This window comes from Lysinibacillus sp. A1 (genome assembly GCF_000801965.1).
Taxonomy (GTDB): Bacteria; Bacillota; Bacilli; order Bacillales_A; family Planococcaceae; genus Lysinibacillus; species Lysinibacillus fusiformis.
On sequence record NZ_JSZM01000007.1, the window covers coordinates 1 to 57,671 of the forward strand.

54 protein-coding genes, 1 other RNA gene and 2 other annotated features (1 of these 57 running past the window's edge) are annotated in these 57,671 nt (G+C 39.1%); of the genes, 48 read left to right on the forward strand and 7 right to left on the reverse strand.

Annotated features, from left to right (window positions below; all coding sequences use genetic code 11):
• Positions 1 to 784, forward strand: a 784-nt coding sequence (gene pheA, locus PI85_RS04670) for a prephenate dehydratase (protein ID WP_039391317.1), incomplete at its 5' end; no start/stop codon positions are given.
• An 18-nt stretch (positions 785 to 802) separates the two neighbouring features.
• Positions 803 to 1,195, forward strand: coding sequence for a thiol-disulfide oxidoreductase DCC family protein (locus PI85_RS04675; RefSeq protein ID WP_036119233.1), 393 nt, complete (start codon positions 803 to 805; stop codon positions 1,193 to 1,195).
• Positions 1,196 to 1,266: 71 nt separating this feature from the next.
• Here the strand turns inward: PI85_RS04675 and PI85_RS04680 are convergent, their stop codons facing one another.
• Positions 1,267 to 1,800, reverse strand: coding sequence for a transcription repressor NadR (locus PI85_RS04680; protein ID WP_036119231.1), 534 nt, complete (start codon positions 1,798 to 1,800; stop codon positions 1,267 to 1,269).
• Between the two features lie 141 nt (positions 1,801 to 1,941).
• On the opposite strand from PI85_RS04680, the gene PI85_RS25155 reads away from it, so the two are divergent.
• The 7 genes from PI85_RS25155 (at position 1,942) to yajC (ending at position 8,351) form a co-directional block, all read left to right on the forward strand.
• Positions 1,942 to 2,943 carry a LysM domain-containing protein gene (locus PI85_RS25155; protein ID WP_036119226.1) on the forward strand — a complete coding sequence of 334 codons (1,002 nt, stop codon included), beginning with the start codon at positions 1,942 to 1,944 and terminating at the stop codon, positions 2,941 to 2,943.
• Between the two features lie 34 nt (positions 2,944 to 2,977).
• Positions 2,978 to 3,811 (forward strand): phosphotransferase, encoded by an 834-nt coding sequence (locus tag PI85_RS04690; RefSeq protein ID WP_080709132.1) that lies wholly within the window; start codon positions 2,978 to 2,980, stop codon positions 3,809 to 3,811.
• Between the two features lie 111 nt (positions 3,812 to 3,922).
• Positions 3,923 to 4,543 carry a Holliday junction branch migration protein RuvA gene (ruvA, locus tag PI85_RS04695; RefSeq protein WP_036119220.1) on the forward strand — a complete coding sequence of 207 codons (621 nt, stop codon included), beginning with the start codon at positions 3,923 to 3,925 and terminating at the stop codon, positions 4,541 to 4,543.
• An 18-nt stretch (positions 4,544 to 4,561) separates the two neighbouring features.
• A complete protein-coding gene (gene ruvB, locus PI85_RS04700) occupies positions 4,562 to 5,566 on the forward strand; it encodes a Holliday junction branch migration DNA helicase RuvB (RefSeq protein ID WP_008181185.1) in 1,005 nt (334 codons plus the stop codon).
• A 17-nt stretch (positions 5,567 to 5,583) separates the two neighbouring features.
• The gene (queA, locus tag PI85_RS04705) at positions 5,584 to 6,624 is read left to right on the forward strand and encodes a tRNA preQ1(34) S-adenosylmethionine ribosyltransferase-isomerase QueA (protein ID WP_036119217.1); all 1,041 of its coding nucleotides are present in this window, start codon (positions 5,584 to 5,586) and stop codon (positions 6,622 to 6,624) included.
• A gap of 55 nt (positions 6,625 to 6,679) precedes the next feature.
• Positions 6,680 to 7,825: a tRNA guanosine(34) transglycosylase Tgt gene (gene tgt / locus PI85_RS04710; protein ID WP_008181181.1), complete on the forward strand. Its 1,146-nt coding sequence runs from the start codon at positions 6,680 to 6,682 to the stop codon at positions 7,823 to 7,825.
• 262 nt (positions 7,826 to 8,087) lie between these two features.
• Positions 8,088 to 8,351, forward strand: a complete 264-nt coding sequence (gene yajC, locus PI85_RS04715; RefSeq protein ID WP_036119213.1) for a preprotein translocase subunit YajC — start codon at positions 8,088 to 8,090, stop codon at positions 8,349 to 8,351.
• Between the two features lie 53 nt (positions 8,352 to 8,404).
• Here the strand turns inward: yajC and PI85_RS04720 are convergent, their stop codons facing one another.
• A complete protein-coding gene (locus PI85_RS04720) occupies positions 8,405 to 9,241 on the reverse strand; it encodes a polysaccharide deacetylase family protein (RefSeq protein ID WP_235318455.1) in 837 nt (278 codons plus the stop codon).
• Between the two features lie 171 nt (positions 9,242 to 9,412).
• Here PI85_RS04720 and PI85_RS04725 point away from each other — a divergent pair, with 171 nt between their 5' ends.
• Complete coding sequence (locus PI85_RS04725) at positions 9,413 to 10,048, forward strand: DUF421 domain-containing protein (RefSeq protein WP_036119206.1); 636 nt, start codon at positions 9,413 to 9,415, stop codon at positions 10,046 to 10,048.
• On the opposite strand, the gene PI85_RS04730 is transcribed toward PI85_RS04725, so the two are convergent.
• The gene (locus PI85_RS04730) at positions 10,045 to 11,562 is read right to left on the reverse strand and encodes an oligosaccharide flippase family protein (RefSeq protein ID WP_036119202.1); all 1,518 of its coding nucleotides are present in this window, start codon (positions 11,560 to 11,562) and stop codon (positions 10,045 to 10,047) included. The two genes, PI85_RS04725 and PI85_RS04730, sit on opposite strands and share 4 nt — an antisense overlap.
• Before the next feature lie 93 nt (positions 11,563 to 11,655).
• Here PI85_RS04730 and PI85_RS04735 point away from each other — a divergent pair, with 93 nt between their 5' ends.
• The gene (locus tag PI85_RS04735; protein ID WP_008181166.1) at positions 11,656 to 11,964 is read left to right on the forward strand and encodes a post-transcriptional regulator; all 309 of its coding nucleotides are present in this window, start codon (positions 11,656 to 11,658) and stop codon (positions 11,962 to 11,964) included.
• A gap of 346 nt (positions 11,965 to 12,310) precedes the next feature.
• Complete coding sequence (gene secDF / locus PI85_RS04740) at positions 12,311 to 14,578, forward strand: protein translocase subunit SecDF (protein WP_036119198.1); 2,268 nt, start codon at positions 12,311 to 12,313, stop codon at positions 14,576 to 14,578.
• 99 nt (positions 14,579 to 14,677) lie between these two features.
• Here the strand turns inward: secDF and PI85_RS04745 are convergent, their stop codons facing one another.
• Positions 14,678 to 16,366, reverse strand: coding sequence for a methyl-accepting chemotaxis protein (locus PI85_RS04745; protein WP_036119195.1), 1,689 nt, complete (start codon positions 16,364 to 16,366; stop codon positions 14,678 to 14,680).
• Positions 16,367 to 16,685: 319 nt separating this feature from the next.
• Positions 16,686 to 16,953, forward strand: a binding site (T-box leader).
• A 115-nt stretch (positions 16,954 to 17,068) separates the two neighbouring features.
• On the opposite strand from PI85_RS04745, the gene PI85_RS04750 reads away from it, so the two are divergent.
• The 8 genes from PI85_RS04750 to PI85_RS04785 all read left to right on the forward strand — a co-directional run bounded on the left by PI85_RS04750 (position 17,069) and on the right by PI85_RS04785 (position 25,869).
• Positions 17,069 to 18,439: a chorismate-binding protein gene (locus tag PI85_RS04750; protein ID WP_036119192.1), complete on the forward strand. Its 1,371-nt coding sequence runs from the start codon at positions 17,069 to 17,071 to the stop codon at positions 18,437 to 18,439.
• Entirely contained in the window at positions 18,436 to 19,467 is a 1,032-nt protein-coding gene (gene trpD / locus PI85_RS04755) for an anthranilate phosphoribosyltransferase (protein WP_036119189.1), read from the forward strand. The genes PI85_RS04750 and trpD overlap by 4 nt, the downstream gene beginning before the upstream one ends.
• Positions 19,464 to 20,255, forward strand: coding sequence for an indole-3-glycerol phosphate synthase TrpC (gene trpC / locus PI85_RS04760; protein WP_036119186.1), 792 nt, complete (start codon positions 19,464 to 19,466; stop codon positions 20,253 to 20,255). The genes trpD and trpC overlap by 4 nt, the downstream gene beginning before the upstream one ends.
• Positions 20,252 to 20,866 (forward strand): phosphoribosylanthranilate isomerase, encoded by a 615-nt coding sequence (locus PI85_RS04765; protein ID WP_036119183.1) that lies wholly within the window; start codon positions 20,252 to 20,254, stop codon positions 20,864 to 20,866. Before trpC ends, PI85_RS04765 begins: the two co-directional genes overlap by 4 nt.
• Positions 20,866 to 22,077 (forward strand): tryptophan synthase subunit beta, encoded by a 1,212-nt coding sequence (trpB, locus tag PI85_RS04770; RefSeq protein ID WP_036119179.1) that lies wholly within the window; start codon positions 20,866 to 20,868, stop codon positions 22,075 to 22,077. The genes PI85_RS04765 and trpB overlap by 1 nt, the downstream gene beginning before the upstream one ends.
• A complete protein-coding gene (gene trpA / locus PI85_RS04775) occupies positions 22,074 to 22,868 on the forward strand; it encodes a tryptophan synthase subunit alpha (RefSeq protein WP_036119176.1) in 795 nt (264 codons plus the stop codon). Before trpB ends, trpA begins: the two co-directional genes overlap by 4 nt.
• A 136-nt stretch (positions 22,869 to 23,004) precedes the next feature.
• Positions 23,005 to 25,326 (forward strand): single-stranded-DNA-specific exonuclease RecJ, encoded by a 2,322-nt coding sequence (recJ, locus tag PI85_RS04780; RefSeq protein ID WP_036119173.1) that lies wholly within the window; start codon positions 23,005 to 23,007, stop codon positions 25,324 to 25,326.
• A gap of 30 nt (positions 25,327 to 25,356) precedes the next feature.
• Positions 25,357 to 25,869 carry an adenine phosphoribosyltransferase gene (locus PI85_RS04785; RefSeq protein WP_008181098.1) on the forward strand — a complete coding sequence of 171 codons (513 nt, stop codon included), beginning with the start codon at positions 25,357 to 25,359 and terminating at the stop codon, positions 25,867 to 25,869.
• Between the two features lie 36 nt (positions 25,870 to 25,905).
• Here the strand turns inward: PI85_RS04785 and PI85_RS04790 are convergent, their stop codons facing one another.
• Positions 25,906 to 26,364, reverse strand: coding sequence for a MarR family winged helix-turn-helix transcriptional regulator (locus tag PI85_RS04790; protein WP_036119170.1), 459 nt, complete (start codon positions 26,362 to 26,364; stop codon positions 25,906 to 25,908).
• Between the two features lie 193 nt (positions 26,365 to 26,557).
• Here PI85_RS04790 and PI85_RS04795 point away from each other — a divergent pair, with 193 nt between their 5' ends.
• The 8 genes from PI85_RS04795 to PI85_RS04830 all read left to right on the forward strand — a co-directional run bounded on the left by PI85_RS04795 (position 26,558) and on the right by PI85_RS04830 (position 36,047).
• The gene (locus PI85_RS04795) at positions 26,558 to 27,817 is read left to right on the forward strand and encodes an MFS transporter (RefSeq protein ID WP_036119167.1); all 1,260 of its coding nucleotides are present in this window, start codon (positions 26,558 to 26,560) and stop codon (positions 27,815 to 27,817) included.
• A gap of 99 nt (positions 27,818 to 27,916) precedes the next feature.
• A complete protein-coding gene (locus tag PI85_RS04800) occupies positions 27,917 to 29,008 on the forward strand; it encodes a carbohydrate kinase (RefSeq protein ID WP_036119164.1) in 1,092 nt (363 codons plus the stop codon).
• A 4-nt stretch (positions 29,009 to 29,012) separates the two neighbouring features.
• Positions 29,013 to 29,927 (forward strand): pseudouridine-5'-phosphate glycosidase, encoded by a 915-nt coding sequence (locus PI85_RS04805; protein ID WP_025114648.1) that lies wholly within the window; start codon positions 29,013 to 29,015, stop codon positions 29,925 to 29,927.
• Between the two features lie 205 nt (positions 29,928 to 30,132).
• Positions 30,133 to 32,328, forward strand: coding sequence for a bifunctional (p)ppGpp synthetase/guanosine-3',5'-bis(diphosphate) 3'-pyrophosphohydrolase (locus PI85_RS04810; RefSeq protein WP_036119160.1), 2,196 nt, complete (start codon positions 30,133 to 30,135; stop codon positions 32,326 to 32,328).
• A 29-nt stretch (positions 32,329 to 32,357) separates the two neighbouring features.
• Positions 32,358 to 32,798 (forward strand): D-aminoacyl-tRNA deacylase, encoded by a 441-nt coding sequence (gene dtd, locus PI85_RS04815; RefSeq protein ID WP_036119157.1) that lies wholly within the window; start codon positions 32,358 to 32,360, stop codon positions 32,796 to 32,798.
• 72 nt (positions 32,799 to 32,870) lie between these two features.
• Entirely contained in the window at positions 32,871 to 33,086 is a 216-nt protein-coding gene (locus tag PI85_RS04820) for a DUF2642 domain-containing protein (RefSeq protein WP_036119154.1), read from the forward strand.
• A 106-nt stretch (positions 33,087 to 33,192) separates the two neighbouring features.
• Positions 33,193 to 34,500 (forward strand): MarR family transcriptional regulator, encoded by a 1,308-nt coding sequence (locus PI85_RS04825; protein ID WP_235318456.1) that lies wholly within the window; start codon positions 33,193 to 33,195, stop codon positions 34,498 to 34,500.
• Between the two features lie 140 nt (positions 34,501 to 34,640).
• Positions 34,641 to 36,047 carry a YfcC family protein gene (locus PI85_RS04830; protein WP_036119149.1) on the forward strand — a complete coding sequence of 469 codons (1,407 nt, stop codon included), beginning with the start codon at positions 34,641 to 34,643 and terminating at the stop codon, positions 36,045 to 36,047.
• A gap of 50 nt (positions 36,048 to 36,097) precedes the next feature.
• On the opposite strand, the gene PI85_RS04835 is transcribed toward PI85_RS04830, so the two are convergent.
• Entirely contained in the window at positions 36,098 to 37,678 is a 1,581-nt protein-coding gene (locus tag PI85_RS04835; RefSeq protein WP_036119147.1) for an SH3 domain-containing protein, read from the reverse strand.
• Positions 37,679 to 37,842: 164 nt separating this feature from the next.
• Positions 37,843 to 38,085: a binding site (T-box leader), on the forward strand.
• Positions 38,086 to 38,281: 196 nt separating this feature from the next.
• On the opposite strand from PI85_RS04835, the gene hisS reads away from it, so the two are divergent.
• The 16 genes from hisS (at position 38,282) to PI85_RS04910 (ending at position 52,742) form a co-directional block, all read left to right on the forward strand.
• Positions 38,282 to 39,550: a histidine--tRNA ligase gene (hisS, locus tag PI85_RS04840; protein WP_036119144.1), complete on the forward strand. Its 1,269-nt coding sequence runs from the start codon at positions 38,282 to 38,284 to the stop codon at positions 39,548 to 39,550.
• 64 nt (positions 39,551 to 39,614) lie between these two features.
• Positions 39,615 to 41,384, forward strand: coding sequence for an aspartate--tRNA ligase (gene aspS, locus PI85_RS04845; protein WP_036119141.1), 1,770 nt, complete (start codon positions 39,615 to 39,617; stop codon positions 41,382 to 41,384).
• A 139-nt stretch (positions 41,385 to 41,523) separates the two neighbouring features.
• A non-coding RNA gene (gene ssrS, locus PI85_RS23805) (6S RNA) lies at positions 41,524 to 41,723 on the forward strand.
• Between the two features lie 210 nt (positions 41,724 to 41,933).
• Positions 41,934 to 43,142: an N-acetylglucosamine-6-phosphate deacetylase gene (nagA, locus tag PI85_RS04850; RefSeq protein ID WP_042737438.1), complete on the forward strand. Its 1,209-nt coding sequence runs from the start codon at positions 41,934 to 41,936 to the stop codon at positions 43,140 to 43,142.
• A gap of 26 nt (positions 43,143 to 43,168) precedes the next feature.
• The gene (locus tag PI85_RS04855) at positions 43,169 to 43,891 is read left to right on the forward strand and encodes a GntR family transcriptional regulator (protein WP_025114380.1); all 723 of its coding nucleotides are present in this window, start codon (positions 43,169 to 43,171) and stop codon (positions 43,889 to 43,891) included.
• A gap of 4 nt (positions 43,892 to 43,895) precedes the next feature.
• A complete protein-coding gene (locus PI85_RS04860) occupies positions 43,896 to 44,621 on the forward strand; it encodes a sugar isomerase domain-containing protein (RefSeq protein ID WP_036119137.1) in 726 nt (241 codons plus the stop codon).
• 17 nt (positions 44,622 to 44,638) lie between these two features.
• Positions 44,639 to 44,908: an HPr family phosphocarrier protein gene (locus PI85_RS04865; protein WP_036119135.1), complete on the forward strand. Its 270-nt coding sequence runs from the start codon at positions 44,639 to 44,641 to the stop codon at positions 44,906 to 44,908.
• A 105-nt stretch (positions 44,909 to 45,013) separates the two neighbouring features.
• On the forward strand, positions 45,014 to 46,189 hold the full coding sequence (gene eis / locus PI85_RS04870) for an enhanced intracellular survival protein Eis (RefSeq protein ID WP_036119133.1): 1,176 nt from the start codon (positions 45,014 to 45,016) through the stop codon (positions 46,187 to 46,189).
• Positions 46,190 to 46,416: 227 nt separating this feature from the next.
• Complete coding sequence (locus PI85_RS04875) at positions 46,417 to 46,728, forward strand: PTS sugar transporter subunit IIB (protein WP_036119130.1); 312 nt, start codon at positions 46,417 to 46,419, stop codon at positions 46,726 to 46,728.
• Between the two features lie 16 nt (positions 46,729 to 46,744).
• Positions 46,745 to 47,065 (forward strand): PTS lactose/cellobiose transporter subunit IIA, encoded by a 321-nt coding sequence (locus PI85_RS04880; protein ID WP_036119127.1) that lies wholly within the window; start codon positions 46,745 to 46,747, stop codon positions 47,063 to 47,065.
• A gap of 47 nt (positions 47,066 to 47,112) precedes the next feature.
• Positions 47,113 to 48,438 (forward strand): PTS sugar transporter subunit IIC, encoded by a 1,326-nt coding sequence (locus PI85_RS04885; protein WP_036119124.1) that lies wholly within the window; start codon positions 47,113 to 47,115, stop codon positions 48,436 to 48,438.
• Positions 48,439 to 48,462: 24 nt separating this feature from the next.
• Entirely contained in the window at positions 48,463 to 49,545 is a 1,083-nt protein-coding gene (locus PI85_RS04890) for a DUF871 domain-containing protein (RefSeq protein ID WP_036119121.1), read from the forward strand.
• Between the two features lie 18 nt (positions 49,546 to 49,563).
• Positions 49,564 to 50,577, forward strand: a complete 1,014-nt coding sequence (locus PI85_RS04895) for an N-acetylglucosamine kinase (RefSeq protein ID WP_233301384.1) — start codon at positions 49,564 to 49,566, stop codon at positions 50,575 to 50,577.
• A gap of 156 nt (positions 50,578 to 50,733) precedes the next feature.
• Positions 50,734 to 51,498, forward strand: a complete 765-nt coding sequence (locus tag PI85_RS04900; protein ID WP_008181132.1) for a ThiF family adenylyltransferase — start codon at positions 50,734 to 50,736, stop codon at positions 51,496 to 51,498.
• 126 nt (positions 51,499 to 51,624) lie between these two features.
• The gene (locus PI85_RS04905) at positions 51,625 to 52,011 is read left to right on the forward strand and encodes a hypothetical protein (protein WP_036119119.1); all 387 of its coding nucleotides are present in this window, start codon (positions 51,625 to 51,627) and stop codon (positions 52,009 to 52,011) included.
• Between the two features lie 212 nt (positions 52,012 to 52,223).
• Complete coding sequence (locus PI85_RS04910) at positions 52,224 to 52,742, forward strand: hypothetical protein (protein ID WP_036119116.1); 519 nt, start codon at positions 52,224 to 52,226, stop codon at positions 52,740 to 52,742.
• Positions 52,743 to 52,952: 210 nt separating this feature from the next.
• On the opposite strand, the gene PI85_RS04915 is transcribed toward PI85_RS04910, so the two are convergent.
• Complete coding sequence (locus tag PI85_RS04915) at positions 52,953 to 54,242, reverse strand: replication-associated recombination protein A (RefSeq protein WP_036119112.1); 1,290 nt, start codon at positions 54,240 to 54,242, stop codon at positions 52,953 to 52,955.
• A 205-nt stretch (positions 54,243 to 54,447) separates the two neighbouring features.
• Here PI85_RS04915 and cymR point away from each other — a divergent pair, with 205 nt between their 5' ends.
• The 4 genes from cymR to PI85_RS04935 form a co-directional block, all read left to right on the forward strand.
• A complete protein-coding gene (gene cymR, locus PI85_RS04920; RefSeq protein ID WP_008181126.1) occupies positions 54,448 to 54,867 on the forward strand; it encodes a cysteine metabolism transcriptional regulator CymR in 420 nt (139 codons plus the stop codon).
• Between the two features lie 171 nt (positions 54,868 to 55,038).
• A complete protein-coding gene (locus PI85_RS04925) occupies positions 55,039 to 56,187 on the forward strand; it encodes a cysteine desulfurase family protein (RefSeq protein WP_036119110.1) in 1,149 nt (382 codons plus the stop codon).
• Positions 56,188 to 56,262: 75 nt separating this feature from the next.
• The gene (gene mnmA / locus PI85_RS04930) at positions 56,263 to 57,387 is read left to right on the forward strand and encodes a tRNA 2-thiouridine(34) synthase MnmA (RefSeq protein WP_036119107.1); all 1,125 of its coding nucleotides are present in this window, start codon (positions 56,263 to 56,265) and stop codon (positions 57,385 to 57,387) included.
• Positions 57,388 to 57,461: 74 nt separating this feature from the next.
• Positions 57,462 to 57,671, forward strand: partial view of a lipopolysaccharide assembly protein LapB gene (locus tag PI85_RS04935; RefSeq protein ID WP_036119104.1) — the 5' portion only. It continues 450 nt past the right edge of the window; the window shows 210 of its 660 coding nt (coding positions 1–210); the start codon lies at positions 57,462 to 57,464; its stop codon lies beyond the right edge, outside the window.

A 57,671-nucleotide genomic window follows, 5' to 3' on the forward strand; every position in this document is an offset into this window, starting at 1 on the left:
GCTTGTACCCTGTGCAACGATCCCTGAATGTATTGAGGCAGTAGCAGAGGGAAAGGTAGATTTAGCCGTTGTACCATTAGAAAATGCCTTAGAAGGTTCAGTTACGCTTACACTTGATTACTTATTCCATGAAGCATCACTATATGTAACAGGTGAATTATTACTGAAAATACAGCAGCATTTAATGGTCAATAAAGCGCAAATGGATAATTGGCAGTCCATCGAAGGGGTCTATTCCCATCCACATGCCCTAGCGCAATGCCATAAATATTTATTTTATCGTTTCAGTCATGTGCCACTTCAACAAACAACTTCAACAGCAGCCGCTGCGAAATATGTATCCGAAAACCCAGAGCAATGTATAGCAGCGGTAGGAAATGCAGCTGCCGCAGAAAAATATGGCCTTGAAATAGTAGAGTCCAATATCCATGATTTCCATTTTAACCATACTCGTTTCTTTGTTCTGTCTAAGAAAAATCAACGTTTGCCACAAGAATTATCTGATGGGCAAGCGAAAACAACTTTAATGATTACATTGCCAACTGACCGTTCAGGAGCATTACATCAAGTGCTTTCTGTCTTTGCATGGCGTCAACTGAATTTAAGTAAAATCGAATCGCGTCCATTGAAGACAGGACTAGGTGATTATTTCTTCATGATAGATGTGCTAGCGGATGAAAAAGTACCAATGATGCGCGGTGCAATGGAAGAACTTGCTGCACTAGGTTGCAAAGTAAAGTCATTAGGTACATACTTTACGTATCTTACATCTGACGAAGCATAGCTCTAAGGGGGAAATATAATGTGTGGGATCATTTTATTTGATGGTATCTGTAACTTTTGTGATAGCACCGTTCAATTTATTATCAAACATGATCAAGCAGGTTATTTTCAATTTGCGTCATTACAAAGTGATGTCGGTCAAGCATTACTCCGACAGTTTAATATATCCGAAAAAATAGATAGTGTGATCCTCATTGAAGATGGGAAAGCATATGTTGAGTCGACTGCAGCTTTAAAAATAGCCAAAAATTTGGAGAAGGTTTGGCCTTGCTATTATCTGTTCATTCTGGTGCCCCCAATTATTCGCAATATGTTATATAGACGGTTTGCCAAGCAACGCTATCGTTTATTTGGCACCAAAAAGGAATGCCTTTTACCTACCCCTTCACAAAGACAACGATTTCTCTCCTAATAGGTTGAAGGAGTGGAACGAGTCATCATCTAATGATATAAAGCACAGTATGAGAAAATACTGTGCTTTTTTTATTGGTCTGTCACCAAATAGCCCTTTTTCTGTAAGGCTTGTTCAATTAACGTTAAAACTTCCACAGAGGGGGCTGTTATGACATGAAGATGAATGCCTCCTGTTAGTGCAGATAAATAATTAGCCTGAGTGGCATTAACTCGTTCAATAAATTGTTTTACCTCATGACGGTTTGACACCATGATAGAGGCTGTTAGTTCGCCATAAATAGGATGTTCAACCATAACATTTTTGACGGTGCCTCCACAATCTACAATCGTCATGAGCTCATCTTCTGTTTGCTCAGATGTGTGTATGCAGGGTAATGTGCGTTCAACAGTTTGCTGTAATTGCTCCTGATGCATATAAAGATAACCCTGACTCGTAGCGATAATGGGTTCGTTTCTCGCCTTTAATAAAGTCATATCATTGACAATAACTTGCCTAGAAACATTGGCGAATTTAGCTAAGTCTGTCCCTGTTATAGGTGCTTTACTTTTTTGTAATTGCGCTAATAGTTGCAGTCGGCGTTCCTCGCCTAACATTTTTTTCATAAGAGATCACCTCTGCCCGTAATAATGGAAACAGTATTCCCTATAGGTTAGTGTACCATGAAGCATTTCTAACTTGTTGAAATTTTTGTATCCAAATGGAACATTGAACATATGATACGTAGAGAGGAAGGGAGGAAAAAATTGCGTATTCATATTGTTCAAAAGGGAGACACATTGTGGAAGATTGCGAAAGAGTACGGCATTTCGTTTGAAGATTTGAAGCGGCTCAATGTCCATCTTGCCAACCCAGATTATATTGTCCCGGGCATGGAAATTATATTGCCTGAAAAAATAAACAAAGAGCCACATAGAGAGTCACATAAAGAAATGCCAAAAAAGGAATCACAAATGCATAAGGAGACACCTAAGGAAGTTCCGAAAAAAGAGGTACAAAGGCCAATGCCACCACCACCAATTGTACCGCCAGCTCCAATGCCAATGCCAGAGCCACAAATGATTCCAATACCTATACCAATGCCTATGCCAATGCAGATGCCACAACAACCGATGTGGGTTCCACAGCCTGTAGAAATGAATTGGCACCAACAATTAGTCATGCCACAAATGGAGCAAACAGTCACAACACCACCACCAGTACAAATCCAACCAGCGCCACCGCCACCACCACCTGTAGCGAAGCCAATGCCACATCCAATGCCACAACCAGCACCACCGCCAATGCATATCATGCCACATATGCCTGCTGTACCACATTGCTCAAGCTGCCATCAACCAATTTATCATCATCAAATGTGGTGGCCGATGCCAATGCAGCCACAGGCCGAGCAGTATATGATGCCGCAGCAGCCGATGTCCTTTGAGATGCCAGAAAATAAAGTGGGCGGGATGGAAGACTTCTTGGAGTCCACATCACCATTTTTCCACACGCCTAATCAACAAATGCAGCCACAATTTAATATGATGCCTGAAATGAACATGGGTAAATCATGTGGCTGTGATGCACAACCATGTGGCTGTCAATCACAACCGATGCCGATGCCAATGCCTGCATGGCAAATGGATCCATGTCATTGTCCACCACCACCATGTCCAACGCATTGTCCACCGCCGTGCCCGTCATCAGTAGGACCTTGGATGTCACCGCATTATTTCCCAGGCGGGATGACGCCTTATCGATGGTGAAAAAGCGTATATTGTCGAAGAGGTAAAATCAAATATTTGGAAATATAGATATCGATCGAATACTTATTTTGTCAAACGAGCAAAACAACTAGAGATTGCAGAGAAGGTAAGAACAATTCATCGCCAGCTAGGTCGAATTGAACCTAACCTTATCCTACCATTAGTCCGGAGTGATGATGAGCAGCTCATAGTGCAAGAATGGCAAGAAGGAAGCCATGGTGCCAATTTTACTCATAAAAAGGATCGGAAGGAATCTCTTCAACTACTAATAGCCTTACATGACACATATAAAAAAATCGCTTGGCAACGCTTGCCTGGCTTGCATACCTATTCACAACTTTTAAAATGGCAAATGCGTCATATGCGTTTTAAAAGCAGAAGAAATGAGTTTCGGGCTTTCTTAACGAAAGAAGAAATCGATCAAATTTTGCATTATAGTGATAAATCGCTGCAGTTAATTGCCTTGGAGGATGTAGCTGAAAAAGAAATTACACTATTGCACGGGGATGTTGTACATCATAATTTTTTATGGTGCACGGACGGACAATTGCGTTTAATTGATTTTGATTTGGCGCATCTTGGAGAAGCTGATGACGAATATATTTTATGGTTGCATCGAGTACTACCTGCAGTCGATTATGATTTAGCTAAAGTCTTTGCGGAGTTACCAGAGCTGAAACGACTTGATAAAAGAAAGCTTCATCGTTTAAAATACCCGAATGAACTGTTGCGAGAATGGCTTTTTGCTGTGGATTTGCCACTTGATCAGCAACTAGTATTTTTAGATTATTTAGTACCATTTACTAAACGAGCCCTCACCTATTGGCCAAAACTGTGGTACGATATTGATAGATTTGTGAAGAAATGACCGTCATTTGGCGGTCATTTTTGTCTTGAACAGCGTTTTGGATACTACTTTCTGTCGAGCATTCGTTCGCTATATGCTATAATCGAAGACGATGATTGTGAGGGAATATAGATGTATGATTATTTAAAAGGACTAATTACTCGTATTACACCAGAATATATTGTGCTAGAACAACAGGGGATTGGCTGGCAATTGAATACACCCAATCCGTTTGCATTTCGAACATCAGCACTAGAACAACAAATTTTTGTTCATTTACATGTACGAGAGGACGCACAAATGCTTTACGGTTTCCCGAATCTAGATCAACGTGAGCTGTTTCGTAAGTTAATTTTAGTATCTGGAATAGGTCCAAAGGGGGCACTAGCTATTTTAGCGACTGGCAACCCACAGCAGGTTATTAGTGCGATTGAACGGGAAGACGAAACGTTTTTAGTGAAGTTCCCTGGAGTAGGTAAAAAAACCGCACGTCAGATGATATTAGATTTAAAAGGCAAGCTAGGCTCTTTATTAGAGACAATTGAACTGCCGAGTACAGAAGATGAACTGCCATTGTTTGGCGTTAATGCTTATAAACACGAATTAGAAGAAGCGATACTTGCTTTAATGGCACTTGGTTATTCTGAAAAGGAGCTCGAAAAAATTCGCCCACAGCTTGAGGATAACGACAAGCTTGAAACGACAGATGCCTTTATGAAACAAGCGTTACAACTATTATTAAAATTAAAATAAGAAAAGGAGGGAAGAGGCATGTCTGAACGTATGATGGCTAGTGAGGCCAGTGGCTATGATGAACAGTTTGAATTATCTTTACGCCCACAAAGGTTAGCCCAATACATAGGGCAACATAAAGTAAAGGAAAATTTACAAATTTTCATTGAGGCAGCAAAACTTCGGCAGGAAAGTTTAGACCATGTGTTGTTATATGGACCACCAGGGCTTGGTAAAACAACATTGGCTGCTGTTATAGCAAATGAGATGAGTGTCAATGTTCGCATGACAAGTGGTCCAGCAATTGAACGTCCAGGAGATTTAGCTGCGATTTTAAGCTCACTAGAGCCTGGTGATGTTTTATTTATTGATGAGATTCATCGACTACCTCGTGCCATTGAAGAAGTGTTATATCCAGCAATGGAGGACTTCTGTTTAGATATTGTGGTGGGAAAAGGTCCTGAAGCACGTTCTGTACGACTTGACTTACCTCCCTTTACCCTTGTAGGTGCTACAACAAGAGCTGGTGCCTTATCAGCCCCTCTGAGAGATCGCTTTGGTGTATTATTACGCTTAGAGTACTATGATGATATTTCTCTTGCTGAAATTGTTGCTCGCAGTGCCCATTTATTTGAGGTAGAAATTGAGCAAATAGCAGCAATGGAGATGGCGAGACGTTCTCGTGGTACACCTCGAATTGCCAATCGCCTATTGAAACGAGTACGAGATTATGCACAAGTGCTTGGAGATGGTATGATAACGGAGGGTCTTGCAAAGCAAGCTTTAGAGCTGTTACAAGTGGATCCAAGAGGGCTTGATCATATTGACCATAAACTTGTCACGAACATGATTGAGCGCTTTCGAGGAGGTCCTGTGGGCTTAGATACGCTTGCGGCATCAATTGGTGAGGAACGGGTGACGATAGAAGATGTCTATGAACCCTATCTCATGCAAATTGGGCTTATTCAACGCACTCCACGAGGAAGAGTGGCGACACATTTAGCCTACGAACATTTTGGATATGAGTATCCCCAACAAACATAAAGAAGGAAGTTTTTTTCATGCGTGTAGAAGATTTTGATTTTGAATTACCAGAGGAGCTTATTGCCCAAACACCATTAGTAGACCGTACAGCTAGTCGATTAATGGTTGTGACACCTGGCTCAAATGAAGTAGAGCATCACCATTTTGCACATGTCTTAGATGAGCTACGTGCGGGAGATTGTCTGGTGTTAAATGATACAAGGGTCTTACCGGCTCGCTTAATGGGTGTAAAAGAGGAGACAGGCGCCCATATTGAGGTATTATTACTGAAGCAATTGGCAGGTTCAGACGAGTGGGAAACACTTGTAAAACCAGCAAAACGCGTAAAAGTAGGGACAGTTATCACATTTGGAGATGGCTTGCTAACAGCTACTTGTACAGGTGAGCTTGACCATGGTGGACGAACATTTGAATTTCATTACGATGGAATCTTTTATGAAATATTAGAGCAGCTTGGTGAAATGCCATTACCGCCTTATATTCGAGAGAAATTAGAAGACAAAGATCGCTATCAAACGGTCTACGCGAAAGAACGTGGCTCAGCTGCTGCTCCAACGGCGGGTCTACATTTTACAGAAGAATTATTAGAACAAGTAAAGGCAAAAGGGGTAGAGGTTGTCTTTATTACTCTTCATGTCGGACTTGGGACATTCCGTCCTGTTAGTGTGGATTCGATTGAAAACCATGAAATGCATGCCGAATTTTATAGTGTGACGGACGAAGCGGCAGACACGATTAATCGTGTAAAGCGTAATGGCGGTAAGGTAATAGCTGTTGGGACAACCTCCACACGTACATTAGAGACAATTGGCTCTAAATATGATGGTGAGGTACGACCAGAGCAAGGTTGGACATCTATTTTCATCTATCCAGGCTATGCGTTTTCAGTGGTGGATGGTTTAATTACAAACTTCCATTTACCAAAGTCAACACTTGTTATGCTAGTGAGTACGCTAGCCACTAGAGAATCTATTTTAAGTGCCTATCAGCAAGCTGTAGAAGAAAAATATCGCTTCTTTAGTTTTGGTGATGCTATGTTTATTCGACCAAAAGAATAAAAAAGAAATAATCGGAGTACTGTTTTTACTTCAGATCAGAGAGGGTTTTATTTTTATGACACAACCAGCAATTCGCTATGAATTACTTCATACATGTAAACAAACAGGAGCACGTCTTGGTATCGTGCATACACCACACGGCTCCTTTGAAACGCCAGCATTTATGCCAGTTGGGACACAAGCAACGGTTAAAACAATGTCTCCTGAGGAATTAAAAGAAATGAATGCTGGTATTATCTTATCTAACACGTATCATTTATGGCTTCGTCCAGGCAATGATATCGTCAAGGAAGCAGGCGGACTGCATAAATTTATGAACTGGGATCGACCAATTTTAACAGATTCAGGCGGTTTCCAAGTATTCTCTCTAAGTCAGTTCCGCAAAATTGAAGAGGAAGGCGTTCATTTCCGTAATCATCTTAATGGAGATAAATTATTCCTAAGTCCAGAAAAAGCGATGGAAATTCAAAATGACTTAGGCTCGGATATCATGATGGCCTTCGACGAATGTCCACCGTATCCTGCAACACATGAATATATGCTGCAATCAGTAGATCGTACAACACGTTGGGCAAAACGATGCAAAGAAGCTCATAATCGTCCGGAAGAACAAGGGTTATTCGGAATTATTCAAGGCGGTGAGTACGAGGATCTACGCCGTCGTTCTGCAGAAGCATTAGTGGAGTTAGATTTCCCAGGCTACGCTATAGGCGGGTTATCTGTTGGAGAACCGAAAGATATTATGAACCGTGTTCTTGAGTTCACAACACCGTTAATGCCAGCAAATAAACCTCGATATTTAATGGGAGTGGGTTCACCAGATTCATTAATCGATGGTGCCATTCGTGGTGTTGATATGTTTGACTGTGTTCTGCCAACACGTATTGCGCGTAACGGTACACTGATGACATCAGAAGGTCGTTTAGTCGTTAAGAATGCAAAATATGCTCGTGATTTTGGGCCAATTGATCCGAACTGTGATTGCTATACATGTAAAAACTATTCACGAGCTTATATTCGTCACTTGATTCGTACAGAAGAGACATTCGGTATTCGTTTAACGTCATATCATAATTTACATTTCCTATTAAAGCTAATGGAACAAGTACGTGAGGCAATTCGTCAAGATCGCCTTGGTGATTTCCGAGAAGAGTTTTTCGAGAAATATGGCTTTAATGGACCAGATGCGAAAAACTTTTAACCAATTACTTTTGTAAGGATAATAAAGTGGACGAGTTTTTCATAAAAAAGGGCATTAGAAATACTCTAATGTCCTAAATGACTAGCCATAGTATGGCAAAATCATTCAAAACTTTGTAAAAAGTGAATATTTCTAGCAAAATATTGTCAATCATAGAAAAAATATTAGTAAATGAGAAAATTTTTGGGCTTGTCCATCGCTTTTTAATGGTGGAATAGTCTATACTAAAAAAGTGAGATTTGGAAAGGGGGCAAGAAGTATTATGGATCAATTATTAGGCTTAGCACCAATATTATTAATGTTCGTTGCTATGTGGTTTATCTTAATCCGTCCAGCTAAAAAAAGACAGCAGGAAACACAAAATATGCAAGGTAGTTTGCAACGTGGAGATAAAGTCATTACTATCGGTGGCATGCATGGTGTCATTGATGCAATCGAGGACACAGCAGTAACATTAAAAATCGCTGATAATGTACGTGTAAAATTTGACCGTCAAGCAATCGGCCGAGTTGAAAAAGAAATGTAATTATAAAAAGAAAAAGGCTTACAATAGGTATTAGCCATATTGTAAGCCTTTTCTTATTGCATTGTATTTATTTTATGGATTAAGTCGGCACCCGAATCATTGCCATTTACAATGATTCTACTCAGTGTAAATAATCCATCACCCTTTTTGACATTTTTATTTTGAATGACAAAGCCCATTTTAAATCCAGCCTCCTGCGCTATTTTAATGGCAGTTGCAGATTGAATACCATATGGATAGCTAATGGCGATGGGCTCATAGCCTAATTTTTCTTTAATGATGTTTCTGGAGTGAATAAAATCATCCTTGACCCTTGCTTCGTACTGCTCTTGACTTTCTAATTGTCCGTTCAAATAGCTTGGGCCGTAAATGGCACCATTCATTCTACCGAATTTTGAAGGTAATTTATAATGCGAGTCCCAAGTATGGCTTTGGATCGTTATATAATCTTGCATTTCTTTTAATTGATCCCAGTTCATTTTGGCAATTTCATGTGGATAGGAAATTTCTTTGGCTGTGTCGACAATTCGACTTGCAATAACAAAGATTTCAGCATGTAGGTCATATTTTTTCAAAATCGGATAGGCCTTTTCGTAATTGCTGAGATAGCCATCATCAAAAGTAATCAATACAGGCTTTTCAGGTAATTTGATTTGGTTCGTTAAGTAATCATGTAATTCTTTGACTGAAATCGCATGATAACCTTCTTCCTTAAGTGCTCTCATCTGTTTATCAAAATTATTGGGTGAAATAACCGTATTATTGTTTATATTTTCCGCTAAATGGTGGTACATAAGAACGGGTATAGTCTGTTCTTCGTATCCATAAGTAAGGAATGGATACGTGAACAGAACGATATAAACAACAACGAAAGCAATCATTTTCCTCATCATTTTCTCACCTTATTTGCTGTTTATAGTTAAAAGTATGTCGTTCTTTATATTTTGTACGAACAACTAAAGACTATTCCTTGAATAAAATCATTTTTCAGCAAGATGACACCATCATTCTGTATAAAAAACAAAAATAAGGTCACCTTGATATTATGGGGGTGTATACTGATGGAAGAATATTTCCATATAATTTTTAGAACCTGTTTTTTATATGTGTTTATCATCATCGTCTTTCGATTAATGGGTAAACGAGAAGTGGGTGAGCTATCTGTTATCGATTTAGTTGTATTTGTTTTAATTGCTGAAGTGGCTGCCTTTGCGTTAGATGATTATAAAAATCCTCTATTTAATGCGATTCTACCCATTATTATTTTGCTCTTTATACAAATACTAAGTGCTTATTTATCGTTAAAATTCAAAGGAATCCGCGACTTAGTTGACGGTGATCCAGCATTACTAGTAAAAGACGGTGTGATATTAGAGAGTGAAATGCGGAAACACCGTTATAATTTGGATGATTTATGTCAGCAATTGCGAGAAAGTGGTATCGCCTCTGTCTCCGATGTTGCATTTGCCTATTTAGAACCTTCGGGTAATCTTTCCGTTTACAAAAAAGATGAAAAACCATTTGTTTATCCATTAATTATTGATGGAGATATTCAAGAAAGACATTTATTAACGATGCATAAAGATGTGGAATGGTTGAAGAATGAACTAGCTAAAAATAATATTACAGATAGTAAAACAGTGTTTTTCTGTATTTGGGAAGACGAACGACTGTATATCCAATTAAAAGAAAGCTAAACTTTCTTGGCTAATTTACGGATATAGCGGAAATCCGTTATACGTAATTGATTGGTAAATAATAAACTCGTAAATAATAAAAATAATGTGACACAACTGTTTAAAATAAATGGTAGTGATAGTAATGGCATTAGGAAGTATTGGGCGATACAAACGGCAATAAAGCAACTATAAGGTACGACAAACATTCTAAAGCCTGCTCGTAAGTTTTTCCGTTGTCTAACAGTTGCGATATGCAAGAAAGACGTCATTAAAACGCCAAAGCCAATAGCTACCACAGCCCCTTTTTCTTGAATACCTGGCTGAGAGGCAAGTACAAACATAACAAATAATTTTCCTAGGCCACCATAGATAGAGTTCATCATCGCAGCCCGAGCTTCGCCAATCGCCTGAAGGATGGAATGCAAAGGGCTTTGAATATAATAAAAATAAAAAATGGGGGCTAAAATTTTTACGTAACCACGATTTTCTTCTAAATGGAAAAGCTTCATGGCCAATTCATCACCATGTACAAAGAAATATGTAGCGGCAAAACAGCCCACTAAAGAAGATAATCGTAAGGAAACCGAAATCCGCTCCTGTAGCAAAGAAGTGTGCTGACGAGCGACGGCATCACTGACCGCTGGAATAAGAACAATCGATAAAGCTGTTGACACAAACGCAGGAAATAGCAGTAATGGCACTAACACACCTGAGATAACGCCGTATAGAATGGTAGCTGCAGATGCCGTTAATCCTGCCACTGTTAAAGCTTTCAAAAAGATGATTGGTTCTAAAAACCAAGTGAAAGAACCAAAAAGCTTACTGCCTGCGGAAGGTAGTGCTATACGGAGCATTGGTGATGAAGGATACCCTTCGATTTTTGTTTTGCGCGCAATTAGTTTCTTTTTTGAAATTATATAATGCAGCCATAAATAGAGGAATGCTACTACCTCTGCAGCAAGCGTAATACCCATTGCAGCAGCTGCCGTCACTGCAGCATTATTATAGTTTGCCACATATGGAAGCATTAGTGTAATAAAGCTAATACGCACAACTTGTTCAATCATTTGTGACCAGGCGGTCGGTGTAATTTTAGCGATCCCCTGTAAATAAGCACGTAATAAACCAGATCCTACTGATACTGGTACGGCAAAGAGTGCAATCCATAAGGTGAAAGTTGTATGTTCATTATGTAAGAGTGTCGTAGAAATATATGGTATAGTAAGTGCAACAAGTGGCATAAAAACGATCATGCCAATAAATGACCAAAGAATAGCAGTACGCATGACGCCAAATATGCTTTCGCGTTTATTTTTTGCTAGTAATTCTGCCACAATTTTAGCTACAGCAATAGGTAGTCCAAGTTGAATGAGTGAGATGAAGAAAATAAAAGCTGGATAGACGGTCATATAAATGCCGACTGCCTCTTCACCAGCAATTCGCATAAATTGCATTCTATAAAAGAAGCCAAAAAGTTTAGATAAAAAAATGACAAACATTAAAAATAAAGTACCCCGTACAAAAGAACTCATGCCATCCGTCCCTTCTCAAGCCGCAAAAATTCATTTACACTATTTGTATGCAAGCATGTCTTACGTTACGACTTTGATTGGAGATGATTCAAAATGAGTATGCAATATGAGCAACTATTTGAAAAAATTCGTCCTGCAATTGATAGTAAGATAGCAGAGTTCAAGTATTTTCATTACGATGCTATAACGGCAGAAGAGCTTTGGCGGTACTGTGTTGAAAAAAAATGGCGAAAAAAGAAAGTAGATCAACTACGCTTATATGAGGTGATTGCTACCATATTCTCGGTATCACCATCTGATATCGTCTCATTTAATCAAGTAGAGTTTTTACAAAGTGATAATTGGTTTGAAGAACTGAATACAGAAGAATTACAATTACTGCTTGGTCCAGTCAGAACGTAAATGACGATGTGTCAAATTTTGCAAGAATTCAAAGAAACCTATATGTGTTGAATTGACACCAAGCGCAACCTGTTTCATAATAAGTGTGTTGCGCTTTTTTTATTTTGAAAAACTGTTTACTTACATAAACCTCCCATGCGATATTATTTGCATTAGGAAGGTTAGTACCTAATAATACTAAGATAAACTTGCGCGTTATGAACGAATGAAATAAGTGAAGCTACCTTTTTGAGACACAGGTAACATGATTCTAAGGAAAAGGAGGATTAATCGTTTCAAAAGGTATTGCTAGTTACTTGTTTGGCGTGTAAGGACAACCCTTACACCATTTCGAGGAGGATTTTCAATGAAACTAAAAAGTCGTATAGTTGCATTCCTATTAATTCTTGTGCTTTTAGTAGCTGGAATTAGTACGACTGTAAACGGCGTCTTAAAGGACATTAAGCTTGGTCTTGACTTACAAGGCGGGTTTGAGGTTCTTTACGAGGTAAATGAATTAAAAGAAGGACAAAAAATCACGCCGGAAGTTGTTGCTGCTACGGCAACAGCCCTTGGTAACCGTGTCAATGCGATTGGTGTTAGTGAACCAAGCATTCAGGTTGAGGGAGAAAACCGTATCCGTGTGCAATTAGCTGGTGTTGAAGATCAGGAATCGGCACGTAAGTTACTATCTACTTCTGCGAATTTAACATTCCGTGATGTGGATGATAATTTATTATTAGATGGGAATGATTTAACGGAAAATGGAGCTAGCGCTTCCTTTGACCAGCAAAATCGCCCAATCGTATCTTTAAAATTAAAAGATGCGAAAAAATTTGCAGATGTAACAAGTAAAATTGCTGCGAAACCTGTAGGACAAAATTTATTAGTTGTATGGTTAGACTTTGAAGAGGGTGTTGATTCCTATAAAGCGGAATCACAAAAAGCGAAGCCTCGCTATTCATCAGCAGCAACAGTTAGTCAGACTTTAAATACTACAGACGTTATGATAAGTGGTAATTTCTCTGTTGATGAAACAAAAAATTTATCAGGAATTTTAAATGCAGGGGCACTACCTGTTAAGCTTGACGAAATTTACTCCACTTCTGTTGGTGCTCAGTTTGGTGATGAGGCACTGAAAAGTACCATTTTTGCAGGTATTGTCGGTGTAGTAATTATTTTCTTATTCATGTTATTTTACTATCGTTTACCAGGCTTTATATCCATCATTACACTTGTTGTATTCACTTTCTTAGTCTTGGTTGTATTTGATTGGATTAACGCCGTATTAACACTTCCGGGTATTGCTGCTATTGTACTCGGTATAGGGATGGCTGTGGACGCCAACATTCTAGCAGCAGAACGGATTCGAGAAGAGCTTCGAGTAGGATATTCTGCTAAGCAGGCGTTCCAAATCGGCTCTAAACAATCTTTATCAGCGATTGTCGATGCACAGTTGACGACTCTATTAGCAGCTGGCGTTCTATTTTACTTCGGGACAAGCTCTGTTAAAGGATTCGCCACTACATTAATTATCAGTATTTTATTGAGCTTCTTAACAGCGGTTTGGGGTTCTCGCGTTCTATTAGGAGTCCTTGTTAACAGTGGCTATTTCAATAATCCAGCATGGTATGGTATTGCCAAATCAAAACAACATAGTTTAGATGAAAACATTGGCACATTAGATTTATCAACGAAATTTGATCGTTTCGATTTTGTTCACAACCGTAAGAAATTTTATACATTCTCTTTAGCCATTTTAGTGGCTGGGATAGTGGTTATGGGTATTTTCCGTCTAAACCTTGGTATTGATTTCTCTAGTGGTACACGTATTCAAATTGAAGCAGAACAAACATTAAATCAAGAAGAAGTAGCGAAATTTGTTGATAGCATCGGTTTCCCTTCGGAGGATATTGTCCTTTCAGGAGAAAAGAGTACATCTGCAGTTGTACGTTATAAATCCGATTTATCACAAGCAGATATTTTAAAATTCCAAAAAGAAACAACAGATAAATATGGTCATAAGCCTACTGTAAGTACGGTATCACCAACAGTCGGTAAGGAATTGGTGAAAAATGCCATTAAAGCATTATCACTTGCAGCACTTGGAATCATCATTTATGTAGCAATTCGCTTTGAGTGGCGCATGGGTATCGGTGCAATTGTTTCATTATTGCATGATGTATTCTTAATTGTTGCCGTCTTTAGCTTCATGCGTTTAGAAGTAGATATTACATTTATTGCGGCTGTGTTAACAATTGTTGGTTATTCCATTAATGATACGATTGTTACCTTTGACCGTATGCGTGAAAACTTAGATCGTTATGATACGATTAATGACCGTGAAGTATTGGCGAACATAGTAAATAAATCACTACGACAAACAATGGGACGTTCTGTTAATACAGTCCTAACAGTTATTATTGTTGTTATAGCTTTATTAATTTTCGGTGCACCATCTATTCAAAACTTCTCGATCGCGTTATTGATTGGTTTAATTACAGGTATGTATTCTTCCATCTGTATCGCAGCTCAAATCTGGTATTCATTAAAAATTCGTGAAATGAAAAAATCAGATGGACAGCTACACAAGAAAGAGAAAAAACAATGGGGCACAGACGAACCTACTGTATAATTTAAATGGGCAGGGGTAGAAAACAAATTGTTTTCTATACCCTGCTTTTATGATGCAAAAAAATCTGCTGGCTTTCTAAAAAGCAGCAGATTTTCATTTTTATATTTTAAATTGTTGAAGTAATGTTTGTAGCTGCTGGGCATGTTGACTTAACTCCTCAGCGACCGCGTTCACTTGCTGCATTGTTGCGACTTGTTCATCAACAGACTCACCAATTATTTGTGAATTGCTCGCTGATTGATTTGACACACTAGCTATTTCCGTGACAGAGGCAGCAACCTGTTCAGCACTGGCGGAAATTTCTTCAGATGTAGCAGAGATTTCTTCAATTTGCTCAGTAAATGCAGTCACAGCTGATGTGATTGAGTAGAAAGCATCCCCTGCCTCGTGAATTTTATTTACCCCATCTTTTACAGAAGCCAGTCCATGATCGACGGCAACTGCAACATTGCGTGTATCTGTCAGAATTTCTTTTGTAATGGCAACTATTTGATTGGCAGACTGATTGGATTCCTCAGCAAGTTTACGTACTTCATCAGCTACTACTGCAAAGCCCTTACCGTGTTCCCCAGCTCTTGCTGCTTCAATTGCCGCATTTAATGCCAGTAAATTTGTTTGCTCTGAAATGGCCGTGATGACGGTTGTAATTTGTCCAATTTCTTCTGATTGTTTACTTAATTTTTCGGTTAATGTAGCAATTTCAGAGGTAGCCACAGAAATGATAGACATTTGTTCTTTCGCTATGGAAATAGTTGTTCCTCCTGTTTGTGCGAGCTGAGTCATACTTTCTGCATTGGAATGAAGGCTTAGTGTCGCTTCTGCAATGCGTTGGACACCGGCTGCTGTTTCGTCCATTGCTACAGCACTTTGCTGTGAAGCACTAGCGGATGAAACGATATGTGTTGAGTTTTCTTGAATTCGTTGGGCAATATCATCAGATGTTGCCGTCACTTCCTCCGTGCTAGCAGATAGCTCTTCAGAGACAGCTGATAGGTGGGAGGCACTATCTTGGATGTTTGACATTAATCCAGTTAGATTTTGCTTTAACGTATTGACGGCCACGGCTAGTGTACCAATTTCATCTTTTGATTGGTGAGTCAGCTCATCAATCGTTAAATCTCCTTGTGCTAATGTATCAGCCGCTCCAATAGCCTGACGCAATGGCTGGACAATCGACCTTTTAACAAAAAACATAAAGTATACGCCAATAACGACACTAGCCAATAGTAGCGTGATGGAAATAATAATTGCTCGTGCAACCGTTTGATTAACTTCAGCATCAACCTTTTGAAGCTGTTCATTATGATACTCTAACATTTCCTTCGTCAATTGAAAGATTTCCTTATTATCTTTTGTCACATCATTATTTATGTAAGAGAGTGCTAAATCTACATTTCCATTATTGAAGGCTTGGACCGCCTCTTCGGAATGAGTAAGTAAATCTTTTTGTAGTGCTGTGATTTGCTGCATGATATTTTTTGTGTAATCAGAACGAACAAGCGTAGAAAGTTCATTCACTGATTCTGGTAATAGCTTTTCATAGCGCTCTAAATTAGCTTTAGCTGTTTCATCCTTTTGATTTAGAATATAGGAACGTAAAAATAAACCTTGCGATGCGAGTTCTTGCTGAATTTTCACTGTTAATTGCATTTGAACTATACGATTTTGCAGCACTTCTTCTAGATCATTTTGCGTAGCTTTAAATTGAAGAAAGCTCACAATGCTTGAAATGAAGAGTAAACATGTTAATGAAATGAAGCCCAGATTTAGCTTTTTACGAACGGACATAGACGTTCCTACCTTCTTTTGTTATATAGAAAAAATAAATGTTCTGAAATTACTATAACTTGATATTTTTACAAGGTCAATACTCAGAAAATTTTCAACAGCAGCAGTGGTATTTCCTTTTTGTGGGATTTAAAAAGGGTAATATACCTATATAAAAAGCTTCTGAAATCCATGTCAATCACTTGATTCTTCAAAATTCATTGACAATTATATTTGTTTGGCATAGAATTAAGGCTAACTTTTTGTTCCGTCAAGGTAGAAGGCTACGGGAGCGTGGTCAGCCTAAGAACAGATGAGCTGAGTTTAGATGAGAATAGCTGAGAAATTGTTGAATAAGAGTAGTAACATAAGTGTGCAATGTAGAGAGTCAGTGGCTGGTGAGAACTGATTTGTAGCTTATGTGAATGGACTTATGAGAGTCGCCTTTAAAAAAGCGAACGTGAATCCCCACGTTATAGGGAATGCTTGAACGATATATGGGCAATAGCTATCTAAATGATTAGCTATGGACGTATCAGGAGCAAGCATTAAAGTGAGAGCAGTATGCTCTAATATGAGGTGGCAACGCGGTCATGATCGTCCTCTGCAATTAGGAATAATCCTTTTTGCAGGGGATTTTTTTATTTTCATTCAACAGTGCAATTTTTCTTCATTCGTCTAGACATTAGCTAAAGGAATCTTTGAAAAAGGAGATTGAAAGCTATGCAAACCACGAGTTCAAGAACAAAAATGAAAACCATCAATGGCGATTCTTTAACACCGATTTTAATTTTTAGACGTTTACAAGGTAAGCATAAATTTTTGCTGGAAAGTTCAGCCCAGCATGAGGGTGCGGGAAGGTTTTCCTTTATTGGTGCGAATCCAAGAAAAACATATAAAGGTGTCGGGCAAGAAATTCAGGAGTATTCCTACCGAACAGGAAAAACCTATGTCCATAAAGGTGAGCTCTTTGCTCTGCTGAAAAGACTCATGCCACGCATTTCCAATACGACTGAATTTCCGTTCTCTGGTGGTGCCGTTGGTTATATAGGTCATGGAGGAACATCGATGCTGCCAACCGATGCAAAGGATCTCCCTGATGTTCATTTTCATGTCTATGAAACAATCATTATGTTTGACCATGTAACGGATGAAGTGACACTGATTCATACAAATATAGATGTGGAAAAACAAGAGCCTGACTTGGAGGATTTAGCCCAACAGTTGTTACAGGGGCATGCAAGTGAAGAAGCAACTTACAAGTATCAAACGCTTGATACTTCTACACAAGATCAATTTACAAAAGCTCTACAAAATATTCAACGTAATTTACAAGGGGAAATGACAAGAGTCGTATTACCGAAGCGCTATATGGCAAAGTTTCAAGGAGACGCTTTTTCGTTATATAGACAGCTCCGTAAAAAAAAGCCAGCAGCTTATATGTATTATGTAGAATTTGAAGATTATGTAGTTTTTGGAACTTCTCCTGACAGTCTAATACGAGTAACAGGAGATCGAGTAATTGCAACCCCAACAGAGGGAACATACCCACGGGGAGGAACAAAAAGCGACGACTTAGAAAATGAACGAAAACTATTCAATCATCTAGAGATTAGAAAATCACATGCCGTCCTTGTGAGCGCAGTGCAGCAAGAGCTACAGTCTGTTTGTTTTCGAGATTCCATTCAGGTAATTGATGCTATGCGTATTGAGAGATCGAAGCAAGCTTTACACATGACTTCTAGAATAGAGGGACGTCTGTTGCCGATGCTTCACGCCCTTGATGTATTAGCAGCAATGCTACCACCACATTCAACTACAGGGATACCTAAGGAACAGGCAACCCATTACTTAGAAAAATGGCATCAACCTGCGGGTATTTTTGGCGGAGCTCTCGGCTTCATTGGTTTTAATGGGCAGTTGGATTTTGCTTTAGCTGGGCAATCCATTGTGGTGCAACAGACAATGATGCATAGGCAATCGACCATTGCGGTTACAAAATATACGGACGTATTAAGTGTTTTACAGCAGGTGGAAGAGGAAGAACGAGCATATTTACAGTTATTGGCGAATAATGGAGGGCAAAACGAATGAAACATTTACAGCGGAAAGTGTTGCAAGGGGAGCATTTATTGTATGAAGAAATGCTGGAGGTGGCGCAATGGATATTTCAGGATGACACCCCTAAAGATGAAATCGCAAGCTTTTTAACAGCCCTATCTATAAAGGGGGAGACGGCTCATGAAGTAGCGGCATTAGCAACAACTATGCGGTCATTTGCCCGCCATGTCCCCGTAAAAGAGGGGGATTATATGGATAATTGCGGTACTGGTGGTGATGGTCTTCATACTTTTAATATCAGCACTGCCTCTGCTTTCGTGCTAGCAGGAGCTGGTGTTGAAATCGCCAAGCATGGAAATCGTAAAATTTCGTCTTCCTCTGGCAGCTCGGACGTTTTAGAGGCATTAGGCATTCATACAGATATGACAATTCCACAAACTGTAGAGCTATTGGAGAAAGAGGGCATTGCTTTTTTATATGCACCGAATGTCCATCCTAAACTAAGAAGGATTGGGGAGGTGCGACGTTCACTGGGTCGACCAACCATCTTTAATCTAGTGGGCCCTTTAACAAATCCTGTAACCCTTTCAACACAATTTACAGGCATTAATCGTCCCCATTTTGTCATGGAGTATGCTTCTGTTCTACAAATGCTAGGACGAGAGCGTGCCATTGTAGTATCAGGTCCTCAAGGGCTAGATGAGGCTTCCTTAGCAGGGCAAAATACATTGGTTTTACTAGATAAAGGAGATTTGATTCCATTCTCATTGAGCGCAGAGGATGTCGGGCTTCGCTCGGCACCATTAGAGGCCATTCGCGGTGGCAATGCTGATGAAAATGCGGTAATTATGAAAAATTTATTGGCTGGGGAGCAGAGTGCCTACTTAGATACGGTATTGTTAAATGCCGGTATCGGATTATTCGGTCATGGTCAGGCAGAAACGATTAAAGAGGGTGTGGCTATGGCGAAAGACAGTATTAGTAGTGGGCGAGCCCTACAAAAATTAGCAACGGTTGTAGCTTATAGTGATCAATTAAAAGGAGTGGAGGTTGGACAATGAATATTCTTCAAAAAATACTTCAGCAAAAGAGGATAGAGGTAGGAGCATTATTAGAGCAGCCTGATCCTTTAGCAAATTTTTCAGAACAGCAACGCCCTTCGTTATTCCAATCATTACGGCAAGCAAACACATTGCAAGTGATTGCTGAAATGAAACGTGCTTCGCCTTCCAAAGGGTTAATTGCTGGTGGTGCTGACCCGGTTGCCCAAGCAAAAGTGTATGCTCAGGCAGGGGCAGCAGCTATTTCTGTATTAACGGAAAAGGAATTTTTTAAAGGTTCCTTTGAAGATTTAGCTGCAGTTGCTCGTGCAGTGGATAAGCCACTTCTTTGTAAAGATTTTATGGTGGATCGAGTGCAAATTCGATTTGCGAAGGCTGCTGGTGCATCAATTATTTTATTGATCGTGGCAGCATTGACGGATGAAGCTTTACGTGATTTATATAGCTATGCAACGAGCTTAGGCTTAGAGGTTTTAGTGGAAGTACATGATAGTGAGGAGCTCAAACGGGCCCTTGCAGTCGATGCAAAATTGATTGGCGTTAATAATCGAGATTTACGTACTTTTGAGGTCAATTTACAGCGAACAAAGGAGATTGCAGAAGCCTTTCCGTTTGATGAGGAACATCTATTAATTAGTGAAAGTGGTATTTGGTCGCAAGACGATGCAAAACAAGTGGCGGCTATGGGCGCTAGTGGCGTTCTTGTTGGAGAAGCATTAATGCGGAGCGAAGATGTAGGGCTAGCACTCAGACGTTTACAAGTTCAAACCGAGGAGACTTCAGTATGACAAAAGTTAAAATTTGTGGATTACAAGAAGTAGAACATATCCAAACAGCAATTCATGCGGGTGCAGATGCTGTGGGCTTTGTTTTTGCACCAAGTAAACGCCGTGTATCTATTGAACAAGCACAGCTGTTAGCAAAGCAAGTGCCACAAGGTGTTTTGAAAATTGGTGTCTTTGTCAATCCAACTCCTGCTGAATTACAGGAAGCGGTTGAGCGAGTGCCTTTAGATTACGTGCAATACCATGGAGAGGAAACAGCAGCTTTCATTGCAGAACAAGGTTATCCGGCTATAAAAGCATTATCTATACGGACAAAAGTGGACGTGCAAGCCGCTGCTGATTATCAGGTGGACTATTATTTATTCGATGCCCCTGGGACTGATTTTAAAGGTGGAAGTGGTCAAACTTTTGACTGGACTTTACTCGATGAAGTGGGAATTCCACGGGAAAGGTTAATACTAGCTGGTGGATTGAAGGCGGAAAATATTGAAGGAGCCATTACAGATGTAGACCCTCACATGGTGGATGTATCCAGTGGTGTAGAAACAGATGGCATAAAGGATCATAAAAAAATACGGACATTTTTACAAATGGCAAAGAGGGGGCATAGATAATGACAATTTCGATAGCCAATAGTGTACCAACAAAGGATGGGCGGTTCGGCCAATTTGGTGGGCGGTTTGTACCCGAAACATTAATGACAGCCTTGCTAGAATTAGAGACTGCCTATGAGGAAGCAATAAAAGATGCAGCGTTTACAGAGGAGCTATCCTATTATTTAAAGGACTATGTGGGACGTGAAACCCCGCTTTATTTAGCAGAAAATTTAACAAAGAAGCTTGGTGGAGCGAAAATCTATTTAAAGCGTGAAGACTTAAATCATACAGGTGCCCATAAAATCAATAACGCGATCGGCCAGGCCCTTCTTGCCAAACGAATGGGGAAAAAGAAAATTGTTGCGGAGACAGGAGCAGGGCAACATGGAGTAGCAACGGCTACCGCTTGCGCCTTATTAAATCTTGAATGTGTAGTTTTTATGGGCGAAGAAGATATCAAACGTCAGCAGTTAAATGTTTTCCGTATGGAGCTACTTGGCACGAAGGTTCAGTCTGTGGAAAGCGGGTCAAAAACTTTAAAGGATGCTGTAAATGCTGCTTTGCGCTACTGGGTGACAAATGTAGAGGATACGCATTATATTTTAGGCTCTGCGTTAGGCCCACATCCATTTCCAAAAATTGTTCGGGACTTTCAGCGAATTATCGGGGTAGAAACAAGGGCACAAATTTTGCAAAAGGAAGGTCGTTTACCAGATGCAGTTGTAGCTTGTATTGGTGGCGGTAGTAATGCAATTGGCATGTTTCATCCATTCGTTGACGATGAATCAGTTGCCTTATATGGTGTAGAGGCAGCGGGAAGTGGTCTTGAAACGGGGCGGCATGCTGCAGCCATTGCAGGTGGACAATTGGGTGTATTACATGGTGCATACATGTATTTATTACAAGATGAAAATGGCTTTGTTCAAGAAGCGCACTCTATTTCAGCAGGATTAGACTATCCAGGAAAAGGGCCGGAACATTGTTATTTACATGAGATGGGTCGAGCGCAATTTGACTCTATCACAGATGCTGAAGCATTAGAAGGCTTACAATTATTAAGTCGAACAGAGGGCATACTTCCCGCACTGGAAAGTTCCCACGCTATTGCTTATACAGCGAAGCTTGCTAAAACTATGCCGAGTGACAGCATTATTGTGGTGTGCTTATCTGGCCGAGGGGATAAAGATGTACACACGGTTCGTGCGGCACTAGGAGGGGATCTGAAATGACGACTTTACAACAGGCGATTGACCAGACAACGACTGCAGGACATAAGGCTTTTATACCGTATATGATGGCAGGCGATGGGGGATTAGAAACAATCAAGCCAACGATTATAAAGCTACAGCAGCTGGGTGTAACAGCTATTGAGGTAGGCATTCCCTTTACGGACCCTGTTGCAGATGGTCCAACAATTGAACGGGCTGGAGAACGTGCATTAGCGGCGGGTGTAACGTTGAAGAAAGTATTACAAACTCTCACTTCATTTAAAGAAGAAATAACTGTCCCATTAGTTATCATGACTTATTTTAATCCAGTATTAGCATATGGCTTAGAGGCTTTTGCTCAAGCTTGTGTAGCTGGAGGAGTCAAAGGAATAATCGTACCCGATGTGCCATTAGAGGAAAGCGGGATTTTACGAGAAGCCTTAAATCCACATAGCATTGATGTCATCCAGCTTGTATCATTAACAAGTCCTCCTGAACGAATTGCTCGTATTGCTGCTGCAAGCCAAGGATTTGTTTACGCTGTCACTGTCAATGGAATTACGGGGGAACGGTCCAATTTTGCTACTAATTTAGAACAACATTTTGCAAGCTTGCGTCAGGTAAGTCCAATCCCAGTACTAGCAGGATTTGGCATTTCAACGCCAGAGCAAGTGAAAAGTATGGGGATGTTGGGAGATGGGGTCATCGTTGGAAGTGCCGTTGTGACAGCCTTACATGAAGGCAGGATGGTAGCAATAGAAGCATTAATAGCCGCTTCAAAAGGCATTTACGAAAAGTCTACTCTTTACTAGAGTGGGCTTTTTTGTTGTGTAGTGGATAGCATGCCGAAGCAGAGACATAGCCTTACTTGGATAAAACTATCAATCTTACGGATAGTGCGTATCGTGTAGAATTTCGGTATAATAGCTTTCGTAAGGAAGTGAGAAAATGATTCTATCGAAAAAAAGATGGCAAGTGGAGCGCCCAGACGTAAAACTTGTACAAGCATTACAAAATGACTTACAACTTTCTGCGATTGCAGCAAAAATATTAGCAGCGCGAGGCTGTGAAACAACAGCTGATGCAGAAAGCTTATTAAATATGACAGAAGCGAATGTCCATGACCCTTTTCTCATGCACGGTATGACGGAAGCAGTGGCACGCATTGAGCAAGCTCTTGATAATGGAGAGAAAATTTTAGTCTATGGCGATTATGATGCCGATGGTGTGACAAGCACGACGGTCATGCTAAATGTTCTATTAGATCTTGGTGCTGATGTATCGTTTAAAATACCGAATCGTTTTATTCATGGTTATGGGCCACATGAGGCTCTTTTCCGGGAAGCGTATGAGGAGGGTGTGCAGCTAATTATCACTGTGGATAATGGGATTTCAGGGATTGAACCTATTCGTGTAGCGAAGGAGCTTGGGCTGGATGTCATTGTGACCGATCACCATGAGCCAGGGGAGGAATTACCACCAGCAGATATCATTTTACACCCACGTTTACCAGAAGGGCATTATCCTTTTGGAGAGCTTGCTGGCGTAGGTGTAGCTTTTAAGCTTGCACATGCTCTATACGGAGAACTACCAACTCATTTATTAGAATATGTTGCGATTGGCACGGTGGCTGATTTGGTGCCATTGGTGGATGAAAATCGTTATCTCGTTAAACGAGGGATAGAGGAAATGCGTCGTTCTCTTAGTCCATGGGTACAAGCCATGTGTGATATTGCGAGTACGGAGCAAGCGAAAATTAATGAGGAAACGATTGGCTTTTATTTTGGTCCACGCTTTAATGCAGTAGGTCGTCTCGGTGATGCATCGCCAGGTGTCGAATTATTAATGGCAGAGGATAGCGCAAAGGCAACAGCATTGGCCAAACAGCTAAATGCCTGCAATACCGAGCGTAAGGATATTGTCAAAAGTATAACGGATGAAGCCATTGCCCTAATTGAAGCAGATGAGAAAATTAGCGATTCTTTAGTCCTTGTTGTAGCAGGAGAAGGCTGGAATGCAGGGGTTGTAGGAATCGTTGCTTCACGTCTTGTTGAACAATATTATCGTCCGACGATTGTCCTTTCACTTGACCCTGATAAAGGTACAGCAAAAGGCTCTGCACGAAGCATTGAAGGCTTCCATTTATATAATGAATTGGCCAAAAACCGTGATATTTTACCTCATTTTGGGGGGCATCCGATGGCAGCGGGGATGACTTTATCAATTGAGCATGTGGATGAACTACGGTCACGCTTGGATACACAGGCAAGAGCATGTTTAACAGAAGAGCAGTTAACACCTGTGGTCCATATTGATATTCCTCTAAGCCTAGATGAAATTTCTGCAGATGCTATTGAAGAAATATCAACACTTGGCCCGTTTGGTACCGATTTTCCGAAGCCAGTTTATGTGCTTGAGGATGTTGAAATATCTTCGATGCGAAAAATTGGAGCAGCTGAGAACCATATAAAAATGGAATTAACGAATGGCTATGACAAATTAGATAGTGTTGGTTTCCATAAGGGCCATTTACATGATGAATTAACGTATGGCATAAAAGTGTCCTTTATTGGTGATTTGCAAATTAACGAGTGGCAGGGTCGTAAAAAAGCTCAATTTATGATTGAAGATGTTCAAACCACTGAATGGCAGCTTTTTGATATTCGTGGTATTCGTCAAACGGCTCGCTGGCTCAATACAGTGCCAAAGGAAGAGGCGACATTTATTGCCTTCCGTCCAACAACAATGACCTATTATCAATCGTTAATTGATGTTCCTATAATAGTCGTTGATCCTACTCTTTCAAACATCGGACAAAGTGAATATATTGTCCTTTTAGATTTGCCTGAAAACATTCAAAAGCTAGAAGAGGTTTTACAGAAGACGGCCTCTTCACGCATCTATGCACATTTTTATATGCCAGATTCACAATACTTTAATGTTTTACCTACCCGTGAGCAATTTGCATGGTATTATAAATTCTTGAAAAATCGACCAGCATTTCCACTTGATATGCATGTAGCAGACATAGCTAAGCATACTGGATGGCCATTAGAAACATTAAAATTTATGACACAGGTGTTTTTTGAGCTTGATTTTGTTAAAATGGAGAGTGGACTGACGACTGTCAACGTAGATGCTCCAAAACAAGCATTGACCGAGGCACCGTCGTACAAACAACGTTCAGAACAGATTGAAATGGAGCAAATGCTTGTTTATGCTCCTTATATAGAATTAAAACAATGGTTTGATGAACGAATACATGACTAGACGAAAACGTTTCGTAGGAGGAGCAATAAAATGGATTTAAAGCAATACGTTACAACGGTTGAAAACTGGCCGAAAGAGGGTATTACATTCAGAGATATTACTACAATTATGGATCATGGACCGGCATACAAATATGCAACAGATCAAATTGTAGAATATGCAAAAGAACTAGGCGCAGAAATTGTAGTGGGTCCTGAAGCACGTGGTTTTATTATTGGATGCCCAGTTGCCTATGCCCTTGAAATCGGCTTTGCACCTGTTCGCAAACCGGGTAAATTACCACGTGAGGTTATTAGTGCAGACTATGGTCTTGAATATGGCAAAGATACATTAACTATGCATAATGATGCGATTAAGCCTGGTCAAAAGGTACTAATCTGTGATGATTTACTAGCAACAGGCGGTACGGTAGAAGCCACTGTTCGTCTAGTGGAACAATTAGGTGGTCAAGTAGTAGGTTGTGCCTTCTTAATTGAACTTTTAGAATTAAATGGTCGTGACAAGCTGGGCGACTTAAATATTAAAACTCTTATTCAATATTAAGAGCATAGAAAAAAGCGCCATCACATGGGCGCTTTTTTATTGTTCATCGTAGGACTGAATGATCTTTTGCATTGTTCGCAAAGTATCATAGAAATCAGCATATTTTTCGACACCAATATCATCAATGATTTGATCTTGAATCGATTGCCAAATGGGTGCAGCCTCATGCAGCTTTTCTAACCCTTTTTCAGTGAGCATTATATTTTTAGTGCGAGCGTCCTGTGGATCACGCTTTAACTCGACGTAGCCATATTGCTTTAATAGATTGATATTACGTGTCACGGTCGTTTGGTCGAGCAATAAAATTTCACCTAAACGACTAATGGAAACAGCTTGTTGAAGGTCGATGTGTGCCAGCATAGAATATTGAGTCACTTTTAAACCGGTAGGCTGAAGTAATTTATCATATAACTGCGTCACGACCCTTGTTTTTTTTCGAAGGTTCGCACAAACACATATTTGTGTGTAATCGATAGTATTCTGTTGATTTTTCATGGTCAGTACTCCTTTGAGGGGATTCTACTAATTTTAAGTATACACCTAAGCGCGAAAAAATACTTATTGACAGCTATCTAATGGAATGGTTACTATCATTATACATGTATATACATATAAATGAACGAATATACTCTAAAACATGTATATACATACTTTTAGAGTGACTCTGACAAGAAAAGTAGGTGGAATAATGAAGCGGATTCATTACAGTTGGTTTATTTTAGTGGTCACGTTTTTCTCCATTATTGTTGCTGGAATTACGATGTCATCATCGGGTGTGTTTATTGATCCTTTAGAAAGGGAGTTTCAATGGGATCGGTCGACGATTGCGCTAGCATTTGCCGTCAGCTTATTTTTATATGGCATCTCTGGACCATTTATGGCGGCTTTGCTTGAAGTGATAGGTTTAAAAAAAATGATGATAAGTGCTATGTCGACATTAGTGTTAGGCATGTCTTTAACATTTTTTATGAATCAATCATGGCAATTAATCATTATTTGGGGTGGAATTATTGGTCTCGGTGCAAGCCTCTTTTTAACGGTGCTCAGTCCTTATGTAGCCAATAATTGGTTCGTCAAAAGAAGAGGGTTGGCAGTAGGGATTTTAACGGCTAGTACAGCCACGGGTCAGCTTATTTTATTGCCAGTGCTTGCTATTATCATTGACCACTATTCATGGAGATGGGCAATCGGCTTTATTCTACTTTTGAGTATAGTGATGTTAATCATGATTGCTATTTTTATCAAAAACAAACCGCAGGATTTGGGCTTAACACCTTATGGACAGGATGAGCTATTTGAAAATCCCGATGTGCAGCTCAAGAAAAATCCAATTAGTATGGCCTTCAATGGCTTATTAGAAGCGGTTAAAGTCAAAACATTTTGGCTGTTAGCAGGGAGCTTTTTCATTTGCGGTCTTTCCACGAGTGGTTTAATCGGTACTCATTTTGTCTCTTATTGCATTAGCTTTGGTATTCCATTAGTAACCGCTGCATCGCTCCTTTCTTTTATGGGTGTGTTTAATTTACTAGGTACTACTGCATCTGGTTGGCTATCAGATCGCTTTGATAATCGTTGGTTATTATTTTGGTATTATCTATTAAGAGGAGCTTCCCTCCTTTTACTCCCATATGCTTTGGCACAGGGCTCCTTTGTATTATTAACTATTTTTACTATCTTTTATGGCCTTGATTGGATTGCAACAGTGCCACCTACGATTAGTATTGCCCGACAAACTTTTGGCGTACAAAAGAGTAGTATTATTTACGGATGGATTTTTGCCTCTCATCAAGCGGGAGCGGCAGTCGCTGCATATGGTGGTGGGTTGATTTATAAATTTTTCAATTCCTATACATGGGCTTTTTTTCTTGCAGGGGCTTTTTGTGCATTGGCGAGCCTATTCGTTATCATAGTCAAAAAACAAACTTCTCAGCAAGCACAAACGAACTAAACATGAAAAGTTGAACCTCTGTATGATAGGTTCAACTTTTTTTTGACAAAACTCAAACAAAAGTTTATAATGTAAACAAATATAATAAAAGGTGATGCTATGAATGAAAGAGAACAGGCGGTGCTTGCTTTAATTCGCCAAAATCCGTTTATGTCTCAGCAAGAGATGGCGGATGCCATGAATTTATCTCGTCCCGTACTTGCTAATTTAGTGTCTAGTTTAACGAAGGAAGGAAAAATAGTAGGTCGAGCTTATATTTTACCCGAGGCAAATGAAATTATTTGTATCGGTGGAGCTAACTTAGACCGAAAATTCCATGTGAAGGGCAATGTTCAATTTGGAACATCTAACCCTGCTAGTTCTTCCTTTAGTGTAGGTGGTGTCGGTCGAAATATTGCTGAAAATTTAGGCCGATTAAACCATCAAGTGACATTGCTCACAACAGCTGGTAAAGATGCGGATTGGCAAGTAATCCAAGATGCTTCAGAATCGTTTATGAATCTACGATATGTGGAGCAGTTACCAGAAGCTTCAACTGGTTCTTATACGGCCATTATGGATGAGCAAGGCGAGCTAGCACTAGCTGTAGCCAATATGGAAGTATATGACTTATTATTGCCTAACTTGTTAAAAAAGCATGAAACGATGCTTGTGAACGCTGGCTGCTTTATTTTGGACTTAAATTGTCCGAAAGAAACAGTGGCTTATATCCAGCAAGTAGCTATTGCTCGCGATATCCCACTGGTCATTGTGCCAGTATCCTCGCCTAAAATGAATCGACTACCTGAAACATTACAAGGCGTAACATGGTTTATTTGTAACACGGATGAAGCAGAAACAATTGTAGGACATACAATTGAAAACGTGAGTCATTATGAAAAAGCATTAGAACAGCTCCTACAATTAGGTGCTGAGCATGTAATTATCACAGCTGGCAGTAAGGGCGTATATGCGGCTTCAACAACAATTGCGCCTTGTCATTTTGCTGCCAAAGTAATTGATAAGATTGAAGATGTGACAGGTGCTGGAGATGCCTTTGTTAGTGCTGTTATTCACGGCTGGCTGACAGGACAATCCTTTGCGGCATGTCTTGATGCAGGGTTAACCAATGCAAAAAATACCTTAGCATCTCCCTATACAGTGAGACCTGAATTATCTGTAGATTTGTTAAAAAGTGAAATGGAGGAATAACAACATGAAAGAATTTATCGTATTATCAGAAGAAGTAAAAGCAGGACAAGCAAAGGGCTTACCAATCGTGGCTTTAGAATCAACGATTATTTCACACGGGATGCCATACCCACAAAACGTACAAACTGCTCGTGAAGTTGAGCAAATTATTCGCGATAATGGTGCCGTACCTGCAACAATTGCATTAATTGATGGGAAAATTAAAATTGGTTTATCAGATGAAGAGCTTGAAATGTTCGGTAATGCACAAGGTGTTGCTAAAGCTTCACGCCGTGACCTAGGCTACTTACTTGCTACAAAAAAACTTGGAGCTACAACAGTTGCAGCTACAATGATCTGTGCAGAGCTAGCAGGTATTGAAATCTTTGTAACAGGTGGTATTGGTGGTGTTCACCGTGGTGCTGAAACGACAATGGATGTTTCTGCTGACTTAGAAGAATTAGCACAAACAAATGTTGCTGTCATTTGTGCGGGTGCAAAATCTATTTTAGATATCGGCCTTACATTAGAATATCTTGAAACAAAAGGTGTTCCTGTAGTTGGTTATGGTACGGATGAATTACCTGCATTCTACACACGTCAAAGTGGATTTGATGTAAACTTCCAACTTGATACACCACAAGAAATTGCGGAAATGCTAAGTGCGAAATGGGCATTAGGTTTAAAAGGTGGAGCTGTTATTGCTAACCCAATCCCTGAAGCTGAAGCTTTAGAGCATGCGTTTATTACGAATATAATTGAAAAAGCTTTAGCTGAAGCTGAAGAAAATGGTATTCAAGGTAAAAACGTGACACCATTCTTACTAGGTAAAGTAAAAGAATTAACAGAAGGTAAAAGCCTTGATGCCAACATTGCATTAGTGAAAAACAATGCAGTAGTGGGCGCGAAAATTGCTGTAGCTTTCAATCAATTACACTAATTCTCTTGTCGAAACAAAGACTCTTTGTGACATAACGTCGCAGAGGGTCTTTTTTATTAAAAAGAAGAATATTTTTTCCAATTTTACTGCTGTTCACGAGATTAACTAAACTAAATGACACAGTCTCTTTACAATGGGCTACAAAATTTTATACAATTAAGTTTATATCTAATCTGAAAAATTTGACGAGCAAGGTGGACATGTTATGGCGAAAGAGCAAATTTTGACTCCTGAGGACGTTTTTGAGTTAGTCAAATCCTACATGAATGATGAAAATGTCGCATTCGTGAAAAAAGCATATGAATTAGCAAGGGATGCCCATATTGAGCAATTCCGTAGCTCTGGTGAACCGTATATTATTCACCCAGTACAAGTAGCGGGTATTCTAGCTGAATTACAAATGGACCCAGAAACTGTAGCGGCAGGTTTTTTACATGATGTTGTCGAAGATACAGATTTTACGCGGGATGATTTGGTACGGGAATTTGGCGAAGAAGTAGCAGTACTCGTGGACGGAGTTACAAAATTAGGGAAAATTAAGTATTTATCTAAAGAGGCGCAGCAAGCAGAAAATCATCGAAAAATGTTTGTAGCCATGGCGCAGGACATCCGTGTCATTTTAATAAAGCTAGCAGACCGTCTTCACAATATGCGTACGCTAAAGCATTTGCCTGCCGAAAAGCAGAGACGTATTTCGAAAGAAACATTAGAAATTTTTGCACCGCTTGCACATCGTCTTGGAATATCGACTGTCAAATGGGAGCTTGAAGATACAGCACTTCGCTATTTAAACCCACAGCAATATTATCGTATTGTCAGTTTGATGAAGAAAAAGCGAGATGAGCGTGAGGCATATTTAGACAATGTGATGGCTGAAATGAAATCACAGCTGAATGAAGTGGAAATTGATGCAGATGTATATGGACGTCCAAAGCATATTTACAGTATTTATCGAAAAATGGTGCTACAAAAGAAACAGTTTAATGAAATTTATGATTTGTTAGCCATTCGTGTATTGGTCGATAGTATTAAAGATTGCTATGCCGTATTAGGGATTGTGCATACGTTGTGGAAGCCAATGCCAGGTCGTTTTAAAGATTATATTGCTATGCCAAAACAAAATCTATATCAATCTTTACACACAACCGTTATTGGCCCGTATGGGGATCCATTAGAGGTACAGATTCGTACAAAGGAAATGCATAAGATTGCTGAGTACGGGATTGCGGCACACTGGGCGTATAAAGAGGGTAGGAAGGTTGACCATCAAAAGCAAAATGTCGACCAAAAATTAACATGGTTCCGTGAAATATTAGAATTCCAAAATGAGTCTTCCAACGCGGAAGAGTTTATGGAATCCTTAAAATTTGATCTGTTTTCTGATATGGTGTACGTCTTTACTCCTGAAGGTGATGTCATTGAATTACCTGCTGGTTCAGTACCAATCGATTTCGCCTATCGTGTCCATTCTGAGGTCGGAAATCGTACAATAGGGGCGAAAATTAATGGCAAAATGGTGCCGCTTGATACACCGTTGAAAACGGGCGACATCATTGAAATTTTAACATCTAAGCAATCCTTTGGACCAAGTCGAGATTGGCTGAAAATAGCACAATCCTCACAGGCAAAAAATAAAATAAAGCAATTTTTCAAACGTCATTTACGTGAGGAAAATATTGTAAAAGGTAAAGAAATGATTGAAAAGGAAATCCGTGCACAGGATTTCGATTTAAAGGAAACAATGTCAGCTGAAAATCTAAAACGAGTATGCGATAAGTTTAATTATACAAATGAAGAGGACTTATATGCAGCTGTTGGTGTGAGCGGAATAACGGCACAACAGGTTGTGAATCGCTTAGCTGAAAAACGCCGAAAAGAGCGTGAACAGGAAGAAGCCTTAGAAAAAATCGAACAAAAAATGAAAAATCCGATCCCACAAAAACGTACGGAATCAGGTGTCATTGTGAAGGGCATTGATAATATGCTCATTCGACTTTCGCGCTGCTGTACGCCTGTTCCAGGAGATGACATTGTTGGCTTTATTACAAAAGGTCGTGGTGTATCCGTGCATCGTGCAGACTGTCCTAATATTCAAATTGAGGATGAGCAGGAGCGTTTAATTGAAGTCGAGTGGGAGCATGGTGTCATCCCTGAGAAAAAGGAATACCCAGTGGATATTGAGGTTTCTGCTTTTGATCGACCTGGTATTTTAAATGAGATTATGCAAATTGTTAGTGAAACTAAAACAAATATTTTAGCGGTAAGTGGCCGTGCTGATCGTGAAAAAATGGCCACAATTCATTTAACAATCTCTATTTCAAATATTTCGCATTTGCATAAGGTTGTGGAGCGAATTAAACAAACACCTGATATTTATTCGGTGCAACGCGTTATCAATTAAGCAATAGTTAGAATTGGGGTTATGGACGTATGAAGGTAGTATTACAGCGTAGTAAAACAGCTTCTGTAACAGTTGACGGAACTGTCACAGGAGCCATCGATAGTGGCTATGTTCTTCTAGTTGGTATTACACATGAAGATACGCAGGAAGATGTTGAATACTTAGCGAAAAAAGTAGCCAATTTACGCCTTTGGGAAGATGCTGATGGAAAAATGAATCATTCTATTTTAGAGCATGGTGGCGCTATTTTATCCGTCTCGCAATTTACGTTATATGGGGATGCAAAAAAAGGGAATCGTCCAAGTTTCACAAGTGCTGCCAGACCAGAAGTAGCAGAGCCGCTGTGGGAAGCTTTTAATCAAGCATTACGGGAACACAGTTTGCATGTGGAGACAGGCATTTTTGGTGCAATGATGGATGTTGCACTTATTAATGATGGACCAGTAACAATACTTCTAGAGTCAAAATAAATGGTACATTTCCTATCATTCCTTCATATACTAAAGAGTATGGTTAGTTTTATAGGAGGGAGTGTCAAGAACATGGCGCAGATAGGAAGTATATCCAATCCATATTTATACGAAACTCTTAAAATGATGGTTGGTCAGGCTATTGTAGTGCAAACAGAAAAAAATATTCAACAAGGTATTTTATTATCAATATTACCTGACCATATTATTTTAGAGATTAGTCGTACACCATTCTTCATACAGTTGGAGGAAATTGTGTGGGTTACATTGGAGACAACCAAAAAATGAGTATGTGTGAACCTTCGATGATGGAAGGTTCTTTTTTTATATATTTACGTTATAATGAATGAGCTTAATTATTAGAATATTTGATTTATTAGAGAGGTTGAAAATTATGCAAACAGTAGCGATTTTAGGTTCTTTGTTTTTTTGGAATAATATAAAGGAGCATTTCGCAGTATTTCCTCACGTACAATTTATTCATTTTCCATATACGCATCCTGAACAGTGTGTGGATTTTATTGAAGAAGCTGCATCTCAATCGGATATTGTATTATTTGCTGGCTCCATTCCCTATTACTATTGCTATGAAAAAATAAAGGCATCATCTATACAAGCGACATATCTTCCTTTTGATGAATTGACTTTAGCCCTTTCGCTATTATCCCTACACCATCATGAACGAGTAGAATTGAGCGAATTATCGATAGATTTGCCTAAAATGAGTAGCTTTTATCAAGTGATGAAGGAGGCAGGAATTGCATCTACTGATGTACATGTAAAAGATTATGCATTGGTCCATGAAAAACCTGAAAAAATAGCAAATTTAAATATGGCTGATTATGTTCAATATCATAAGGAGTTATACGAGTCTGGAAAGACTAAATTAGCTCTAACTAGCCTTCATGCTGTTTTTATAGAACTTGAACAATTAGGGATACCTGCGAAGTATATGGTCGAAAGCAAACAAACGTTTACAGCGGCGGTTACTAGAGCCCTAGATGCGTATCATCATAAATTATTGGCGTCCTCGCAAATTGCCGTTGTCTCTATTCATTGCCAAGAAAATTTATTACACCTTCATCCAGTATTTCAAAGTAAGTTAGAAACATTAAGCGCTCGTTTGCATGCAAAGGTCATGCCAGCACAGCAGGAGCCTTATTTAATTATTTCAACAAGAGGGGTAATTGAAAAGCTTGAACCTTCTTATTTACGCTCGCTAAAAGAACAATATGAACAACAATTTGGCACTATTTTCAGAGTGGGTGTTGGCTATGGCTATTCTTTACATGAGGCGGAGGCCCATTCATCACAGGCTTTGTTTTTTACAACCAAATATAGCGAGACTTCTACGATAATGTGCTTGGTGGATGAACAGAATCGATTACATGGACCATTATTTGAAAATAATAATAAAGTAGCCTTAAGTAGCAATAATAGACATATTTTAGAGATTGCTGAAAAAGTGAAAATGAGTGCTAAAAATATTAACGTTATGAAGCAATTCATGTTGGTAACGAATAATCGCCCCTTTTCCGCTGCTGAATTAGCAGACTATATGAATCTGTCACGTAGATCTGCTGAGCGCATTATTAATCGTTTAATTGAACAGAACTATTTTACGTTGGCAGGGGAGGAGCACCCTTATCATCAAGGCCGTCCTAGAAAGCTTTATAAGGCAACGACAAAATGGGAAATCTGAAATAATAGAAAATTAATACTTTACAATAAATTTGAACTAATGTATATTTATTTTCAATTAACGACATATAGCGACAAAGCAGAAAGGGGGCTTTGATAGAGTTTGCTAGTGTCAAAATCTATCAATAGGTTGGTGATATTTTGGAAAATGAACAGCGTGTAAAAAAGAAGAGTTGGCTGAAAGTACCTCATACATATACGATTATTTTTGCTATTATTTTTCTAGCAGGTATTGCAAGCTATATTATTCCAGCAGGTGAGTTTGACCGAGTAGAAGATCCAGAAGGACGTATGCTCGTTGTGGATGGTAGCTATCATCATATTGACAGTAATCCAGTTTCCATTTTTGAAATGTTTACAGCAGTACCGATGGGCCTTGAAAAAGGTGCTCAAATTATCTTCTATATTTTCTTAGTTAGTGGTGTATTTGGCATTATTCGTTCGACAGGTGCTATCGAAGCTGGTGTTTATAAAGGTGTAAAAGCATTAGAGGGTAGAGAAAAGCTCTTAATTCCACTTTCTATGATTCTATTCTCTGTTGGTGGTTTTACAATGGGGATGGCGGAAGAAACGATTATTTTCGTACCAATTGGTGTAGCAATCGCTCGTGCTATGGGCTTTGATGCAGTAACAGGAACTGCCATGATTACACTAGGAGCAGCCAGTGGATTTTTTGGGGGAATGCTAAATCCCTTTACGGTTGGCGTTGCGCAATCATTAGCAGATGTACCTTTATTCTCGGGGATTGGTTTCCGTGCAGTTGTCTATATTTTTGTATTAAGTTTTGCTATCTTCTATGTGTCTCGCTATGCTTTTAAGGTGAAAAAGAACCCGCAGGCAAGTGTGATTTATGAGATTGAACAACAGGCTAAATCCAATGTATCTGCGATTGATATTCCTTCATTAACAGGAAAACATAAGCTAGTCTTTATTGTAATGGCATGTGGCATTGGATTTAATATTTATGGTGTTTTTAATTGGGATTGGTTTTTAACACAATTAACGGCTTCATTTTTAATTATGGGCTTAATTGCTGGCCTAATTGGCGGTTTAAAACCTGGCACTATTTTCGACTCCTTTATTGATGGGGCAAAGGCTGTAACATTCGGTGCTCTCATCGTAGGTTTTGCCCGTGCTATTACAGTCGTTTTAGAGCAAGGGAAAATCATAGATACGATTGTTTATGCAGCATCAGAGACAATCGGACATTTACCGCATGCTATTAGTGCAATCGGTATGCTGTTTATTCAAGCCCTGTTAAATTTATTTATTTCATCTGGTAGTGGACAGGCGGCAGCAACTATGCCAATTATGATTCCGATTACTGATTTATTAGGATTAGAACGACAAGTAGCAGTCTTAGCATTCCAGTATGGAGATTCATTAACAAACTCCATTATTCCTACTTCATCTGCATTAATGGCTTATTTAGCCGTAGCAGGTATTCCATATGAAAAGTGGATTAAATTCATTTGGAAGATGATTCTTGGCTGGGCATTGATTGCATGTGTAGCATTAATAGCTGCAGTAGCATTAGGTATTTCTTAAAACATGAAAAAAGCTGTGGAAAATGATGATCATTCCACAGCTTTTTTGTATTATTCTTCATTCGCATTAAAGTAATTTAAGATGCCTTGATAAATACCAAGAGTAGCCTGTTCACGGAATTTAGCCGTGGTGATGGCACGCTCTTCACTAGCATTACTTAAGTAACCCAGCTCAATAAGCACGGCTCTTTGTCGATTCTCACGTAGTACTAAATAGTTGCCTTGTTGGGTTCCACGATCTCTCAAATCAATTTTACTCGAAAGTCCATCATGTATTGCCTCTGCAAGCCCTTTTTGATTACTATTCATATAATAGGATGTGAAGCCGTTAATAGAGCTATCATCGGTAGCATCATAATGAAGACTAATAAAAGCGTCTGCCTCATACTGATGGGCAATCGAGACACGCTTCCGCAATGCCACATACTCGTCAGACTCTCTTGTCATAACAACATTGGCACCCGCTGCACTTAGCTTAGAAGCAAGGAGAGTAGCTGTTTTCAAAGTAATCCCTTTTTCTTCTGTTCCACGTTGACCTGTTGTTCCATGGTCATTGCCTCCATGCCCAGCATCTACAACAATGGTTAATCCATTTAATGTTCCCTTTTTACGAGGCTCTTGTTGATCCTTTTGTGGGATAGAAGTTTTATTGGAGCTCGTTGTAACAACCCAATTCGCAACAAACGCTGTTTCTTTGTCTAATTGAATTTCGTAAAAATCATTTTTTACGCCGACAATAGGGTAGGTTTTACCAGCGTCTACTCGCTCCACAACTTCAGCAGCAGTTGACGCATCAGTTCGTAAGTTTGTCCCATTATAAATAATAGTAACGGATTCTAAATCTTTTGAAGAGGACGATTTAGATGTGCTCTTTACTTTATTTGAAAAAGTGCCGTAAAAACTATAAACCCATCCAGCTTTTTTATCATTATACTGAATTTGTACCCAATTGTGCTCATGTGCAAGGACCTTGTAAGCCTGTCCCTTTGTCACGGTGCCAATTTTTTTTGCATTCAAATCAGGTTTTTTACGAACATTCAGTGCATCCACCAATATAGTAAAGGTTGTATCTTTATTAATAGGTGTAGTGGTTGTAGATACTTCTACAGAATCCTCTTTTGGCTCTTTTTCTTTTTTAGGACTGTCGTTAATCGTCACATAATCCTTAGAAACCCAACCGGATAGTCCATTCCAATCAATTTTTGCCCATTCATTATTTTCCTCCAGGAGGTTTGCTTGGTTGCCCGTAGAAAGCTGTCCAAGAACAGCTGAAGAAATATCTGGATCAGTGCGAATATTTAAACGGTCAACCTGTGAAATAACAGTTTTATCAATGGTTTTTTGAGTGCTTGTAGAGGTAGTTAGCCAGGATGCTACCCAGCCTTCATAGCTACCTGCTTTTACCTGTATCCAATCACCTTCACGAGCGATCGATGTTAAAGGATCACCTTCATCTAAAGTCGTAATAATTGGATAAGACAATCCAGGACCCTCACGTAAATGAAGAATCGTGCCTGATACTTTTAGATCACTCGTATCAGCGGAAGCATTTTGAATAAAGTTCTTATTTGGAATCGCAATTGTTACTATTAGTACGAAGATGATAATACTATGTAAAATTTTTGTCCTCATCAGATTCCTCCTATTCCTTGTGCTATTTTACCATGCTTTTGTATAAAAATTCGTGGTAAAAAGGTAATGGAATTTGTTATTTTCGTTACTGTCTTATGAAAAATACAAAAATAGTTGACATTGGGTTAGCTAGTGACTAACATAAAGGGTAATCGAAAAATGATTAATCGCTTATGACCAAGCAAGTAGCGTGTACCTCTATTGGAACAGAGAAGGAAAGACTTAGGCTGCAATCTTTCCTACAAAAATGTATAACGTGAATAACACTTGAGAGGCTTTTTTCTGAAAAGCAGTGCTTAGTAGGAAAAAACGGAATCGGCCGTTATCCGATTACGAGGAGGACACATGTAAAAATTTGTGTCAACTAGGGTGGAACCGCGGAAGCTTATACAGCTCTCGTCCCTTGCATAGGCAAGGTGACGGGAGCTTTTTGTGTTGTCTAAAAACATGGAATGCTAGTAATGAGGCAGTTTACTTAATATGAGAATGTCCGCCACTTACGTTGGAGGAGGGTCAGATGGAGCCTCGCTCAACATAAGTAGAACCCGCCTAGTCTCGATGAAAATGGCTCAATCATAGGCAATCAATATAGGAGGGAATTACATGAGTTTTAAAGTGCCAAGAGGGACACAAGATATTTTGCCAGGTCAATCTGAAAAATGGCAGAAGGTTGAAGCAATTATTCGTGATATTTGTCGCGTTTATCGCTACAACGAAATTCGCACACCGATTTTCGAGCAGACTGATTTATTTGCACGTGGTGTAGGGGAAACAACGGATGTTGTTCAAAAAGAAATGTATACATTTGAGGATCGTGGAGGTCGTTCACTAACACTACGTCCTGAAAATACAGCTGGTGTTGTACGTGCGTATGTGGAACATAAAATGTTTGGCGCTCCAGATCAACCTGTTAAGCTGTCTTATTTAGGACCGATGTTCCGCTATGAGCGTCAACAAGCTGGTCGCTATCGCCAATTTGTTCAATTTGGTGTAGAGGCAATTGGCTCAGCAGATCCTGCAATTGATGCAGAAGTCATTGCGCTTGCAATGGATGTCTATGAATCAGCGGGCTTACAGGATTTAAAATTAGTGATCAATTCACTAGGTGATAAAGAAACACGTGATACGCACCGTACAGCTTTATTACAACATTTTGAGCCACATATTCATGAATTTTGCTCAGATTGCCAAAATCGTTTACAAAAGAACCCATTGCGTATTTTAGATTGTAAGGTGGATCGTGAGCACCCATTAATGAAAACAGCTCCTGCATTAACAGAGTTCCTTACAGAGGAATCGGCTGCTTATTTTGCTCAAGTGAAATCATATTTAGATACTCTTGGCATTACGTATGAGGTTGATCCAAACCTTGTAAGAGGACTGGATTATTACAACCATACGACATTCGAAATTATGTCAACGGCATCTGGCTTCGGAGCTATTACAACACTTTGTGGTGGTGGACGATACAATGGTCTAGTGCAAGAAATTGGCGGTCCAGATGTACCTGGTATTGGTTTCGCTTTAAGTATTGAACGTTTGTTATTAGCGCTTGAAGCAGAAGGTGTTGAATTAGATACGGCTTCAGGATTAGACGTTTATATTATTGCCATGGGCGATGAGGCAAAGCAAAAAGCGGTAGAGTTAACTAGTACTTTCCGTGCAAAGGGCCTTGCAACAGAGATGGATTATTTAGATCGTAAAATGAAAGCCCAAATGAAATCAGCCGACCGTCTAGGGGCCAAGTATACAATTGTTCTTGGTGAAACAGAGCTTGAAGAGCAAGCAGCTGCCGTAAAACATATGGAATCTGGTGAGCAGCACAAGGTTGCATTTTCAGAGTTAGTCAATTATTTATCGCAACAATCCTAAACAAAGATATGGCATTTCTCGTTAAATGCTACATAAATTGAATATATTTTGGAGGAATTTAACAATGGCTACAAGAACACATGCTAGTAACGAGCTTTCAGAAACGTTACAAGGCGAAAAAGTCGTATTAAAAGGATGGGTACAGCGTCGTCGTGACCTAGGTGGATTAATTTTCATTGATTTACGTGACCGTACAGGTATTACACAAGTTGTCTTTAGTCCAGACGTTGCAGAAGCGCATGCATTGGCGGATAAAGTGCGTAGTGAGTATGTAATTGAAATAGAAGGAACAGTCATCCTACGTACAGAGGACCAAATCAACCCGAATGTACCAAACGGTAAAATCGAGGTGGAGGCGACGAATTTAGTCGTCATTAATACAGCAAAAACTACACCATTCCAAATTGAAGATCGCACAGACGTATCAGAAGATCTTCGTTTAAAATACCGTTATCTTGACCTACGTCGTCCAGTTATGTTCGATACGTTCAAAATGCGTTCGGACGTTACGCGTACAATCCGTAACTTCTTACAAAACGAAGGCTTCCTAGAGGTTGAAACTCCGATTTTAACAAAATCAACGCCAGAGGGTGCTCGTGACTATTTAGTACCATCACGTGTCCATGAAGGTGAATTTTATGCTTTACCACAATCACCTCAGCTATTTAAACAATTATTAATGGTTGCTGGCTTTGAGAAGTATTTTCAAATTGCACGTTGCTTCCGTGATGAGGACTTACGTGCTGACCGTCAACCTGAGTTTACACAGGTGGACATTGAAACAAGCTTCTTAACACAAGAAGAAGTTTTAGAAATGAACGAGCGATTAATCCAAGCAGTCATGAAAGAAGTAAAAGGGATTGATATTCCTGCACCATTCCAACGTATGAAATACCAAGAAGCAATGGATCGTTATGGTTCTGATAAACCAGATGTACGCTTTGGATTAGAATTAGTAGCTTTAAATGATGTTTTTGAAGGTTGTGGTTTCAAAGTGTTCGCTGATACAGTGGCACAAGGAAAACAAGTTAAAAGTATCAATATTAAAGGTGCAGCTGACAAATACTCTCGTAAAGACATGGATGAACTAACTAAGTTTGTGGGTATTTACGGAGCTAAAGGTCTTGCTTGGTTAAAGGTAACAGAGGAAGGCTTAAATGGCCCTATCGCAAAATTCTTCGATGAGGCGTTAGCGGCAGCATTAATCGAACGAATGGGTGCAGAAGTTGGCGATATTCTAGTATTCGTTGCGGATAAAGCATCCGTTGTAGCGGCTTCTTTAGGGGCACTTCGTACGAAATTAGGTCAAGACTTAGAATTAATCGACGAATCACAATTTGCATTCCTATGGATTACAGACTGGCCATTATTTGAATACTCTGAGGAGGACGGTCGTTATTATGCAGCTCACCATCCATTTACACGCCCGTTTGACGAGGATATTCCGTTAATGGATACAGATCCAGCAGCTGTTCGTGCACAGGCATATGATATCGTATTAAACGGCTATGAGCTTGGTGGTGGTTCACTGCGTATTTATGAACGTGACCTACAAGAAAAAATGTTTGAATTACTTGGTTTCTCCGAAGAAGAAGCTCAAGCCCAATTTGGTTTCTTATTAGAAGCATTTGAATATGGCGTGCCACCACATGCTGGACTTGCATTTGGTCTTGATCGCTTTGTGATGCTATTAGCAGGCCGTCACAATTTACGTGATACAATTGCCTTCCCGAAAACAGCAAGTGCAAGCTGCTTAATGACAGAGGCACCAAGTGAAGTATCTTCTGAGCAACTTAGTGAGTTAAGCTTGGCAATTAAACCTTTTAGAAAATAATTTATAATGCAAAATACCTGGATTTCCTAGCAAAAATTGTTGGGAATCTAGGTATTTTTTGCGTTTTCTCAAGAAATTATAGATTATTAGATAAAATCGTTTGAATTATCAGAAAAGTTTTGCTATGATAACTGTAATACGAATCCTGATGTGTTTGTCTACCTGCTAATTCTACTTCACAGTTTTGACCGAACACTATCGAATCGGGAGCCTTCATTTTGTGGTCGCAAACATGCCCCTAGCGGAGCGGGACGTTTAAAGCTGCAAAGCAGGCACCCCCCTGCAAATTGCGGGTTCAAAACGAATGTTTCTTGGCATTACGGCACAATTGGGATTCGTCCTATACATAGGATTGAAAAGGAGCTTATAAAAAAGCTCCTTTTTTATGTGCAAATGAATATATCAACCTCTCACGTGTCTTAGCTTTTATATTCGGAACTATTTCAAAGGACAAAATAATGTATGAAAAATTTAGAAAATAGAAAAAATAGCTTTTTATTTTTGGAAAATGAGCATATAATTGGTATAGACAACTATACCTTATAAGAAATGGTGAAAATTCATCGAAGCTTTAAAAATTTAGCTGGAGGGGAAATTTTGAAGGATACGCTATTAATCTCCCATGTCACAATGATTAATCCTGAGGGGAAACCATTTGAGGGTGATCTCTTTATTCAGGACGGGGAAATTGCTCAAATAGGCTGTAACTTAAATATCGAGGCAGCTCACTATATAGATGGTACAGATCAGGATTGGCTTCTGCTCCCAGGTTATATTGATATGCATATTCATGGATCAGCAGGCCATGATACGATGGATGCTACTCAACAGTCTTTACATGCGATGGCTCGCTCTTTAGTGCAAGAAGGTGTTACAAGTTTTCTTGCTACGACAATGACACAATCCGTTGGTAAAATTGAAAGCGCTTTATTGAATGTAGCGGAATTCCAACGTTATGAAGGCGAAGCGAATGTATTGGGTATACATGTGGAAGGTCCATTTGTTTCGAAAATTCGCGCTGGTGCTCAGCCAGTAGCTTACATGATTAGTCCTACGATTGAGCAATTTGCCCATTGGCAAAATATTAGTAACCATCAAATAAGACAAATCACGATAGCACCAGAAATAGAGGGTGGCTTTACATTTCTTGAAGCACTAAGAGACTATCAGGTCATTCCATCTATTGGTCACTCTGACGCTTCAATTGATGAAGTCCATAAAGCAGTAGCTTTAGGAGTAAATCAGGCCACTCATTTATACAATCAAATGCGGCCTTTTCATCATCGTGACCCTGGTGTAGTCGGTGGAGCTTTACTAGATGACAAGATTAAGGTTGAACTTATTGTTGATTTTGTGCATAGTCATCCTCAATCAGTCATGTTGGCTTATCGTTTGAAAGGTGCAAAGGGCATTATTCTTATTACGGATGCGATGCGCGCGAAAGGGTTACAGTATGGCGAATATGATTTAGGCGGGCAAACAGTGTCTGTGAGTGAAAAAGGTGCTCATTTAGCAAATGGTGCATTAGCTGGCAGTATTTTAACGATGGAACAGGCAGTAAAAAATATGAAGACTGTTACAAATTGTTCACTGCAAGAAATAGTCGCCATGTCCTCTACAAATGCCGCAGAGCAGTTAAGGTTGCCCAAGAAGGGGCGAATCAAAGAAGGTTTTGATGCAGATTTTGTATTGCTTGATCAAAAATTAAATGTGCAAAAAACTATTTGTCGAGGTAAAGTTGTATTTGAGAAATCATAAATGAGGCAATAAGGAAGGTGCAAGAATTGTTAGAGAAAAATTCTCATATACCTATCTATATACAAATAGAAGAGATTATTAAACAACGAATTTATTTAGAAGAGTACAAAATTGGTGAAACAATACCTTCAGAACGAGAGCTTTCTGCACAGTTTGATGTTAGTAGAATGACTGTCCGTCAATCCATTACCAATCTCGTAAATAGCGGTTTGCTATATCGAGAAAAAGGAAGAGGTACCTATGTTGCCAATCCAAAATTAGAGCAACCGTTAAAAGGCTTAACAAGTTTTACTGAGGATATGCGAGCAAGAGGAATGGAACCGAGTAGTAAAGTATTACGTTTTGAAAAAATTATACCGCCAGTGGATATTGCAAGGGATTTAATGATGGAGCCCGGAGAAGAAGTGTTTTTTGTCGTGCGAATAAGAAATGCTGATTCCAAGCCAATGGCGATTGAAAAAACGTATATACCTGTGAAAGTATATCCAGAGTTGGATGAGAAGCAAATAATGGGCTCATTATATGCATTAATCGAAGCAAAATTCCATCAGAAAATTGGTAATGCCGTCCAACAAATGGAAGCAGCGATTGTGTCGAAAGAGGATGGAAAGTTTTTGCAAATTAATCAAACAGCGCCTGTTTTAATTATTAAACGTACGAGTTATCTATCTGACGGTCGGCCATTTGAGCTTGTACGTAGTACGTATCGTGCGGATCGTTACAAATTTATAAGTGAAATAAAAAGGTGATTATATGGATGCATATATTTCTGAAATTGAAAAGCTGATCCAGGTTGTGAAGGAGCAGGAGTCTGCTTGTATAAAGGAAGCGGCACAAATTATTGTGCAACGCCTTCAAAAAGGTGGGATTATCCAATTATTCGGATGTGGTCATTCACAGCTATTAGCACAGGAGGCCTTTTATCGTGCGGGAGGTTTAGTACCTGTACGTCCGATTTTTATTGAACCTCTAGCATTACATGCAGGAGCCATAGCCTCTTCTATTAACGAAAAGGACCCAGCAATTATTGATCAACATAAAGAGAAATTTGACTTTCATGAAAATGATATTTGCATTGTGATTTCAACTTCTGGTAGAAATGCAGCACCGATTGATGCAGCTTTATTAGCCAAACATGCAAACGTATTTGTCCTATCTCTCCAATCACTTGATTATAGAGAGCAGGCAACACGTCATCATTGTGGACTACGACTGGAAGAAGTGGTAGATCTCGTTATTAACACCCATATACCTATTGGTGATGGTGTTCTACATGCACATGCTCATAACATGCAATATGCCCCTGCATCGACAGTTATCGGTTCGCTGCTATTGAATGCTTTATTCAGCGAAGTTATTGAGGAAATTGCCAAGACTTCAAACGAGCTGCCCATTTTTGTTAGCAATAATGTAGACTCCGATTGGTCACATAATGAGATAATGATTGCCAATTATCAAGATCGAATAGATTTCACATGAAAATGGAGGCGTTATGAATGAAGAAAATGTATAAAATTACTACACCCGAAGGAATACATGCAAGACCCGCTGCCTTACTAGTCACTGCGGTTACACCATTCGAAAGTGATATTACCTTAACTTTTCAAGAGAAGGCCGTAAATTTAAAGTCTATTATGGGTGTTATGTCATTAGGGGTTAAACCCGGAAGTGTAGTGGAAATATCAGCGGATGGACCAGATGTTGAAAAATTATTTCAAACAATAACAGATATTATGGTATCAAAGGAAATAGGGGAAATGCTTTAAGGATTCTAGCAGTGGTTGATTTACAAGCCACTGCAGTCGAATCTCCTTTAACAGATTCATAGCTATTTAATTATAAGAATATTCAGTTCTAAAAGGGGTGGTTATATGGACATTCGTATCGTCTCACCAAACGATTATGGGCAGATCCATCAATTAAGAGATTATTGTTTTCCAAATAAATATACTGGGCCACGTAGAGAGGATTTTCACTATTGGATTGAGCATAGTGCAACACTAGGTGCTTATGATGCCAAAAAGGTAGTGGGGCAGCTATTAATTCTACCACTCAATATGACCGTGCATGGTATTAGCTACAAGATGGGGGGCATAGGGTTTGTCGCTACCTATCCTGAGTATCGTCAGCAGGGAATAATAAAAAAACTGATGACAGAAGCTCTACAAAGTATGCGTGAAAATGGGCAAACCATTTCTGTGTTAGCACCATTTTCTGTGTCCTTCTATCGTCATTTCGGATGGGAGTTGTTCTTTGAGAAATTATATTACACAATACCACAATCGATGTTCCCTTCTTTTGGGAAGCAATTAGATGTCGTCAAACGGATGAGCTTTGAATGGCCAGACTCGAAGCTTTTCGAAAAAATCAAGGAATTTCATCAGGCAATGGCTATTGCTCAAAATGGTGGCATGATCCGTGATGATGCATGGTGGAAAAGAATTGAAAGAAGGAGCCCTGATAGTCATTTTGCTGCCTATTTTAACGAGGATCATTTAGAAGGATACATCCGTTATACGATCCAGCAGGGTACGTTTGAAATTCAAGATTTTATCGTAGCAAATTATTCAGCAGAACAAGCTATGTGGCGTTACATGACATCACATGCAGCGAGTGTCAGTAGTATGAAAGGGGTTACTTCCAATCATAGGCCATTTGGCTTTTATTTCGAAGAGCCACAATTTAAAAAGGAAGTTAAACAAGATGTGATGGTCAGAGTAGTAGATGCTTATGCATTTATGAAGCAATATCCATGGAAGGATATTGCTGAAACATTGTATGTCCGTATTGAAGATAAGTATTGCCCTTGGAATGAACAGATTTATCAAATAAATAAAAGTGGCCATGTCTCAATAATTGAGACAAATTCGATCAGTGACATGCATATGTTAACATTACCTATTAATCTTTTTTCTGCCATGATGGTTGGCTATCTGTCAGTAAAAGATGCTCTTATGTATGCCAATCAACCTATAGAAGAGAAGATTATCCAGCAATGGCAGTGGGCATTACCTACTGAAAAACCAGCGTTTTATGAGTATTTTTAAGGAATGAATAGTCAGTAAAATTAAAATTTTTTTGAATTCTTTTGTGGACTATACCAGTTAAGTATAATCGTTTATTTTTCTATAAAAGTGCAATAGCCCAATTTTGTAAACACTTTCATAAGAAGAAAATTACTGTAAAAAATATATTGTGGTATATACCAATAGGTGCTATTCTCAGATTAAGTAAGCGATTACACTGTTGGAAAATGAAAAAAGGAGTGTTTGAAATGAAAAATATTATGTTAGTGTGTGTAGCTGGTATGAGTACTAGTTTATTAGTATCCAAGATGCAAAAAGCTGCACAGGAGCAAAATATTGAGGCAGATATTTATGCAATTGCAGAAGGCGAGGTTGAAAAAGTACTAGCGTCTAAAAAAGCTGATGTGCTGTTATTAGGTCCTCAAGTACGCTATTTAAAGGGCTCATTTGAAACAAAATTCAAGGACATGGATTTCCCAATCGATGTTATTAATATGGCAGATTACGGCATGATGAATGGCGAAAAAGTCTTGCAGCAAGCATTACAATTAATAGGTTAAAGGAGGCTCAAGGGGGATGGAAGAAACAGCATTAATGGAATCCATTATGGGGCTTATTGTTCATAGTGGACATACAAAAAGTGAATGCATGGAAGCTCTACAATTGGCTAAAAAGGGACAGATAGACGCAGCCAAGGAAAAAATTAAATTAGCGAATGAGGCATTAATCGAAGCACACCATTCTCAAACAGGTTTATTATCACAGGAAGCAAGGGGAGAAAAAGTCGAAGTATCGATGTTATTAATTCATGCGCAAGACCATTTAATGAACGCTATTACATTTCGTGATCTAGCACAGGAAATGATTGAATTATATGAACAAATCAAAGGGGAGTAACATCAAATTTTGATGTCACAATAAAAAGCAAAGGGAGTGTATGATTAATGTTCCGTTTTTTAGAAGAAAAATTTGTACCGGTTGCTGCTAAGGTTGGGAATCAGCGTCATTTAGTTGCCATTCGTGATGGATTTATTACGATCATGCCTTTGACGATTGTAGGATCACTGGCTGTACTTATTAATAATTTGCCTATCAAATTTTATCAAAATGCACTCGATGCCATTTGGAAACATGAGACATGGACACAGTTTGGAGGCAATGTCTGGGGCGCAACATTTGGAATCATCTCACTATTATTAGCGTTTTCCGTTGCCTACCATTTGACAAAAAGCTATAACAAGGATGCATTATCTGGAGGGGTTATCGGACTTGCCGGTTATATGACATTTGGTACGTTTGGGGAAGGTGGTTTAACGGGATTAACGACAGGTACGGGAGGAATATTTGTTGCCCTCATAACGGCCTTGATTTCCGCAGAGCTATTCTCGCGATTATCTGGCAACTCTAAACTATTAATTAAAATGCCTGCGGGAGTACCATCGGCTGTATCCAAATCTTTTGCTGCTTTACTGCCTGCAATTATTACGATTGGATTATTTGCATTAGTTCGAACGATCATTTCGGCTGGCTTTGATGTACCAGATATTATTGGATCGTTTTATTCATCAATACAAGAGCCATTTATGGGCTTAACAAATACATGGGTAGCTGGTCTTATTTTAGCTTTCATTCCTACGTTTTTATGGTCATTTGGTATACATGGCGCGAATATTATCGAGCCATTTATGCAATCCATTAATCTTCAAGCAATCGATGCGAATGTTGCAGCTATTTCTGCTGGCAAAGTAGCACCCTATATTATTAATAAACCGTTCTTTGATGCATTTATTAATATGGGTGGTTCAGGTACAACGATTGCCTTAATTATTGCCATCTTCATTATTGCTCGAAAAAATAAACAGTACAATACAGTAGGTAAGCTATCAGCTGCACCTGGATTATTTAATATTAACGAGCCATTATTATTTGGTTTACCAATTGTATTAAATCCAGTTTTATTTGTACCATTTATTTTAACACCAATGGTTAATGTGACGATTGCATTCTTTGCAACAAAATGGGGTTTTGTGCCTGCAGCAACAATTGCGGTTCCATGGACGACACCACCGATTATTAATGGTTTCTTAGTAACACAATCTTGGCGTGGAGCAGTATTAAGTATCGTATTAATCGTAGTAGCTATATGCATTTACCTGCCATTCCTGTCTATGGCAAATCGCATGGCGAAGCAAAACGAGCAAAAAGCTGCTTTAGCGGCACAGAATGAATCAACTGTAGCCCAATCAGAAGGTCAAAAGGTAGAAGTATAAGCGTTTACTAACGGAGGGTTTGAAGTGAAGAGATTAGGTATTTCGCTATATCCACAGCATAGTACATTAGACGAAATGAAGCGCTATGTTCAGCTCGCTCATGACAACGGTTTTGATCGTATTTTTACATGTTTGATGTCATTAAAGCAGGAAGAAGAACGGCAGAAATTACAGCAAATTAATCAATTTGCACAGCAGTTAGGGTTTGACATCTCTGCTGATATAGCGCCAGCCGTTTTTCAAGAGCTAAATTTAACCTATAGAGATATAGGGTATTTGAAAGAGCATTATCATTTGGCGGCATTACGTTTAGACATGGGTTTCTCAGGTCAGGAAGAAGCATTCATGTCACTTGATGAAAGTAATCTAAAAATTGAATTAAATATAAGCAATGGTACGAAATATGTAGACAACATTTTATCCTACCGTCCGAATAAAGAAAATATTATCGGCTGTCATAATTTTTATCCAAGACAATTTACAGGCTTATCTCGTCAGCATTTTTTACAAACCTCACGACAGTTTAAAGCAAACAATATACGAACGGCTGCGATGATTTCCTCACAGTATGGTAAGTTTGGGCCATGGGAAGTAACGGAACAAGGTTTACCAACATTGGAGGAGCACCGTCACCTTCCTATTACGGTGCAAGCAAAAGATTTATGGCACACTGGGTTAATCGATGATTGCATCATTGGTAATATGTATGCATCGGAGGAAGAAATACAAGCTTTAGGACAATTAAATCGCCAGAAGCTTGAATTAAAACTTGTTCAGTCAGCTGACACCAGTATTTTAGAGGAAACAATCCTTTATAAGGAACCACATTTTAATCGAGGGGATGTATCTGAATATGTGATTCGGAGTACACAATCTCGCGTGAAATATAAAAATGGGGATTTTCCTGTACACGATACACGACCATTAAAGGTGGGCGATGTCACGATCGATAATAATTTGGATGTTCGTTATAAAGGTGAGCTACAAATTGTACGAAAGGAAATTCCGAATGCTGGGTCAAGTAATGTTGTTGCAACTGTTGTGGAAGAGGAACAGTTTTTACTAGCACACATTCAACCGTGGTCGTCATTTGGGTTTACGAAATGAAAATAAGAGAGGAAGGGATTGAGTCATCAATCTCTTTTTCTTTATGAGAAAGGATATGGTGTTATGTATGTTTTAGCCATTGATGGTGGTGGCACAAAAACGACGGCGGTTATTTGTGATGAAAAAGGTCAATGCTTTGCCCAAATCCAAACGACACGCAGTAACCCTACAGCTATGGATCAACCATATTTCGAAGCAACCATCCATTCAATCATGCAAAGCCTGCAGCAACAAAACCATCAAATAGTGGCAGAGATTAGCAGCTGCTTTGCGGGTATGGCGGGTGTCAAGGAGCTTCAAGCCGAGAGCATCGTAGAATCTATATTGCGGCAATATGTATGTAGCTCCGCGTCCATTACAGTCGATAATGATGCGTTGATCGCTCTTTATGCGGGTACACTTGGAAAGGCAGGAATTGTGCAAATCGCGGGGACAGGCGCTATAACGATGGGATATGATAAGCAGCAGCATTTTCATCGAGTAGGTGGCTGGGGGTATCTTTTTGATGATGAAGGAAGCGGCTATGATTTAGGCGTCCAGCTACTAAAGGCTGTGCTACAAAGCTATGATGGCAGAGCACCAAGTACTATATTGACAGAAGCTGTGCTGAAACATTTCTCTGTAGAACATGTGCCACAATTAATCGCCTCTGTTTATGGAGAAGAGCATCCACGCACAGTTATCGCGCCATTGAGTGCTTATATTGTTGCAGCGGCTGATGATGGTGATCTAGTAGCTAAGAGAATCATTGAAGAAGCCTGTCAAAACTATTTTAAGGCCATTAAAGCATGTTATTTACGAATGGTGTGGGGGCAAGAAGAAGTGCCTGTCGTCCTATGTGGGGGCGTGTTTACGCATGAAAATTATTTTGTTCCAAGGCTTCAAGCGATGGCAATGGAGGAGACATTACCGTTCCGTTTTAAGACCCCTGCATTACCCCCAATAGGAGGAGCTGTTATTGCGGCCCTTCAACAAATGAATGTCCAGTTTAGTAGTTCTTTTGTTGAGACCTTTCAAAAAAATTATGTATAATGAAGCATAGAGCAATTGAATCGATTCAATTGCTCTATTTTTTTCTTTATAATTTTAACTTGATGAATAACATGATAAAATGTAATATAGGTTTTGATTTTATCTTAGTATTTAACTAGGTTTACTAATAAAATTTCATAGATGGAGAGTGTCAGGATGTTACATCAATTTTCACGTAACGAGCTCGCTATAGGAACAGAGGGTCTCGAAAAATTAAAAAATACAACGGTTGCTATTCTGGGTGTAGGTGGTGTCGGTTCATTTGCTGCTGAAGCATGTGCACGAAGTGGTATCGGCCGAATTATATTAGTCGATAAGGATAATGTAGATATTACTAATGTGAACAGACAATTAGTGGCGTACCTATCTACAGTTGGGCAATCTAAATCAGCTATTATGAAAGAGCGCATTGCAGATATTAATCCTGACTGTGAAGTCATTGATATGCATATGTTTTATACGGAAGAAACGTATGAAGAATTTTTTGCACAAGGCATTGATTATGTAATCGATGCAAGTGATACAGTCATGTATAAAATTCATATTATGAAAGAATGCTTAAAGCGTAATATTCCTATTATTGCTAGTATGGGTGCAGCGAATAAGATGGACCCTACTCGCTTCCAAATAGCAGATATTTCTAAAACACACACAGATCCACTAGCAAAAATTATCCGTACAAAGTTACGTAAAGAAGGTATTCATAAAGGTGTGACAGTTGTATTTTCAGATGAAAGTCCGATTGTCGTACGTCCAGATGTTGTTGAACATGTAGGGAAGCCGGATGCTGCAATTCGGAAAGCGAAAATGCCGCCTTCCTCCAATGCCTTTGTGCCTTCAGTAGCTGGTTTAATTGCAGCAAGCTGGGTTGTTAATACGATCTTAAAAGATGTGAAAATCACACGCGTACAAGGTTATTAGTCTATAGGATTTCACAAAACAGCATGATGAATCAAATTCATAGAAGTAGCCGCCTTTTATTGTTTTTAGGGGGGGCTACTTTTTCTATGTTACAATTAGACCGTTATAAAAAGGAGGCGTATACAGATGGATAAAATTTATCAAATGGAGTATAGAGGTTTAAATCTTTTCGATGAAATAAGCACTGTTGAGTTAGCTATAGATGAAGAAAAGCAAACGATACATATTTATGATATTGGACAGGTTGTAAGCCCCATTTTTAATTTTGATGTATCTGCCTATGAATTGTCAGATGGCTTTTATAAAATGGCCGATATTTTGCGCCATAAAAAAATATTAACGAATCAACAAGCTGATAGCGACCTAACATTAAGTGAATGGTTAATAAAAAACAATGCTTATTTTTATATCCCTAATAAACGTATTAAAAAATATGTCCAGGGAAGTATTGTGGAAATTGTTGATCGAACTATGGAACAAGCGTTATTTGACGAGTATGTACAAAGGGTATAATTTTACCAAAATAGTTCTTCTTATGTGCATAAAATGCTATTAATTCACGAAATTGTCTTATTTTTTTCATGTCTCCACTACTCTAATTGGTTTATTGCTATAATTTGAATAATTCCAATAGATAATCGATCAGTTTGTTTGGGATGCTTTGAGCTAATCAAAAATAGCCATAAAATGCGGAATCAACAAATGACAAATGGGAGAGTGGGAAAATGGAAATTCAAATTATTCGAGATCATTTAGATATTGTCAAGCTTCAAGAGAAAATGAATGCCATTGTATTTGATTACTTAGACACATCTGATAATTATCCGAAAGCGATGCGAGAATTAAATCCTTTATATATACAAGTGACAACTTTTTATAAGGAATATATCGATCATCGGGCAGGGGAGATTCCTAGTGCAAATACGTATTGGCATTTGTTTATCGACTGTAGTGCCAAGTTATGTTATTTTTTAGCGGCTTCAACGTTCTATTCATCTAATGCTTTACAAAAGACGCCAGACAAAATCGAGAAGTTATTACATATTGCTGCTACTTCTTTACCTAGTATCGATCAAGAGGAAAATGAGCAATTATTAACAGATATTTTTGCCCTCATGGCTGAAGTCGTAGAGGATAAAGAAAAAGTGACTACGTTGCGCAATGAAGTACTTGTACAAAATGGTGATGTGAAGCAATGTCTTCAACAGTTTAAATTATTTGTTGATCATGAATTGAATATCTAGACAGTGGAAGACACTCTATTGTCTGAAAATAGACTATATAATAGGAATCTGCGTGAACTTTTGTAATTATTTCTAGTTTTTCAACCGTGGTATGTGTTGGAAAGTGGATGTATTTGCCCATTAAAGTTTCGTGGGTTCTTTTTTTATGGTATCGCTAAAAAAAGCAAAGTCTCTTCTAATGGTAGAAGTAATGACTTTGCTCTAGGAAAGCTACTTTATATTTTGATGAAAAGATTTAAGTTTTTCATAGATACTAGCCATACGTTTTTCCTCACCAGCAATAACAGGTTTATAAAACTCGGTTCCTACCAGTTCATCAGGTAAGTATTGCTGATCTACCCAGCCGCCGAATGTTCCGATGGGTGTGTTATGAGGATATTGATATCCAACATGACCTAAATCTGTTGCCCCAGCGTAGTGAGCATCACGCAAATGATGAGGTATATCACCCGTTTTACCATCATGAATCGCCTTTATCGCGTCATCGATTGCCAGGATAGCTGAATTAGATTTTGATGCTAAACACATTTCAATAACTGCACTTGCAAGTGGGATGCGTGCCTCTGGTAATCCAAGACGTTCTGCTGCCTGTATCGCGGCCAGCATATGCGGACCCACCTCAGGGTTGGCAAGGCCAATATCTTCATAAGCCATGACAAGTAAACGTCTGCTGACAGCCACTAAATCACCAGTTTCTAATAAATGTGCTAAATAATATAGTGCGGCATTCGTATCACTGCCACGGACAGACTTCTGCAAGGCAGAAAGTAAATTATAAAAATGTGAGCCCTTTTTATCACCATAAACACCAATTCGACTAATTAAGTGATCAATAATATGGTCGGCTGCAATCGTTTGTCCCTCTACTTCATCACTTGCGTAGTAAATGGATTCAAGTAACGTTAATGCCTTTCGTGCATCTCCATTAGCTGCCTCTGCAATATGCTCAATTTGTGAAGGTGTTAAGACAAAATGATATTTACCTAAACCTCGTTTTTCATCTGCAAGTGCTTTTTCTACAAGCTCCATTAGATTTTCCTTCGTTAATCGTTTAAGTTGATAAATCTCACCACAGCGAGATCGAATCGCTGGATTGACATCGTGGTAAGGATTTTCCGTTGTTGCACCGATTAAGACAATCGAGCCATTTTCCACATGTGGTAGCAAAGTGTCTTGCTGTAATTTATTGAAGCGATGAATTTCATCTAAAAAAAGTAGAACTTTTCCCGAGATTCTAGCTTCTTGGACAATATCTTCTACATCTTTTTTGCCAGCTCGTGTCGCGTTGAGTGCAAAGAAAGGGAGCTGCGAGCTTCCTGCAATTGCATTTGCAATAGAGGTTTTGCCGATGCCGGGTTCTCCATAGAGCAACATGGAAGGGACATGTTCATTTTGAATCATTTTATATAGAGCAGTGTTTGGACCAATAAAATCTTGATGACCTACAATCTCATCAAGTGTTAAAGGACGCATTCGAAAAGCAAGTGGTTCATTGTGCAAAATAAATCCCCCTTTCAGTCGTTGTCATTTTTTATTTATCCATTTTTTTGCACTAAAATTCAGCGCTACTAGTGAATCGTTGAACAATGTTGAATCGCAGTATTTAGTATATCATATCCTTCTAGGTGTATTTCCGAGTTCATCAAGAGGAGATTATGATATACTGTTGGTAGTAATTTTGACTAGACTAATTGAGGGTGATAAAATGAAAATTTCAACAAAGGGCCGTTACGGGCTTACGATTATGATTGAATTAGCAAAGCATTACGGAGAGGGTCCTATTCCTTTACGTAAAATTGCTGCTGAAAAGGAGCTTTCAGAGGCGTATTTAGAGCAATTAGTGTCACCACTTCGTAATTCAGGCTTAGTAAAAAGTGTACGTGGCGCTTATGGTGGTTATATGCTAGCAAACCCACCGAGCGAAATTTCTGCAGCCCATGTTATTAGTGTACTAGAAGGGCCAATTCAACCAGTAGAGGGTATTGAAAACGAGGAAGCACCACAACGCGAGTTATGGTTGCGCATTCGTGACGCAGTAAAAAATGTGTTAGATACAACAACAATTGAAGATTTAGCACAATACACAGAAGAAAATGTAGCAGAAGGCTATATGTTCTATATTTAAAATGTTTAAGCTAAAGCGCTGCTCCCCATACGTATCATAGTTGAGTTGAAAAATAAACGGTGAAATCAAAATACTTAGCTGTTTGTATTGAATTTCATGCGGAATGTTTTTCATAAAATTATGATAAATAATGTGGGTTCCAGCGTTTTTTATTAAAAAGGAGTTTTCAACATGAATTCATATATCTATCTCGATCATGCTGCCACATCACCGATGAATGGCCAAGTTATAGAAGCGATGACGTCTGCTATGCAACACGTATTTGGCAATGCATCCAGTATCCATGGGGCAGGTCGAGAGGCGCGCAAATATCTTGATGATGCTCGTGAAATTTTAGCCAAGTCTATTGGTGCTCATGCGGGAGAAATAATCTTTACAAGTGGGGGTACTGAAGCTGATAATACGGCCATTCTGGGGACTGTCTATGCACGAGCTAAAGAGGGAAAGCACATTATTACAACACAAGTAGAGCATCATGCGGTGTTACATACATGTGAGAAACTTGAACGAGATGGCTTTGATGTGACTTATTTACCCGTGGATAAGGCGGGGCGTGTAGCTGTAGAGGATGTCCAAAAAGCACTTCGTGATGATACGATTTTAGTGACAATTATGTATGGGAATAATGAAGTGGGTACTATTCAGCCTATTGCAGAAATTGGTGAGCTATTACAAGGACATCAAGCTACCTTCCATACAGATGCCGTTCAAGCATATGGTTTAGAACAAATTGATGTGGCTCAATTAAAAGTAGATTTATTGAGTGTGTCCGCTCATAAAATTAATGGGCCTAAAGGAATTGGGTTCCTTTTCCAAAAGGCTGGAACACCTTTAGCTACTTATGCATTAGGCGGTGCACAAGAAAAAAAACGTCGTGCAGGAACTGAAAATATACCAGCAATTATTGGCTTTGCGACGGCTGTGCAAGTTGCAAATAAGTTGCGTGAAGAAAAGCGTTCACTATACAATCACTTTAAGCAAATTATGCTGGATGTATTTTCACAGGAAAAATTAGCGTTCCATGTTAATGGTGATGAAGAGCAGTCATTGCCACATGTTTTAAATATTAGCTTTGAGGGCATGGAAGTAGAATCATTTTTAGTGAATCTTGATATGGCAGGAATCTGTGTATCTAGTGGTTCTGCATGTACCGCTGGGTCGATTGATCCATCGCATGTGTTAGTAGCGATGTTTGGGCAAGGTACAGAGGAATTACGAAACTCGATCCGATTTAGCTTTGGTCAGGATTTAACGGAAAAAGATATTCGTGACGCAGCTGAAAAAACAGCACAAATAGTGAAAAAACTAGCTAAAAGATAATTTGTGAAGAACATGTTAGGTTTCTACAATTTATGAAGCATTAACTGTAAATAGATAAAAGAAAAGGTGACCACAATGAAAGAAACACGTGACCCCTCTCAAATTCGCGTTGTTGTCGGCATGTCTGGTGGGGTAGATTCGTCGGTGGCTGCATATTTGTTAAAACAACAAGGGTATGAAGTAATCGGGATCTTTATGAAAAACTGGGATGATACTGACGAAAATGGTGTTTGTACAGCAACAGAAGATTATGATGATGTCATAAAAGTATGTAATCAAATCGGCATCCCCTATTATGCTGTAAATTTTGAGAAACAATACTGGGATAAAGTTTTCACATACTTTTTAGAAGAATATAAAGCAGGACGTACACCAAATCCTGATGTAATGTGCAACAAAGAGATTAAATTTAAAGCGTTTTTAGAGCATGCGATGAGCCTTGGCGCTGATTATTTAGCAACAGGTCATTATGCACGTATCGATCGTAGCGGTGATGGAGAAGTGCAAATGTTACGCGGTGTGGATAATAACAAAGACCAAACATACTTTTTAAATCAACTATCACAGGAGCAATTGGCACATGTTATGTTCCCAATTGGCGATATTGAGAAAAAAGAAGTGCGTAAAATTGCTGAAGAAGCAGGATTGGCAACAGCGAAGAAAAAAGATTCTACAGGGATTTGTTTCATTGGGGAACGTAATTTTAAAGAATTTTTAAGTCAATTTTTACCAGCTCAACCTGGCAATATGGAAACAATGGATGGCATTGTCATGGGAAAACATGATGGTTTAATGTATTATACTCTTGGGCAAAGACATGGTCTTGGTATTGGTGGAGATGGTGAGCCGTGGTTTGTATTAGGGAAAGACTTAGAGCGTAATGTTCTACTTGTTGGACAAGGTTTTGACAATGAGCATTTATATTCTACTTCATTATCTGCGGTAAAAATGAACTATACTTCGACAAAAAAATTGCCTGGGAAATTTTCTTGTACGGCGAAATTCCGTTATCGTCAAACGGATACACCAGTAGAAGTTGAAATATTAGCAGATGGTCGTACTCATATTACATTTGCAGAGCCTGTCCGTGCTATCACTCCAGGACAAGCAGTTGTTCTCTATGATGGAGAAGAATGTATTGGTGGCGGAACGATTGATGAAGTTTTTAAAAGTAATGAAAAACTAACATATGTTGGATAACTTGCGCTAAGACTGCTTTTATTGCCATATGGCTTCATGGAAGCAGTCTTTCGCTACATAGAGGTGAAGAAATAATGAATTATAATGAACAGGGCATTCAAGCATTTCAAGATAAGCGTTATGAAGAGGCTGCACAACTATTTACAAAGGCGATAGAAGCTGAGCCAGAAAATGCTATTGGTTATGTAAACTTCGGCAATTTATTAGCAGTCTTAGAGGATACAGAACGTGCAGAGCGTTTTTTTCAAAAGGCAATTACAGTGGATGAGACAGCAGCTACAGCT

Excerpts from the sequence above, each read along its gene's own strand:
- PI85_RS04675 (WP_036119233.1), top strand. The coding sequence starts at position 803 with ATGTGTGGGATCATTTTATTTGATGGTATCTGTAACTTTTGTGATAGC.
- PI85_RS04680 (WP_036119231.1), bottom strand. The coding sequence starts at position 1,800 with ATGAAAAAAATGTTAGGCGAGGAACGCCGACTGCAACTATTAGCGCAA.
- ruvA (WP_036119220.1), top strand. The coding sequence starts at position 3,923 with ATGTATGATTATTTAAAAGGACTAATTACTCGTATTACACCAGAATAT.
- ruvB (WP_008181185.1), top strand. The coding sequence starts at position 4,562 with ATGTCTGAACGTATGATGGCTAGTGAGGCCAGTGGCTATGATGAACAG.
- queA (WP_036119217.1), top strand. The coding sequence starts at position 5,584 with ATGCGTGTAGAAGATTTTGATTTTGAATTACCAGAGGAGCTTATTGCC.
- tgt (WP_008181181.1), top strand. The coding sequence starts at position 6,680 with ATGACACAACCAGCAATTCGCTATGAATTACTTCATACATGTAAACAA.
- yajC (WP_036119213.1), top strand. The coding sequence starts at position 8,088 with ATGGATCAATTATTAGGCTTAGCACCAATATTATTAATGTTCGTTGCT.
- PI85_RS04720 (WP_235318455.1), bottom strand. The coding sequence starts at position 9,241 with ATGAGGAAAATGATTGCTTTCGTTGTTGTTTATATCGTTCTGTTCACG.
- PI85_RS04725 (WP_036119206.1), top strand. The coding sequence starts at position 9,413 with ATGGAAGAATATTTCCATATAATTTTTAGAACCTGTTTTTTATATGTG.
- PI85_RS04730 (WP_036119202.1), bottom strand. The coding sequence starts at position 11,562 with ATGAGTTCTTTTGTACGGGGTACTTTATTTTTAATGTTTGTCATTTTT.
- PI85_RS04735 (WP_008181166.1), top strand. The coding sequence starts at position 11,656 with ATGAGTATGCAATATGAGCAACTATTTGAAAAAATTCGTCCTGCAATT.
- secDF (WP_036119198.1), top strand. The coding sequence starts at position 12,311 with ATGAAACTAAAAAGTCGTATAGTTGCATTCCTATTAATTCTTGTGCTT.
- PI85_RS04745 (WP_036119195.1), bottom strand. The coding sequence starts at position 16,366 with ATGTCCGTTCGTAAAAAGCTAAATCTGGGCTTCATTTCATTAACATGT.
- PI85_RS04750 (WP_036119192.1), top strand. The coding sequence starts at position 17,069 with ATGCAAACCACGAGTTCAAGAACAAAAATGAAAACCATCAATGGCGAT.
- trpD (WP_036119189.1), top strand. The coding sequence starts at position 18,436 with ATGAAACATTTACAGCGGAAAGTGTTGCAAGGGGAGCATTTATTGTAT.
- trpC (WP_036119186.1), top strand. The coding sequence starts at position 19,464 with ATGAATATTCTTCAAAAAATACTTCAGCAAAAGAGGATAGAGGTAGGA.
- PI85_RS04765 (WP_036119183.1), top strand. The coding sequence starts at position 20,252 with ATGACAAAAGTTAAAATTTGTGGATTACAAGAAGTAGAACATATCCAA.
- trpB (WP_036119179.1), top strand. The coding sequence starts at position 20,866 with ATGACAATTTCGATAGCCAATAGTGTACCAACAAAGGATGGGCGGTTC.
- trpA (WP_036119176.1), top strand. The coding sequence starts at position 22,074 with ATGACGACTTTACAACAGGCGATTGACCAGACAACGACTGCAGGACAT.
- recJ (WP_036119173.1), top strand. The coding sequence starts at position 23,005 with ATGATTCTATCGAAAAAAAGATGGCAAGTGGAGCGCCCAGACGTAAAA.
- PI85_RS04785 (WP_008181098.1), top strand. The coding sequence starts at position 25,357 with ATGGATTTAAAGCAATACGTTACAACGGTTGAAAACTGGCCGAAAGAG.
- PI85_RS04790 (WP_036119170.1), bottom strand. The coding sequence starts at position 26,364 with ATGAAAAATCAACAGAATACTATCGATTACACACAAATATGTGTTTGT.
- PI85_RS04795 (WP_036119167.1), top strand. The coding sequence starts at position 26,558 with ATGAAGCGGATTCATTACAGTTGGTTTATTTTAGTGGTCACGTTTTTC.
- PI85_RS04800 (WP_036119164.1), top strand. The coding sequence starts at position 27,917 with ATGAATGAAAGAGAACAGGCGGTGCTTGCTTTAATTCGCCAAAATCCG.
- PI85_RS04805 (WP_025114648.1), top strand. The coding sequence starts at position 29,013 with ATGAAAGAATTTATCGTATTATCAGAAGAAGTAAAAGCAGGACAAGCA.
- PI85_RS04810 (WP_036119160.1), top strand. The coding sequence starts at position 30,133 with ATGGCGAAAGAGCAAATTTTGACTCCTGAGGACGTTTTTGAGTTAGTC.
- dtd (WP_036119157.1), top strand. The coding sequence starts at position 32,358 with ATGAAGGTAGTATTACAGCGTAGTAAAACAGCTTCTGTAACAGTTGAC.
- PI85_RS04820 (WP_036119154.1), top strand. The coding sequence starts at position 32,871 with ATGGCGCAGATAGGAAGTATATCCAATCCATATTTATACGAAACTCTT.
- PI85_RS04825 (WP_235318456.1), top strand. The coding sequence starts at position 33,193 with ATGCAAACAGTAGCGATTTTAGGTTCTTTGTTTTTTTGGAATAATATA.
- PI85_RS04835 (WP_036119147.1), bottom strand. The coding sequence starts at position 37,678 with ATGAGGACAAAAATTTTACATAGTATTATCATCTTCGTACTAATAGTA.
- hisS (WP_036119144.1), top strand. The coding sequence starts at position 38,282 with ATGAGTTTTAAAGTGCCAAGAGGGACACAAGATATTTTGCCAGGTCAA.
- aspS (WP_036119141.1), top strand. The coding sequence starts at position 39,615 with ATGGCTACAAGAACACATGCTAGTAACGAGCTTTCAGAAACGTTACAA.
- nagA (WP_042737438.1), top strand. The coding sequence starts at position 41,934 with ATGGTGAAAATTCATCGAAGCTTTAAAAATTTAGCTGGAGGGGAAATT.
- PI85_RS04860 (WP_036119137.1), top strand. The coding sequence starts at position 43,896 with ATGGATGCATATATTTCTGAAATTGAAAAGCTGATCCAGGTTGTGAAG.
- PI85_RS04865 (WP_036119135.1), top strand. The coding sequence starts at position 44,639 with ATGAAGAAAATGTATAAAATTACTACACCCGAAGGAATACATGCAAGA.
- eis (WP_036119133.1), top strand. The coding sequence starts at position 45,014 with ATGGACATTCGTATCGTCTCACCAAACGATTATGGGCAGATCCATCAA.
- PI85_RS04875 (WP_036119130.1), top strand. The coding sequence starts at position 46,417 with ATGAAAAATATTATGTTAGTGTGTGTAGCTGGTATGAGTACTAGTTTA.
- PI85_RS04880 (WP_036119127.1), top strand. The coding sequence starts at position 46,745 with ATGGAAGAAACAGCATTAATGGAATCCATTATGGGGCTTATTGTTCAT.
- PI85_RS04885 (WP_036119124.1), top strand. The coding sequence starts at position 47,113 with ATGTTCCGTTTTTTAGAAGAAAAATTTGTACCGGTTGCTGCTAAGGTT.
- PI85_RS04900 (WP_008181132.1), top strand. The coding sequence starts at position 50,734 with ATGTTACATCAATTTTCACGTAACGAGCTCGCTATAGGAACAGAGGGT.
- PI85_RS04905 (WP_036119119.1), top strand. The coding sequence starts at position 51,625 with ATGGATAAAATTTATCAAATGGAGTATAGAGGTTTAAATCTTTTCGAT.
- PI85_RS04910 (WP_036119116.1), top strand. The coding sequence starts at position 52,224 with ATGGAAATTCAAATTATTCGAGATCATTTAGATATTGTCAAGCTTCAA.
- cymR (WP_008181126.1), top strand. The coding sequence starts at position 54,448 with ATGAAAATTTCAACAAAGGGCCGTTACGGGCTTACGATTATGATTGAA.
- PI85_RS04925 (WP_036119110.1), top strand. The coding sequence starts at position 55,039 with ATGAATTCATATATCTATCTCGATCATGCTGCCACATCACCGATGAAT.
- mnmA (WP_036119107.1), top strand. The coding sequence starts at position 56,263 with ATGAAAGAAACACGTGACCCCTCTCAAATTCGCGTTGTTGTCGGCATG.